This window comes from Streptomyces sp. NPDC058646 (assembly GCF_042716875.1).
Taxonomy (GTDB): domain Bacteria; phylum Actinomycetota; class Actinomycetes; order Streptomycetales; family Streptomycetaceae; genus Streptomyces.
The window spans coordinates 55,423-97,133 of record NZ_JBHXRK010000029.1 but is presented as its reverse complement, the minus strand read 5'-3'; the positions used below and the strand labels follow the sequence as shown (position 1 = coordinate 97,133).

The window sequence follows — 41,711 nt, the reverse complement described above, 5'->3', positions numbered from 1 at the left end:
CTGTTGAGTTCTCAAGGAACGGACGCTTCCTTTGTACTCACCCTCTCGGGCTTTCCTCCGGGCTTCGTTCTTCGTTTCCGACTCTATCAGACTCTTTCGTGTCCGATTCCCGGTCGAAGCGGGTTTCGCTTTCCAGGTTTCCGCTTTCGCGTTTCCCTTTCCGGCGAGTCCGACTCTATCAGATCCTTTCGGGCCTGACCCCCAGTCAGTGGGGTTTGCCTTCCGGGCTGTTGGGCCCTTCCGGCGAGTGAGACAGTAGCGGATTCCTGGCCGCCGAACCTAATCGGCAGCCACGTCTTGCGGACGCGGATTCCTCATTCGCAAATACGCATGAAAACGAGACGACACAGTGCGTCGTTCGTTCGAATGTGTAGGTGCGGGATGGCTGTCCGGGGACCGACCGGGGTCGGCGCTCACTTCGGACAACTCGAAGAACCTTACGGACCGGGTACATGCGTGTCAACCCCCGGCTGACCGGGTGCCGTCACCTGCGTGAAACTTCCGCCCGTCCTCGTCCCCTGCGGTCTACCCTGGGCCCATGACTACGCACGTGCTCATGCTCGACCTGCGCTGGTGGGCCGCCTGACGGCGGCTGACCTTCTGCGCGAGCACGCACGCGCTCCACGGCCGCCGCTTCGGCGGCCGTTCTCGTTTCTCCCTCCCGGGGAGTGGCTCGGCCGCCCGGCGCGGCGGTACCGACACCACTCACACACAGAGGGAGAACAGGACATGACGAGGATCTTCAGCGGGGTCAAGCCGACCGGGCATCTGACGCTGGGGAACTACCTGGGGGCCGTCCGGCAGTGGGTCGCCGTCGACCAGGAGCCGGACGAGGCGCTGTTCTGCGTCGTGGACCTGCACGCACTGACCGTCGAGCACGATCCGGCCCGCGTACGAAGGCTCAGTCGCCAGGCGGCGACGCTGCTGCTCGCCGCCGGGCTGGATCCGCAGCGGTGCACGCTCTTCGTCCAGAGCCACGTCGACGAGCACACGCGGCTGGCGTACCTGCTGGAGTGCACGGCCGCCGACGGGGAGCTGCGGCGGATGATCCAGTACAAGGAGAAGGCGGCGACGGCGCAGGCGGCCGGGGAGGGCGTGCGGCTGTCGCTGCTCACCTATCCGGTGCTGATGGCCGCGGACATCCTGGCCTACCGGACCGACGAGGTGCCCGTGGGCGAGGACCAGCGGCAGCACGTACAGCTGACCCGGGACCTGGCGGTGCGGTTCAACCAGCGGTACGGGCACACCTTCACCGTGCCGAAGGCGACGCATCCGAAGGTGGCCGCGCGGGTCATGGACCTCCAGGAGCCGACCTCGAAGATGGGGAAGTCCCACGAGAACGCCGCCGGCATCGTCTATCTCCTCGACGAGCCCGGGGTCGTCGCCAAGAAGGTGATGCGGGCCGTCACCGACAGCGGGGACGGCGGGGTGGTCTACGACCGGGAGGCGCGGCCGGGGGTCGCGAACCTGCTCGACCTCCTGGCCGCCTGCACCGGTGCGGATCCGGCGGTGCTCGCCGAGGGGTACACCGGTTACGGGGCGCTCAAGCGGGACGTCGCCGACGCGGTGGTGGAGCTGCTGAGGCCCGTACGGGAGCGGCATGCCGAGCTGGCCGCCGATCCCGCCTCCGTGGACAAGGTGCTGCGGGAGGGGGCCGGGCGGGCCAGGGAGCTGGCGCGGCCGGTGGTGGACCGGGCCTACGAGGCCATCGGGCTGCTCGCGCCGTGACGGTGCCGGGTACGGGCTTCCGCTCGCGCGGGGGCCCGTACCCGCAGGTCCGGCCGGTCAGCTGTTGCCGGAGGCGAGTTCGCGGCTGCGGTCGCGGGCCGCTTCGAGGGCGGCGATCAGGGCGGCGCGTACGCCGTGCTTCTCCAGCTCCACGATCGCGTTGATCGTCGTACCGGCCGGGGAGGTGACGGCCTCGCGGAGCTTGACGGGGTGCTCGCCGCTGTCGCGGAGCATCACGGCGGCGCCGATGGCGGCCTGGACGATCAGGTCGTGGGCCTGGGCGCGGGGCAGGCCGAGGAGGATGCCGGCGTCGGTCATGGCCTCGACGAGGAAGTAGAAGTAGGCGGGTCCGGAGCCGGAGAGGGCGGTGGCCGCGTCCTGCTGGGACTCCGGGACGCGCAGGGTCTTGCCGACGCCGCCGAAGATCTCCTCGGTGTGCAGCAGGTGGGCCGCGGTGGCGTGGCTGCCGGCCGAGATGACGGACATGGCCTCGTCGACGAGGGCCGGGGTGTTCGTCATGACGCGGACGACGGGGGTGCCGGGGGCGAGCCGCTCCTCGAAGAAGGAGGTCGGGATGCCGGCGGCGCCGCTGATGACCAGGCGGTCGGCCGGGACGTGCGGGGCCAGTTCCTCGAGGAGCTTGCCCATGTCCTGCGGCTTGACGGTGAGGATGAGCGTGTCGGCGCGCTCGGCGGCCTCGGCGTTGCTGACGGCCTCGACGCCGTAGCGGGTGCGGAGTTCCTCGGCGCGCTCCGGGCGGCGCGCGGTGACGAGGAGCTTCGAGGCGGGCCAGCCGCCTCGGATCATCCCGCTGAGCAGGGCCTCTCCGATCTTGCCGGTACCGAGGACTGCGACTGTCTGGGTCATGCCCGATTCACCTCGCCGAACGTGGGGTGTGCATGCACCCGTACTGCCGATGGAAGCTCATCCTTGCACTCGCGCGGGCGGGTACGGCGCGGCTGTCCGGCCCGTGGTCGCCGGGGTGTGCGTCAGGGCGTGCGGCGGCGGAGGGTCGCGGCGCCGAGGGCGAGGACCAGGAGGGCGCAGCCGGCGACGACGACGGCGTCCCGGACGAAGGCGGCGGTCATGTCGGTGTGGGTGAGGACCTGGGTCATCCCGTCGACGGCGTACGACATGGGCAGGACGTCGGAGAGGCCTTCCAGGAGCGGCTGCATCGTGTCGCGGGGCGCGAAGAGTCCGCAGAGCAGCAGCTGGGGGAAGATCACGGCCGGCATGAACTGGACGGCCTGGAACTCGGAGGCTGCGAAGGCGGAGACGAAGAGGCCGAGGGCGGTGCCGAGGAGCGCGTCGAGGAGGGCGACGAGCAGGAGCAGCCAGGGGGAGCCGACGACGTCGAGGCCGAGCACCCACAGGGCGAGGCCGGTGGCGAGCAGGGACTGGATCACCGCGACGGCGCCGAAGGCGAGGGCGTAGCCGGCGATGAGGTCGCCCTTGCCGAGCGGCATGGCCAGGAGGCGCTCCAGGGTGCCGGAGGTGCGTTCCCGGAGGGTGGCGATGGAGGTCACCAGGAACATGGTGATGAGGGGGAAGATCCCGAGGAGCGATGCCCCGATGCCGTCGAAGGTGCGCGGGCTGCCGTCGAAGACGAAACGCAGCAGGGTCAGCATCAGTACGGGGACCAGGAGCATGAGCGCGATGGAGCGCGGGTCGTGGCGGAGCTGACGCAGGACGCGGGCCGCGGTGGCGGTGGTGCGGGCCGCGCTGAAGGAGGAGGGCGCGGAGCGCGGTCCCGAGGGGGTGGCGGCGGGGTACGGGTGGGCGTTCATCGGCTCTGCTCCCCGGCGGTCGCGGTGGCCTGGTCGACGAGGCGGAGGAAGCCTTCCTCCACGGTGGCGGAACGGGTGCGGGTGCGCAGGTCGTCGGGGGTGTCCCGGGCGAGGATGCGGCCCTCGCGCATGAGGAGGAGGTCGTGGCAGCGCTCGGCCTCGTCCATCACGTGGGAGGAGACGAGGATCGTGGTCCCGCGGGTGGCGGTGAGGTCGTGGAAGAGGTTCCACAGGTCGCGGCGGAGTACGGGGTCGAGGCCGACGGTGGGTTCGTCGAGGACCAGCAGTTCCGGGGCGCCGAGGAGGGCGACGGCGAGGGAGACGCGGCTGCGCTGGCCGCCGGAGAGGTTGCCGGCGAGGGCGTCGGCGCGGGCGGTGAGGTCGACGTCGCCGATGGCGCGGGTGACGGTGGCGGCGCGGCGGGCGGCGGCGGCCCGGCCGGGGTCGAGGATCGCGGCGAAGTAGTCGAGGTTCTGCCGGACGGTGAGGTCGTCGTAGACGGAGGGTGCCTGGGTGACGTAGCCGATGCGGGAGCGGAGTTCGGGGTGGCCCGCGGGGCGCCCGAGGACGTCGAGGGTTCCGGTGACGTGCGCCTGGGTGCCGACGACGGCGCGCATGAGGGTGGACTTTCCGCAGCCGGAGGGGCCGAGGAGGCCGGTGATGCGGCCGCGCGGGACGTCGAAGGCGATGGAGTCGATGACGGTGCGGGGGGTGCGGCCGGCGCCGCGGCGGACGGTCAGGGCATCGGCGTGGACGGCGGACGGGCTCGGGGGCGGGGCTCCCCCGGACTGGTTATTCATCATGTGATGAATAATGCTCCTGGGGGTGCCGGACCGTCAACCGGTACGACGGGAGCGGGTACGGAACCGGTAGGGGAGCGGGTACAGGTACGGGTGCCGGCCGGGACGGGTGTGCCGGGAGTGGCTACTTCTTGCGCTTGGGGCGCCGCGCCGCCGGGTTGCCCGTGCGGGAGCTGCGGCGGCGGGCGAATTCGGCCATGGCGCGCTCGTACTCGGCGCGGCGCAGGTCCTCCCCCGGGGCCTCGAAGAAGCAGCGGATGAAGTACGCGATGAGGGAGCCGATGAAACCGATCGCCTTGAGGCCCTTGAGGGCGGCTTCGTCCGAGGACGGGGCCGGCCGGCGGCTGAAGGACTCCCAGGTCTTGGCGAAGGCGATGGAGCTGGCGATCGCGAAGAGGACGACAACGGAGATGCTGAGGAAGGGCCCGACGTTGCCGATCTCCATGCCCTCGTAGGCGAAGCGCAGGAGGAAGGCGCTGACGACCGCGAGGGTCAGCGAGACGAATGCCGCGGCGGCACGGCGCAGGGCGTAGCCGCCGTCGTGCCTCAGCCAGGTCGTCCCGAAGAAGTGGATCGGCTCGGGCTCGGGCCCGGGAGCCGCCGGCACCGGCGCGGCGGGGGTCTGGTCTCGCTGGTCGTCGCTCACACCGGCGATTATCCCCCGCCGGGCCGGTCGGGCCGGGGCGCGTCTCACGGGTCAGAACGGCGAGGATCCGGGGTGCTCAGCGGACCCTGCGGGCCGGGCCGGACCCGGCAGGAAACGGCAGGACCCCGCGGACCCGGCGCGCACGTCGCGGACCGGCGGGATCCCCCCGGTCCGGCAGGAGCTTGGGGATCCGGCGCCCCTCCGGCGGGGGCTCGCCCCTCCGGCGGGACCTCGCGGACCCGGCGGGAGCCCGCCCCTCCGGCGGGACTCGCGGACCCGGCAGGATCTTGCCGGCCCGGCAGGACCCGGAAGACACGTCCCTACCCGCAGTGCGCGGCCACGTAGCCGTCGCTGCCCGTCTTCACGTAGGCGTCCGAGACGAACTGGCCGTTTCCGACGCAGTCCCAGAGGTTCGTCGTCCCGTACGGGCCCGAGACGGTGGTGCCCTCGCACTGGCAGCGGATGGTGACCCACGCACCCAGCGGCAGGACGCTCACCACCGAGTACCCGGTGCCGGGACCGCTGCGCACCTTGAGCTGGACGCCGGGCGCGACCGGATAGCTCTTGTAGCCGGATCCCTCGGCAAGGCTCTCGGCCCGGCCCTGGACTTGGTCCAGTTCTCCCTCAACCGACATGAAAAAAATCCCCCCTTGGAGCATGACGCTCTGCAACTCGCGCAGGGTAGCAGGCCCATACCGCTCCATATGCGCCATCGACTAGGCTCCGGCGGGGGTGGTCGGCAGTGCAGTCACTGCGCGCGGAACGGGCCGGTTTTCCGGAGTACGCCGGGCAGTACCGGCTGGAATCCGTGCTGGGTTCCGGCGGCATGGGTGTCGTGCACCTGGCCACTTCGGGCTCCGGGCTGCGGCTGGCCGTGAAGGTCGTCCACGCCCAGCACGCAGTGGATCCGGAGTTCCGGGCGCGGTTCCGGCAGGAGGTCGCCGCCGCACGGCGGGTCAGCGGCGCGTTCACCGCGCCGGTCGTCGACGCGGACCCCCTGGCCGAGCGGCCCTGGATGGCCACGCTGTTCATCGACGCCCCGACCCTCGCGGAGCGCGTACGGGAACGCCCGCTCGACGGGGCCGAGGCGGCCCGGCTCGGCGCCGGGCTGGCCGAGGCGCTCCGGGACATCCACCGGGCGGGCGTGGTGCACCGGGACCTGAAGCCCAGCAACGTCCTGATGGCTCCCGACGGGGTACGGGTCATCGACTTCGGGATCTCGCGGCCCCTCGACAGCGACCTGCGGACGGAGACCGGGAAGCTGATCGGGACCCCGCCGTTCATGGCGCCCGAGCAGTTCCAGCGGCCGAGGGAGGTGGGTCCGGCCGCGGACGTCTTCGCCATGGGCGCCGTACTGGTGCACGCGCTGACCGGGCGCGGGCCCTTCGACTCCGAGAGCCATTACCTCGTCGCCTACCAGGTGGTGCACGCCGAACCGGACCTGACGGGGGTGCCGGACGCCCTCGTGCCGCTCGTCGCCCGGTGCCTGGCGAAGGACCCCGCGGACCGCCCGACCCCCGACGCCCTCCTCGGCGAGCTGCGGGCCGCCGCCTACCCGACAGGAGAGGACACGCGCGCCTTCATACCGCAGCCCCGCCACCCGGTCCCGGCGCACGGCCGGACCGCGGCCCCCGACGAGCCCACGCACCGGCGGGTACGCAACCCCGCCGCCGCACAGGCCCCGGCGCGGCGGGGCCGGGGGCGGCGGCGGACCGCGGTGGCCCTGGGCCTCGGGCTGCTGGTGACGGGCGGGGCCGTCGGGGCGTACGCGCACTTCGGGGCCGGCCGGAGCACCGGCGGGGCCGGGGCGGCGCAGCAGGCCGGGGCGGCCGACGGGGCGAAGCCGCCGGCGACCGCCGCACCCTGGTCGGCCACGCTGCACGACGCCGGGCCCGGGAACGCGGCGGCCGCCTGCTCCTGGGCGGCCGCGTCCCTCTACTGCTCGGCGCCCGGGCTCGTCGCGGCCCGGCTGGAGCAGGCCGACGGCAGCGTGGCCTGGACCGTACCCGCACCGGGCACGGGGACCCGTACGGCGGGCGCCACCACGGTCGTCCCGGTCGCGAGCGGCGGGCTGGTGCTCGCCACGGTCCCCGCCAGCGGGCTGCTCCAGGCCCTGGACCCGGCCGGCGGCGCGGTGCGGTGGAAGAAGGAGGTCGCGCAGGACGCACAGGTCCTCGCCGCGGGTGCGAAGGTCCTGGTCGCGACGGCGGACGGGACCGTGACGGCGCTCGACGCCACGACCGGCGGCATCAGCTGGAGCAAACGCCTGGGACGGCTGGGGTCCATGTGGTTCACCGGCCCCCAGCAGCCCGACGGCGGGCAGGACCTCTACGCGTCGACGCGCTCCGACGACGGCGCCTCCTCGCAGATCTCGGCGGTCGACCCGGCCGACGGCACCGTGCGGTGGCAGCTGCGCGCACCCGGGATGCTGCGGCCGGTCGGGGTCGCGCAGGGCGGTCTGCACCTGCTGGCCGCCGATCTCCAGGGGATGACGGGCGCGGTCGTACGCATCGACCTCGCCACCCGCGCGGTACGGCGTACCGCCCTGTCGGTGGAGCAGCTGCAGGCGGAGGCGGCGGTCGGGCCCGACGGGGTGACGTACCTGATCGGCATCTCGGGAGCGCTGACCGCGGTCGGCCCGGAGCGGGAGGCGTGGCGGCTGGAGACGGCCGTGGCCACGGCGTCCCGGCCGGTCGTCGCCGACGGGCGGCTGTACCTGATGGCGGCGGACGGCCGGCTGATCGCCGTCGACGCCGGAGCCGGCCGGCTGGTCGGGCAGACGGACCCCCGGATGGGCACCGGCCAGGGCACCTACAGCGCGACGGTCCCCGCACCGGTGGCCGGCGGCGGGCGGGTGTTCGGGAGCGCGCCCGACGGGACGGTGTTCTCCGTGGACGCCGCGAACCCCGCGGGCTGGTGACGCGGACGACCCCCGCGGGCCCGGCCGGGCCCGCGGGGGTCGTCAGGGACGCAGGGGCCGGGATCAGCCCAGGCGGCTCACGTCGCGGACGGCGCCCTTGTCGGCGCTGGTCGCCATCGCCGCGTAGGCGCGCAGGGCCGCCGACACCTTGCGCTCGCGGTTCTTCGGCGCGTACACCCCGCCCAGCGCCTCGCGGCGGGCCGCCAGGGTCGCGTCGTCCACCAGCAGCTCGATCGACCGGCTGGGGATGTCGATGCGGATGCGGTCCCCGTCCTCGACGAGGGCGATGGTGCCGCCCGAGGCCGCCTCCGGGGAGGCGTGGCCGATGGACAGGCCCGAGGTGCCGCCGGAGAAGCGGCCGTCCGTCACGAGGGCGCAGACCTTGCCGAGTCCGCGGCCCTTGAGGAAGGAGGTGGGGTAGAGCATCTCCTGCATACCGGGACCGCCGCGCGGGCCCTCGTAACGGATGACGACGACGTCGCCGGCCTTCACCTCCTTGCGGAGGATCTTGTCGACGGCCTCGTCCTGCGACTCACAGACGACGGCCGGGCCCTCGAAGGTCCAGATCGACTCGTCGACACCGGCGGTCTTGACGACGCACCCGTCGACGGCGATGTTGCCGCGCAGCACGGCGAGGCCGCCGTCCTTGGAGTACGCGTGCTGGACCGAGCGGATGCAGCCGCCCTCGGCGTCGAGGTCGAGGGTGTCCCAGCGCTCCGACTGCGAGAAGGCCGTCGCGGAGCGCTTGCAGCCGGGGGCCGCGTGCCACAGCTCCATGGCCTCCTCCGAGGAGGTCCCCGCACGGGCGTCCCACTTGGCGAGCCAGTCCTCCAGGCCGTCCGAGTGCACGGTGGTGACGTCCTTGTTGAGGAGCCCGCCGCGGTGCAGCTCGCCGAGGATGGCGGGGATGCCGCCGGCCCGGTGGATGTCCTCCATGTAGTACGTGCCGCCGGGCGCCACGTTCGGCGCGACCTTGGCCAGGCAGGGGACGCGCCGCGAGACGGCGTCGATGTCGGTCAGGTCGTAGTCCAGACCGGCTTCCTGCGCGGCGGCCAGCAGGTGGAGGATCGTGTTCGTCGAGCCGCCCATCGCGATGTCGAGTGCCATGGCGTTCTCGAAGGCCTCGCGGGTGGCGATGTTGCGCGGCAGGACCGACTCGTCGCCGTCCTCGTAGTACCGCTTGGTGATCTCCACGACCGTCCGGCCGGCGTCCTCGTACAGGGCGCGGCGCGCGGTGTGGGTGGCGAGGACCGAGCCGTTGCCGGGGAGGGCGAGGCCGATGGCCTCGGCCAGGCAGTTCATCGAGTTGGCGGTGAACATGCCCGAACACGAACCGCACGTGGGACAGGCGTTCTCCTCGATCCGCAGCACGTCCTCGTCCGAGACGTTCTCGTTGGAGGCGTCGACCATGGCGTCGATCAGGTCGAGCTTGCGGACGGTGCCGTCGACGAGGATGGCCTGCCCGGCCTCCATCGGGCCGCCGGACACGAACACGACCGGGATGTTGAGGCGCATCGCGGCCATCAGCATGCCCGGGGTGATCTTGTCGCAGTTGGAGATGCAGATCAGCGCATCGGCGCAGTGCGCCTCGACCATGTACTCCACGGAGTCCGCGATCAGGTCGCGCGAGGGCAGCGAGTACAGCATGCCGCCGTGCCCCATGGCGATGCCGTCGTCCACGGCGATCGTGTTGAACTCGCGCGGGATGGCGCCCGCGGCCCGGATGGCGTCGGAGACGATCCGGCCGACCGGGGCGAGGTGGGTGTGGCCGGGGACGAACTCGGTGAAGGAGTTGGCCACCGCGATGATCGGCTTCCCGATGTCCTCGCTCGCTACGCCCGAGGCGCGCATCAGGGCGCGCGCGCCCGCCATGTTGCGGCCGTGGGTGACGGTACGGGACCGGAGCTCGGGCATCGGGTTCACTCCCCAGAGGTGCGGCTGCGCCGGACGCGGCCGCGACTGTAGTCAGGAATCTGTTACGAGGCTACCGCTCCTCGCCCGGGATGCGGACGGTGAGTCCGGATGCCGGGACAGGAGGGTCAGCCAGCGGTCACTCCTCCGTCAGGTAGCGCTGCAGCGTGGGTGCCACCAGCGCGATGATGTCCTCGGGGTCCGCGGAGGCGAGCGGCTCCACCTGGACGACGTACCGCAGGATGGCGATGCCGACCATGTGCGAGGCGGCCAGTTCGGCGCGGAAGGTCGGGTCGGGGACCTTGAGGTCGGCGGCGACCCGCTCCAGGACCCGGCGCAGGACCAGTCCGCGCAGGACCTTCGCGGCGGCCTCGTGGGTGAGCGCCGACCGGATGACGGCCAGCAGGGGCGCGCGGGTGACCGGGTTCTCCCAGATCCCGAGGAAGTAGCGGGCCAGCCGCTCGCCGATGCCGTCCGGTCCCTCGCCGAGGACCGCCGGGACCACCAGGGCGGGCTCCATGCTCACCTCGATGGCGGCGGCGAACAGGTCGTCCTTGCTGCCGAAGTAGTGGTGCACCAGTGCCGGGTCCACGCCCGCCACCTTGGCGATGCCGCGCACGGACGTCTTGTCGTACCCGCGCTCCGCGAACACCTCGCGCGCGGCGAGGCGGATGCGCTCCTGCGTGCCGGGGCCTTCCCCGGCCTCGTCGAGGCGGGGCCGGCCGGGGCCCCGGCGGCGCGGCTTCGCGGGCTCGGTCACGGGCGGCGGACCCGCGGCCGGCCGGCGGGGGCGCCGGGGGCGGTGGCGAGGTGCAGCCGGGTGAAGGCCAGCGCCTCGGCGAGGTCGGCCTCGCGCTCGGCGGCGGACATGGCGCGCCGGGTGTTGACCTCGATCACCACGTGCCCCTCGAAGGAGGTCCGGGCGAGCCGTTCCAGCAGCTCGGCGCAGGGCTGCGTACCGCGGCCGGGGACCAGGTGCTCGTCCTTCGCCGACCCGTTCCCGTCGGCGAGGTGGACGTGCGCCAGCCGGTCGCCCATCCGGTCGATCATCGCGGTGGCGTCCGTCCGGGCGGTCGCGGTGTGCGACAGGTCGACGGTGAAGTGCCGGTAGTCGTCCTTCGTCACGTCCCACTCGGGGGCGTAGGCGAGCATCTCGCGGTCGCGGTAGCGCCAGGGGTACATGTTCTCGACGGCGAACCGCACGTCGGTCTCGTCCGCCATCCGCCAGATGCCGGTGACGAAGTCGCGGGAGTACTGGCGCTGCCAGCGGAAGGGCGGATGCACGACGACGGTCGACGCCCCGAGCCGTTCGGCCGCCGCCTGGGCCCGCTGGAGCTTGGTCCACGGATCCGTGGACCACACCCGCTGCGTGATGAGCAGGCAGGGCGCGTGCACCGCGAGGATCGGCACCTGGTGGTGGTCGGAGAGCCGCCGCAGGGCGTCGACGTCCTGGCTGACCGGATCCGTCCAGACCATCACCTCGACGCCGTCGTACCCGAGGCGCGCGGCGATCTCGAAGGCGGTCGCCGTCGACTCCGGATAGACGGAGGCGGTGGAGAGGGCGACTTTCGCGGTCGGTGTGCGGACTGGTTCTGCCACGCAGACAGGTTACGGGCCCGGGGCCCGCCCGGAACGTGACGGCCACCACCCCGCCCAGGATCCCGTACCGCCGCCCCACCGCCACCGGCGCGGTGGCGGCCCGAGCCCGGCCACAGGCGCCCCGCCCACGATTCGGTCGAGGTCCGGCTCCGGCAAGGTCCCTGGAGGCCAGGCCCTGCAACGCCGGCCACCCCGTACCGGTGTGACACCCCCCGGAGCCAGGGCCCCCCTCACGCCCCCGGCGTCACCGGGAGGTGGTCCAGGCGGCGGAGGATGACTCCCTCGCGCAGCGCCCAGGGGCAGATTTCGAGTTCGTCGACCCCGAGGAGGTCCATCGCCCCCTCCGCGACCAGCGCTCCGGCCAGCAGCTGGTTCGCGCGGCCTTCCGAGACGCCCGGCAGCGCCGAGCGCTGGTCCGTCGTCATGGCGGCCAGACGCGGGACCCACTCCTCCAGGGACTTGCGGCTCAGGTCCCGCTGGACGTACAGGCCGTCCGCCGAGCGGGCCGCGCCCGCGATCCGCGCCAGCTGCTTGAAGGTCTTCGAAGTCGCGACCACGTGGTCCGGCGCCCCGAAGCGCTTGAACTCGACGACCGTACGGGCGATCTGCGCCCGCACGTGACGGCGCAGGGCCCGGATGTCAGCCGCGTCCGGCGGGTCCCCCGGGAGCCAGCCCGCGGTGAGGCGGCCCGCGCCCAGCGGGAGCGAGACGGCCGTGTCCGGATCCTCGTCGATGCCGCAGGCGATCTCCAGCGAGCCGCCGCCGATGTCGAGGACCAGCAGCTTCCCGGCCGACCAGCCGAACCAGCGGCGAGCCGCGAGGAACGTCAGCCGGGCCTCGTCCTCTCCGCTGAGCACGGGCAGGTCGATACCGGTCTCCCGTTTCACCCGGGCCAGGACCTCGTCCGCGTTCGTGGCTTCGCGCACGGCACTGGTAGCGAAGGGGAGGACGTCCTCGCACCCCTTGTCCTCCGCGGCGTGCACCGCGTCGCGGATGACCGCGACGAGCCGCTCCACGCCCTCGGAGGTGACGGCGCCCTGCTCGTCGAGCAGCTCCGCCAGCCGCATCTCCACCTTGTGCGAGTGCGCCGGCTGCGGGCGCGCACCGGGGTGCGCGTCCACCACCAGGAGATGGACCGTGTTCGAACCCACATCAAGGACACCGAGTCTCATGGGGGGAACGCTACTGGGAGGAACTCACCGGGGTGGAGCAAGGGGCCCTTAGGCTGGGGTTTGTGCCAAATACGAAGAAGGCCAACAAGACCCGGTCGCCGAAGGACACGGGCACCGGCGGCGGCTCCGAGCCCAAGACCAGGAACACGATCAAGACCAAGAAGCCCAAGTCCGAGACCAAGTCCGAGACCAAGTCCGAGCTGAAGGCCGCAGCCAAGGCCGTCGTGGTGGCCGACGAGAAGGGCCTGGACTTCCCCCGGGCCTGGGTGGAGTTCCCCGACCCCGCCGACGACGAGCAGGTCTTCCGCTGCGACCTGACCTGGCTGACCTCCCGCTGGACCTGCATCTTCGGCAGCGGCTGCCAGGGCATCCAGCCCGGCCGCGCGGACGACGGCTGCTGCACGCTCGGCGCGCACTTCTCCGACGAGGACGACGAGAAGCGCGTCGCCCAGCACGTGGCCCGGCTGACGCCCGAGGTGTGGCAGTTCCACGACGTCGGCAGCGAGACCGGCTGGACCCAGCACGACGACGACGGGGAGAAGCAGACCCGCCGCTGGGACGGCGCGTGCATCTTCCTGAACCGGCCGGGGTTCCCCGCGGGCGCCGGCTGCTCGCTGCACATCCTGGCGGTGCAGGAGGGCCGGGAGCCGCTGGAGACCAAGCCGGACGTCTGCTGGCAGCTGCCGATCCGCCGTACCTACGACTGGATCGACCGGCCCGACGACACCCGGGTGCTCCAGGTGTCCATCGGCGAGTACGACCGCCGCGGCTGGGGCCCGGGCGGCCACGACCTGCACTGGTGGTGCACCTCAGCCACCTCCGCGCACGGCGCCGGGGAGCCGGTGTACGTCTCGTACCGGCCCGAGCTGACGGAGCTGATGGGCAGGGCGGCGTACGAGGAACTCGTGAAGCTGTGCGAGGCGCGCCTGGCCTCCCTGCTGCCGATGGCCCCGCACCCGGCCGACCCGTCCGGCCCGGCCCGACCTGGCACCCCGGCCTGACCTGCCACCCCGGCCGCCCCGCCCGCCGGGACCCGGCACCCCGCCCGGCCGCCCCCGGTCACTGCGGGACGTTCGGCGGATCGGCCGGGGGGTCCGGCTCCGGGCTCGGGGAAACCGTTCCGCCCGGGCCCTCCGTGGGGGTCGGCGTGGGCGTCGGGGGCTGCGTCGGCTCCGTGGGGGCCGGGGTGGGGGCGGCGGTCGGCGGGGGCGTCGGGTCCGGGGACTGTGGCGGGGGCGTGGGCCGGGTCGGTGCCGGTGCGGGGCGTCCGCGGCCCCGTACGGAGACCACCGCGCCGCCGGGATCCACCCCGACCCGGGCGCTCCAGGCGCCCACGGGCTGGCCTTCGGGGTCCACGACGATCCGCAGGGTGACCGATTCTCCAGGGGCTAGCGTGCCCGCGGTCCGGTCGGCCCTCAGCCAGGGGGCGTCGGACCAGAGCCTCCAGTACACGGGCGCTCCGCCCGAGGCGGTGAGGGTGAGCAGGGTGACGCCGCCTTGGGAGGCCGCGCCCACGGTGAGGCGGCCCGGGGCGCCGGCCCGGTCGGGGGTGGCCGGGGCGCCCGAACTGATCACCTCGACGGAGACGTCGGGACCGGCGCTGCCGGGGGCGAAGCCGGGTCCGCCGGTGGTGGTGGCCGCGTTGCCGGTGTTCTCGTACGCCGTGAGGGGGTGGCCGTCCGCATGCGGCGGCAGGATCTCGGACTCGCTGGCGGAGATGCGGGCGGTCCCGCCGCCGACGGGTTCGCCGGTGCTCGGGGCACCGCGGTACGCGGCCCAGAGGGCCAGCACCGGGGCGGCGACGACGGTGGCGACGACGGTGGTGGTCACGGCGCGGGCGCGCAGCCGGTCGCGGCGGGCGGCGTGGTCCTTGGGGTCCATGGGAAAGCCGGTGCGGTCGAAGCGCGGTCCGGGCCGGCGGCGGCGTCCGCCGGAACGGAGCATCGCCGCGTGGACGGCGGTGCGCGGGGCCGGGACCAGCGGGAGCGCGGCGGATTCGATGCCGCCGGAGCCGGGCCAGGGGGCTGCGGCGCCGAGCCGTTCGGCGACGCGACGGCAGCGCGGGCAGTCGTCGACGTGGCGGACGAGCTCGGCGCGCAGGGTGGTGGAGAGCAGCACGCCGCCGTCGCCCTCCTCGCCGGTCAGGCGGGAGACGCTGGGGCAGCTGCCGGTCTCGACGACGGCGAGGGCGGCGCGGGTCCGCTCGACCTCGCAGGCGGCGCCCGACAGCAGCTCGCGGGCCGCGGCCGGGGCGGTGCCGAGGACCGCGGCGAGTTCGGGGACGCCCAGCCGGTGGCGGACGGCGAGTTCGAGGGCTTCGCGCTGCTCGGGCGTGGTCCCGGCGGCCTCCGGCCAGGCGAGGCGCGCCAGCTCGGTCCGGCGGTAGGCGCTCACGTCAAGGGTGCGGCGGGCCCCGGGAACCCCGTCGGCCCCGGTGTCGGCACCCGGCGCACGCCCGGCATCGGTGTGCTCCGGCGCACGCCCGGCGCAATGCGCTCCCTGCCGTGCGCGCCGCCGCTCGGCAAGGCGGCGCAGGCAGCCCCAGCGGGCCAGCGCGTACAGCCACGCCCGCCGGTCGCCCTCGTCGGGGCAGCGGCTGGGGTGACGTTCCGCCACGGCGAGGACGTCACCCAGCACGTCGGTGGCGGTGTCGTGGTCGCAGAGGACCGACAGGCAGTAGGTGAACAGGCCGTCCAGATAGGGCTCGTGCCGGAAGGGGGGCGGCTGCTCCCCTTCCGGGGGTGTGCGCCCCTGCGCCCGGTGTGCGCCGGTGCGCGGTGAGGAGTGTGCCTGGTGGCTGGTGTTCACCTGGCGACCGTAGGCGGCACCCCGGTGGCGCCCCGGAAGCCTTCAGCACTTTTAGTCCTTACGGGTGAACAGATCGGTGACCCGCTGACGCGCGCCCTGACGCCGACCCCGACACGGCACCCGGCGCCGACCCGATGCCGACCCGGCGCGCGGCCCCGCGGGACCCGGCCGGTGCCCCCCGGAACCCGACGCGCAGCCCTGCGGGACCCGGCCGGCGACCCGTCCGGGCCGGCCTGTCGGTGCGGGCGGCTACCGTGGGCGCCATGGCTGCCCGTACTGCTCGTTCATCCGCCAAGGACCGGCCGTCCTACCGCTGTACCGAGTGCGGCTGGACGACCGCGAAGTGGCTCGGGCGGTGTCCCGAGTGCCAGGCGTGGGGCACCGTCGAGGAAATGGGCGCGCCCGCCGTGCGCACCACCGCCGCGGGCCGGGTGTCGACCGCCGCCGTGCCGATCGCCCAGGTCGACGGGCGGACGGCGACCGCGCGCAGCACCGGTGTGGACGAGCTCGACCGGGTCCTCGGCGGCGGGCTCGTGCCCGGCGCGGTGGTGCTGCTCGCCGGGGAGCCCGGCGTCGGCAAGTCGACGCTGCTGCTGGACGTGGCGGCGAAGGCCTCCAGCGACGAGCACCGCACCCTCTACGTCACGGGCGAGGAGTCGGCGAGCCAGGTCCGGCTCCGCGCCGACCGCATCAAGGCGCTCAGCGACCACCTCTACCTCGCGGCCGAGACGGACCTGTCGGCGGTGCTGGGCCACCTGGACGCCGTGAAGCCGTCCCTCCTCGTCCTGGACTCCGTCCAGACCGTCGCCTCGCCCGAGATCGACGGGGCGCCGGGCGGCATGGCCCAGGTCCGCGAGGTGGCGGGGGCGCTGATCCGGGCCTCCAAGGAGCGCGGGATGTCCACCCTCCTCGTGGGCCACGTCACGAAGGACGGGGCCATCGCGGGTCCGCGCCTGCTGGAGCACCTGGTCGACGTGGTGCTGAGCTTCGAGGGCGACCGGCACGCGCGGCTGCGGCTCGTCCGCGGCATCAAGAACCGGTACGGGGCCACCGACGAGGTCGGCTGCTTCGAGCTGCACGACGAGGGCATCACCGGGCTCGCCGACCCGAGCGGGCTGTTCCTGACCCGGCGCGCCGAGGCGGTCCCCGGCACCTGCCTGACCGTGACCCTGGAGGGCAAGCGTCCGCTGGTCGCCGAGGTGCAGGCGCTGACCGTGGACTCGCAGATCCCCTCCCCCCGGCGGACCACGTCCGGCCTGGAGACCTCCCGCGTGTCGATGATGCTGGCGGTGCTGGAGCAGCGCGGCCGGATCACCGCGCTCGGCAAGCGCGACATCTACAGCGCCACCGTGGGCGGGGTGAAGCTCACCGAGCCGGCCGCCGACCTGGCCATCGCCCTGGCACTGGCCTCGGCCGCCAGCGACGTCCCGCTCCCGAAGAACCTCGTCGCCATCGGCGAGGTGGGTCTGGCCGGTGAGGTGCGGCGGGTGACCGGCGTGCAGCGGCGGCTCGCGGAGGCACACCGGCTGGGCTTCACGCACGCCCTGGTGCCGGCCGATCCGGGCAAGGTGCCGCCCGGCATGAAGGTCGTCGAGGTGGCCGACATGGGCGACGCGCTCCGCGTCCTGCCGCGCGGCCGGTCGCGTACGCCGGCCAAGGAGCGGGCCGCCGAGTAGCCGCGGGCAGCCCGGCGGGACGGTCCCCCGGGGGCTGCCCCGGAGCGGGCCGCAGTGCTGGTCAGGGGCCCGTCAGGGGCCCTGCGGGGGTGGACCTGGCCAAGCCACGGCGGGGCCACAGCGTGCGCCGGTAGACTTTGTGCTGGTCCGCCCGGCCGTACGCACGTCCTCGTGCCCGCGGCGCTGGGCGGCGCAACCCGCGACCGGAGGAGTGCAGTGGCAGCCAAGGACGGGGCAGCAGCACCCGGGAAGTCCGGCGCGAGCTCCAAGCACGAGGCGTTGATGCGCGCCTCGCTGAGTGCCGTCGCACCCGGTCAGCCGCTGCGTGACGGCTTGGAGCGGATCGTTCGCGGCAACACCGGCGGGCTCATCGTCCTCGGCATGGACAAGGCCGTCGACGCGATGTGCACCGGCGGTTTCGTCCTGGACGTGGAGTTCACCGCGACCCGGCTGCGCGAGCTGTGCAAGCTCGACGGGGCGCTCATCCTCGACAAGGACCTCACCAAGATCCTTCGGGCCGGTGTGCAGCTGGTGCCGGACGCCTCCATCCCGACCGAAGAGACCGGCACCCGGCACCGCACCGCCGACCGGGTCTCCAAGCAGTGCGGCTTCCCCGTGGTGTCCGTGTCGCAGTCGATGCGGCTGATCGCGCTGTACGTGGACGGCGAGCGCCGCGTGCTGGAGGAGTCCGGGGCGATCCTGTCGCGGGCGAACCAGGCGCTGGCCACGCTGGAGCGGTACAAGCTGCGCCTCGACGAGGTCGCGGGCACGCTGTCGGCGCTGGAGATCGAGGACCTCGTGACGGTCCGCGACGTGACCGCGGTCGCGCAGCGGCTGGAAATGGTCCGCCGGATCGCGACGGAAATCGCCGAGTACGTGGTCGAACTGGGCACGGACGGACGACTGCTGTCGCTCCAGCTGGACGAGCTGACGGTCGGGATCGAGCAGGAGCGGGAGCTGGTCATCCGCGACTACGTCCCGGAGCCCACGGCGAAGCGTTCCCGCACGGTGGACGAGGCCCTGGCCGAGCTGGACGCGCTGACGCACCCGGAGCTGCTGGAGCTGGCCATCGTCGCGAAGGCGCTGGGGTACACGGGATCGCCCGAGACCCTGGACTCGGCGGTGTCGCCGCGCGGCTACCGGCTGCTGGCGAAGGTGCCGAGGCTGCCGGGCGCGATCATCGAGCGGCTCGTGGAGCACTTCGGGGGCCTGCAGAAGCTGCTCGCCGCCAGCGTGGACGACCTGCAGACGGTGGACGGCGTGGGCGAGGCCCGTGCGCGCAGCGTCCGCGAGGGGCTGTCGCGCCTCGCGGAGTCCTCGATCCTCGAACGGTACGTCTAGGCCCGGCGCGGGGTCCGCGGCGGAGCCCCCGGGCCCCGGCCGCGGACGGATCAGTCCTGCTTGAGGACGAACGAGGTCCGGGCGACCGGCATGCCCGGAGCCTTGACCTCGACCACGTACGTGTCCGGCCCCGCGGCCCCTGCCGGAGGCGACTGGCACTGGCCGGCCGCGCTGAACGTGCGGTCCCAGTCCAGGGACTGCTTCGTCTCGCCCTGCGCCGGGACGCGGAAGAAGGCGTTGCCCGCGCCGGGCGGGCAGTCCGCCGAGGACCAGACGGCCTTGCTGCTCGCAGCCTGAAGGATGGTCAGGACGGCCTGCTTCGGGCCCAGATCGGCCTTGCAGGTGGTGCCGGAGACATTGCGGGCGATCAGTTCGAGGCGGGGCTTCTCGTTCGCCTCGTACTCGTTCTTCGCGCTCTTGACCTCCCACTGGAGGGCACTGGGCGCGCACGTGGGAAGGGGTGAGTCCGCCGGGACCTGGTCCGCCCCGCCACCGGTCCCCGCCCCGCCCGAAGCCGACCCCGGGCCGCCGGACCCCGAACCGGAACCGGAACCGGAGCCGGAACTGCCGCCCGGCTCGCCGTTCTTGCCGGTGCCGGCGGAGCCGCCGCCCCCGGATCCCGTGCCGCTGCCGCCCGAGTCCGCACGGCCGCCCGGGGCCTGACTGATCGCCGGCCCCGTCCCGGCGGGACCGGGGGTGATCGAGCCGACGGGATCGGGGCGGCCCTGCCCCTTCCCGTTCGTACTCGTCCTCCCCCCACCGGAGGTGACGACCCATAGGGCGAGCACGGCGAGGAGCGCGACGACGGACGCCAGCACGGCCCTCCGTCGCCAGTAGATGGAGGAGGGGAGCGGCCCGACCGGATTGCGCAGAGATCCCACGGACGGAACCTTACGAGAGTCCGGGACCCGATCAGTGCCCCACATGCCGTGCAACGGCCTCGATTTGCCGATGATCAGCCTGCGGGCGCAACCGTGAACACCCAGATCCGGCCAAGACGCGGAGGGCGGAGATCCCCCGCCGTTGAGTACCGTCGGTGACCATGAACAGCTCCGGCCTCTACCGCGACATCACCGGCCTCGCCCACACGGCACCCCCCTGGGTGCAGTCGGCCTTCGAAGTGTGGACGGAGTACGGACTCCTGCTCTTCGGTGCGCTCTTCATATCCGTGTGGTGGCGCGCCCGCGGACGGCGCGGCCCGCGCGCGCTGGCGCTCGCCGTCCTGGCGCCGCTGGCCACCGCCGTCGCGTACGTGGTCTCGGAGTCCCTGAAGTCCGTCGTGGACGAGGAGCGGCCCTGTCGTGCCGTCGCCGGGGCGGCGGCCTCGCTGATCGCGTGCCCGCCCCCGGGGGACTGGTCCTTCCCCAGCAACCACGCGGCCATCGGGGGCGGCGCCGCCGTCGCGCTGGCCCTGGCGGTGCGCCGTCTCGCGCTGCTGACCGTGCCGCTGGCGCTGCTCATGGCCTTCTCGCGGGTGTTCGTGGGCGTGCACTACCCGCACGACGTGGCGGTGGGTCTGCTGCTGGGCGGTTCGGTGGCCGCCCTCGCCGTCCTCGCGCTCACCGGTCCGACCAGTACGATCACCGCCGCCATGCGGGCGAGCGGGATGCGCGCCGCTGTCTGGTTCACCGGTCCGGGCACGGCACGCCAGGGGTGAAACGTGCCAGGATGCCGTCTGCCATGACTGCATCCGCCACTTCCTCCTCCGAGACGCCCGAGATCGACGGGACCGCCGAGATCGCCGACACCTCAGGCGCCCCCGTCCTCTGCGACGTCTCCCACGCCCTGCACCGGCCCGTCATCGCGTGGTTCGACGAGCACGCCCGCGACCTGCCCTGGCGCCGCCCCGAGGCCGGCCCCTGGGGGGTCATGGTCAGCGAGTTCATGCTCCAGCAGACCCCCGTCAGCCGGGTCCTGCCGGTGTACGAGCAGTGGCTCGCCCGCTGGCCCCGCCCCGCCGACCTGGCTGCCGAGGCCCCCGGCGAGGCCGTCCGGGCCTGGGGGCGGCTCGGCTACCCCCGCCGGGCCCTGCGGCTGCACGGTGCCGCGCTGGCGATAACGGAGCGGCACGGGGGCGACGTACCGAGGGACCACGCGCAGCTGCTCTCGCTGCCCGGCATCGGTGAGTACACCGCCGCCGCCGTGGCCTCGTTCGCGTACGGGCAGCGGCACGCCGTCCTCGACACCAACGTCCGGCGGGTCTTCGCCCGGACCACGACCGGGGTCGAGTACCCGCCGACCGCCACCACAGCGGCCGAGCGGCGCCTGGCACGGGCCCTGCTGCCCGAGGACGAGGGTGTGGCGGCGCGGTGGGCGGCGGCGTCGATGGAGCTGGGCGCGCTGGTGTGCACGGCCAAGAACCCGGACTGCACCCGCTGCCCGGTGGCCGGCCTCTGTGCGTGGCGCCTCGCCGGGAAGCCGGCGCACGAGGGTCCGCCGCGGCGCGGGCAGACGTACGCGGGCACGGACCGGCAGGTACGCGGCAAGCTGCTCGCCGTGCTCCGGGAGGCGGTGGGTGCCGTTCCGCAGGCCGTGCTCGACACGGTCTGGGACGAGCCGGTGCAGCGGGCCCGCGCGCTGGACGGACTGGTCGCCGACGGACTGGTGGAGCCCCTCGCTCAGGGGATGTACCGGCTCCCGCAGACGCCGGCGGGTCCCGGACCCGGGGTGTGAACGGAACGTGATCCCGGTGGGTCACGGCAGTACTCGAAACTGACTCGAGGATTCCACTTCCCGTGGTGAAACCGCAGCTCAAGGGCGCTGTTACACAACCTATGGCTGTCCGTGCGCCCACCGAAGGCTGGCCCGCACAGTGCCGTGACAACCCCTCCGTACCTTCGGACCCGTAAGCCAGGACGAGCGGTTGAACGGAACGGAGGCGGTCTGAGATGGCGCACGGCGAGGTACTCGAATTCGAAGAGTACGTACGCACCCGGCAGGACGCCCTGCTGCGCAGTGCCCGGCGCCTGGTCCCGGACCCCACCGACGCCCAGGACCTCCTGCAGACCGCCCTCGTGCGCACCTACGGCCGCTGGGACGGCATCGCCGACAAGTCCCTGGCCGACGCCTACCTCCGCCGCGTCATGATCAACACCCGGACCGAGTGGTGGCGCGCCCGCAAGCTCGAAGAGGTCCCCACCGAGCAGCTCCCCGACGCCTCCGTCGAGGACGGCTCGGACCAGCGTGCCGACCGCGCCCTGCTGATGGACATCCTCAAGGTGCTCGCGCCCAAGCAGCGCAGCGTGGTCGTCCTGCGACACTGGGAACAGATGAGCACCGAGGAGACGGCCGCGGCGCTCGGAATGTCGGCGGGAACCGTGAAGAGCACCCTGCACCGCGCACTGGCCCGCCTCCGGCAGGAGCTGGAGAGCCGGGATCTGGACATGCGCGCCCTGGAACGCGGTGACCACACCATCCTGTACGAGGGGCGTGAGCGGTGCGCGGCCTGAACGGCCAAGGCCTGACTGACAGGAGTTCACTGGCGCTGATGTCGGCGGGGACGGTCGTCCTCGTCGGCTCAGCGCTGTTGGCGGTCGGCTGCTCCACGGGCGGCACCGGCCTGCGCGACGGCGGTCCCGCCCGTACGGACGCCATGTCCAAGGCCGTCCAGTCCGCGGCCTCGGAGCAATCCGAGCCCTCCGGGGAGGCGCCCGACACCCCCGCCGGGGCCTCCGGAGCCGCCTCCGGCAAGCCCCCGAAGAAGGTCGACCCGATCGCCCTCCTCAAGGCCGACCCCAAGGTCAGCTCCGACGTCAAACGGGACCTCAAGCCCTGCACGGGCAAGGAGTACCCGGTGGACGTGAGCTACGGGCGGGTCACCGGGACCAGTGTCGTCGACATCGTGGTGAACGTGCTGTCCTGCGCGGACGCACTGGGCCGGGGCTCGTACGTGTACCGGGCGGACGGCGGGACGTACGAGAATGTGTTCTCGGACGAGCAGCCACCCGTCTACGCGGAGATCGACCGGGGCGACCTGGTGGTCACGAAGCCGGTCTACGGAAAGAGCGAGCCGCTCTCCTATCCGTCGGGCGAGGACGTGATCACGTACCGCTGGAACGGGGAGAAGTTCACCGAGCAGGACCGGGTCCACTCGGAGTACAGCAACGTGGTCGACGGCGGTGGCCTGCCCGCCCCGGCCACGAGTCAGAAGAACTGAGTACCGAAGAACCGAGTACCGGAGAACCGAGGCGAGCCGTCCGTTATGGCCGAGACCCATGTCCTGTTCGTGGAGGACGACGACGTCATCCGTGAGGCCACGACCCTGGCGCTGGAGCGCGACGGGTTCGTGGTCACCGCCATGCCCGACGGCCTGTCCGGGCTGGAGTCCTTCCGGGCCGACCGCCCCGACATCGCGCTGCTCGACGTGATGGTCCCCGGCATGGACGGCGTGAGCCTGTGCCGGCGCATCCGCGACGAGTCGACCGTCCCCGTGATCATGCTGTCGGCGCGCGCCGACTCCATCGACGTGGTGCTGGGCCTGGAGGCGGGTGCCGACGACTACGTCACCAAGCCCTTCGACGGCTCCGTCCTCGTGGCCCGCATCCGCGCCGTGCTGCGCCGCTTCGGCCACGCCGGCGGCCCGCAGAACGGCGGCCCGGGCGGCGACGAGGGGACGGACGGGGAGCGCGGGGTGCTCAGCTTCGGCGACCTCCAGGTGGACACGGAGGGCATGGAGGTGCGCAAGGCGGGCGCCGCCGTGGCCCTGACCCCGACCGAGATGCGGCTGCTGCTGGAGTTCTCCTCCGCGCCCGGCACCGTCCTGTCCCGGGACCGGCTGCTGGAGCGGGTCTGGGACTACGACTGGGGCGGCGACACCCGGGTCGTCGACGTCCACGTCCAGCGACTGCGCACGAAGATCGGTCAGGACCGGATCGAAACGGTCCGGGGCTTCGGATACAAACTCAAGGCATGAGGCGCTTCACCCTCCGCACCGGGATCCGCTGGAAGATCACACTCGCCATCGCCGCCGTGGGCGCCCTCACCGCGGTGGCGCTGAGTCTGGTCGTGCACAGTGCTGCCCGGGTGTCGATGCTGGAGAGCGCCCGCGAGGTGCAGCTGGACCGCGTCCAGTTCATGTCCCGCAACGTCGACGCCGGGCGCAAGCCGCCCCCCGGATTCAAGATCAACGACCCTGACCTGCCTTCCCAGCTGCGGCAGAAGGTGCAGTCGGGCCGGCGCGGGACCTTCGTCCAGGAGAACCCGAACGGGCCGCAGGAGGTCTGGGCCGCCGTGCCGCTCGGCAACGGTCAGGCGCTGTCGCTGCGCACCCAGTTCCGGGAGAGCGCCAACATGGTGCGCGACCTGGACCGGGCCCTGGTCGTCGGCTCCCTCGCGGTGGTGATCGGCGGCTCGGCGCTCGGCGTGCTCATCGGCGGGCAGATCTCGCGGCGGCTGCGCAAGGCGGCGGCCGCCGCCCAGCGCGTGGCCCACGGCGATCCCGAGGTCCGGGTCCGGGACGCGGTCGGCGGTGTCGTCCGGGACGAGACGGACGACCTCGCGCGGGCCGTCGACGCCATGGCGGACGCCCTCCAGCAGCGGCTGGAGGCCGAGCGGCGGGTGACCGCGGACATCGCGCACGAGCTGCGGACCCCGGTGACGGGCCTGCTGACGGCGGCGGAACTGCTGCCCCCGGGGCGGCCCACCGAGCTGGTCCGCGACCGGGCGCAGGCGATGCGCGCCCTGGTCGAGGACGTGCTGGAGGTGGCCCGCCTGGACAGCGCGTCGGAGCGGGCGGAGCTGCAGGAGGTGGCGCTGGGCGAGTTCGTGAGCCGCCGGGTGACCGCACTGATGCCGGAGGCGTCCGTACGGATCGTCGCGGACGAGATCGTCAGCACCGACCCGCGCCGCCTGGAGCGGATCCTGGGCAACCTGCTGGCCAACGCCGTCCGGTACGGGCGGCCGCCGGTGCAGGTCGACGTCGAGGGGCGCGTCGTACGGGTCCGGGACCACGGACCGGGCTTCCCGGAGGCGCTGCTGCGCGAGGGGCCGAGCCGCTTCCGCACCGGGTCGACGGACCGTGCGGGCGTCGGCCACGGGCTGGGCCTGACCATCGCGGAGGGCCAGGCACGGGTCCTGGGGGCCCGGCTCACCTTCCGCAACGTGGCCGCGCCGGGCGGGTTCGACCGCGAGGGCGCGGCGGCGGGCGCGGTGGCGGTGCTGTGGCTGCCGGAGCACGCGCCGACGGCGACGGGGAGCTTCCCGGTCATCCAGCTGCCGCAGGGTTAGGCCGCCGCTTCCGGATCCTGCCGCTCCCGGGCGGCACGGTGTTCCCGGGCCCGGGATCCGATCCGTACCGCCCGTTCATCGCGGGAGGGCCGTGACTTAGCATCCGTGGCATGAGCGACGCGATTCCCCCCAGCAGCCCGCAGCCCGAGCACTCCCCGGGGAACAGCGGTTACGGGTTCCCGCCGGGGCCGCCCGCGTCCGGCGGCTACGGCTACCCGGCCGGCCAGGCCGCGCCGGGGGGCTACGGCCCTGCCTCGGGGCAGCCTCCGACATCCGGCGGCGGTTACGGCTTCCCCCAGCAGGGACAGCCGAACCCGTACCAGCAGGAGCCCGCTCCGGGCACGCCCGGGGCGCAGTGGCCTCCGCAGCAGCCGGGGCAGCCCGGCCTGCCGGACCAGCCCGAGCAGGGCCGGCTGTTCGCTCCGGCCCCGGAACAGCCGGACTGGGAGGCCATGGCCGACCGGTCCGAGGCCGAGCGGCGCAAGAAGCGGCTGTGGATGCTGGGCGGCGCGATCACCGTGCTGGCGCTACTCGCCGGCGGCGGAACGTTCTTCCTGCTGGGCGGCGACGACGGCAAGGCGAACGAGGCCGACAGCCAGCCCTCGGTGTCCTCCTCACCCAGCCCCGAGGAGTCGGGCTCGACGAAGGCACCCGCCTACAAGGCCACCGTCGAGGGCGACGCGACCCTGCTGCGCGACAGCAACGGCAGCACCGGCATCCGGCTGGGCCCCGACATGAAGCTCGGCCCGCTGGGCTCGCGGTTCCAGATCGTGGGCAAGGGCACCCGGAACTCGTACGCGCAGGCCGCCGAGCCGGTCGTGGACGTGTCGAAGAGCTTCACCGTCACGGCCCGCGTCTACAACTCCGCGCCCAAGGGCTCGCACATCGCGGTGAGCCAGGGCGACGGGGAGTCGTTCTCGTTCGAGCTGGGCGTGAACGAGGTGAACGGCAAGCAGGCCTGGATCTTCCGGGTGCAGACGGGCGACAAGGGCGCCGCCGCGACGACGCGCACCGTCGCCGCGGAGGGGCTCAGCATGGTCAAGACCGCCACGCTGCTGATGGCGACGTACGACGCCGAGAAGAAGACCATCGCGCTCTACGTCGACGGAAAGAAGGCCGGCGAGACCCCCGTGCCGCCCATCTGGCAGGCGCAGGGACCGCTCCAGCTGGGCCGGTCCAAGCACCACAACATATGGACCGGGCCCTGGCAGGGCGCCCTGCACAACGTCCGGATCTACGACACTGCCCTCACGGAGGAGCAGGCGGGCGCGTACAAGGAGGGCAAGCTCGGCGCTGCGGTGAAGCCGACCCACTCCTGGCTGCTCACCTGATCCGGGAAAGGCCGAAGCCCGGCCGCGCGGCGGCCGGGCTGAGGGGGGAGGCGCCGGGTCAGAGGCTGACGCCGGCGTTCCGCAGGAAGGCGACCGGGTTGACGGCGGAGCCGTAGTTCGGCGTGGTGCGGATCTCGAAGTGCAGGTGCGGGCCGCTGGAGTTTCCGGTGTTGCCGGACAGCGCGATCCGCTGGTTCATGTTGACCTTCTGGCCGATCTTGACCTGGATCTTCGAGAGGTGCGCGTACTGCGAGTACGTCTTGTTCGCGTGCTTGATCACGATGGCGTTGCCGTAGGCGGGGCCGTCACCGCCGCCGTTGGGGCCGGCCTTGACGACGGTGCCGGCGGCCGCAGCCTTGACCGGGGTGCCGGTCGGGACGGCGAAGTCCTGGCCGGAGTGCTTGCTGGACCACATGCTGCCGCCCTTGCCGAAGGTCGCGGACAGCGTGTACTTGTCGAGCGGCTTGATCCACCGCGAGGACTTCGAGGCGGCCGCGGGCTCGGCGGCGGCCTTGGCGGCCCGCGCGGCCTGGGCGGAGGCCTGCTCGGCGACCAGCTGGGCGGTCCCGGACAGGGCGGTCTGCGTGGTGTCGGCGAAGGCGGCGGTCGTCCCGGCCCCGAGAGCAAGGGCGGCACCGAGAGCGGTTACGCCGACGGCAATACGGGTACGAGGGGTGATGACACGCTTCGCGGACATAAGGAGACCTCCGGGGCCGGGGACAAGGGCGGTTCACGCCCTCTTGAGGCATGAAGTGACCCGGCACGATGAAGCGCGTGCCGGGCTGGCTCAACCTTGGTAACCCGCGGCCCCCGACTTCCCCAAACCTCCCCGTTACTACCGCGACTCGTAGGACGACTCGGGCTTTCCGCCCGGTTGACGGGCTTTGTCCTGCGGTGGAGGCATGGTTCCCGGACCCTTTGGATCTACGAATCCGCCTAGTACGTCCGATTTGTTCTGTGCGGCTTGTCACCGGGCGGGGACCTCCGGCGGGCCCTTCCGGGACCTTCGGCAGGCAACCCCGAGGACGCTCCTGCGGCCGCGCCCGCACCGGGGGCGAGCGGGCCCGGCCCGGACGCGGCCGCCCCCGGCAGGCCGGCCCCTGAGCGGGCCCCCGCAGTGACACCCCGGCGAAGACCGCCCCCGGGGCCCCGCATCCCGGCGCAGGGCCTCCAGGCGGGCCAGGGAGGCCGGGCACGGCAAAGGGGCGGCCCCGGGACCTTTCGGTCCCGGGGCCGCCCCTGCGTACTGCTACCGCCGTGCGGTGCTCACGCGCCCTTCGACAGGTCCGGGCCGGAGCCCGTCGCCTCGATCGGGGGGAGGTCCGGCAGAGCCGACTTCTCCTCGCCGCGGAAAGTGAACTTGGCTTCCTGGCCCTCACCCTCCTTGCCGACGACCACGATGTGACCGGGGCGCAGCTCGCCGAAGAGGATCTTCTCCGACAGGATGTCCTCGATCTCGCGCTGGATGGTCCGGCGCAGCGGGCGGGCGCCCAGGATCGGGTCGTAGCCGCGCTTGGCGAGCAGGAGCTTCGCGTCGCCGCTCAGCTCGATGCCCATGTCGCGGTCCTTCAGGCGCTCGTCGACCTTGGCGATCATGAGGTCGACGATCTGGATGATGTCTTCCTCGGTGAGCTGGTGGAAGACGACCGTGTCGTCGACGCGGTTGAGGAACTCGGGCCGGAAGTGCTGCTTGAGCTCTTCGTTGACCTTCGCCTTCATCCGCTCGTAACCGGTCTTGGTGTCGCCCTGAGCCGCGAAGCCCAGGTTGAAGCCCTTCGAGATGTCCCGGGTACCCAGGTTGGTCGTCATGATGATGACCGTGTTCTTGAAGTCCACGACCCGGCCCTGGGAGTCGGTCAGACGACCGTCCTCCAGGATCTGGAGAAGGGAATTGAAGATATCCGGGTGGGCCTTCTCGACCTCGTCGAAGAGGACGACGGAGAACGGCTTCCGGCGGACCTTCTCGGTGAGCTGGCCGCCCTCTTCGTAGCCCACGTAGCCGGGGGGCGAACCGAAGAGACGGGAAACCGTGTGCTTCTCGCTGAACTCCGACATGTCGAGGGAGATCAGCGCGTCCTCGTCGCCGAAGAGGAATTCGGCGAGCGTCTTGGACAGCTCGGTCTTACCGACACCGGACGGACCGGCGAAGATGAACGAGCCACCCGGGCGCTTCGGGTCCTTCAGACCCGCACGGGTACGGCGGATCGCCTGGGAGAGCGCCTTGATGGCGTCCTTCTGGCCGATGACCCGACGGTGGAGCTCGTCCTCCATGCGGAGCAGACGCGAGGACTCCTCCTCGGTGAGCTTGAAGACGGGAATGCCGGTCGCGGTCGCGAGGACCTCGGCGATGAGCTCGCCGTCGACCTCGGCGACGACGTCCATGTCGCCGGCCTTCCATTCCTTCTCGCGCTTGGCCTTCGCCGCCAGCAGCTGCTTCTCCTTGTCACGGAGGGAAGCCGCCTTCTCGAAGTCCTGGGAGTCGATGGCCGACTCCTTGTCGCGGCGCACGCCCGCGATCTTCTCGTCGAACTCGCGGAGGTCCGGCGGTGCGGTCATCCGGCGGATGCGCATCCGGGAGCCGGCCTCGTCGATCAGGTCGATCGCCTTGTCCGGGAGGAAGCGGTCCGAGATGTACCGGTCCGCCAGCGTCGCCGCCTGGACGAGGGCCTCGTCCGTGATGGAGACGCGGTGGTGGGCCTCGTAGCGGTCGCGCAGGCCCTTGAGGATCTCGATCGTGTGGGGGAGGGAAGGCTCCGCCACCTGGATCGGCTGGAAGCGGCGCTCCAGCGCCGCGTCCTTCTCGAGGTGCTTGCGGTACTCGTCGAGCGTGGTGGCACCGATGGTCTGGAGCTCACCACGGGCCAGCATGGGCTTCAGGATGCTCGCGGCGTCGATCGCGCCCTCGGCGGCGCCCGCACCCACCAGGGTGTGGAGCTCGTCGATGAACAGGATGATGTCGCCGCGGGTGCGGATCTCCTTGAGCACCTTCTTCAGGCGCTCCTCGAAGTCACCGCGGTAGCGGGAGCCCGCGACCAGGGCGCCGAGGTCAAGCGTGTAGAGGTGCTTGTCCTTGAGGGTCTCCGGCACCTCGCCCTTGACGATCGCCTGGGCCAGGCCCTCGACGACGGCGGTCTTGCCGACGCCGGGCTCGCCGATGAGGACGGGGTTGTTCTTCGTCCGGCGGGACAGCACCTGCATGACCCGCTCGATCTCCTTCTCGCGCCCGATGACCGGGTCGAGCTTGGATTCGCGGGCAGCCTGGGTGAGGTTGCGTCCGAACTGGTCCAGGACGAGCGAGGTCGAGGGCGTGCCCTCGGCCGGTCCGCCGGCCGTGGCCGACTCCTTGCCGCCCCCGGAGTAACCGGAGAGCAGCTGGATGACCTGCTGCCGGACCCTGTTGAGATCGGCGCCCAGCTTCACGAGGACCTGGGCGGCGACGCCCTCGCCCTCGCGGATCAGGCCGAGCAGGATGTGCTCGGTGCCGATGTAGTTGTGGCCGAGCTGGAGGGCCTCTCGGAGCGACAGCTCCAGGACCTTCTTCGCCCGCGGGGTGAAGGGGATGTGGCCGGACGGGGCCTGCTGCCCCTGACCGATGATCTCCTCAACCTGCTGGCGAACAGCCTCGAGCGAAATCCCGAGGCTCTCCAGGGCCTTAGCGGCGACACCCTCACCCTCGTGGATCAAGCCCAGGAGGATGTGCTCGGTGCCGATGTAGTTGTGGTTGAGCATCCGGGCTTCTTCCTGAGCCAGGACGACAACCCGCCGCGCGCGGTCGGTGAACCTCTCGAACATCGTTTATCGCTCCTCAGAGCGGTCGGGCAGTTCGGGGTCGGTCCCCGCCCTGTCCTTCCGCATGCTAGTCCCGCGGGGCGGGACAGCTCATTCCAACTGCCGACATCCGTCCGCGGCTCACCCCCACGTCGGTGAGGAAAACCGGCTTGAAGAGCCGACAACTGCTCCAACCCGATGGTGCGAGACGATGTTCCCGCAGGCCAGGCAGATACCCGTCACACGTGTACGCCGATGGCGAACGGAAGCTGCTCAAATCAGCGTGTCGCCCCGATCCACTAGGAATGTCTTACCCGTAAGCACGGACACTCCATGCCGGTAGCGGTGGTTCCCTCCGCTACGGGCGAACACGATTGCGTCTCAAATCCGGGACTCCGGCCCCGCGGAGCTATACGTTCCGCATTGAACCGGGCGCAGTGTGTCACGCCACCCGTAACCCACCGCCCATTCCCGAGTTGCTCCGGGCATGGCCGTCAGCAGCGTCAGCGTCCCGTCACCCCGCGTCGCGCCCGCGGAGGATCCGTACGCCTCCTGGTACGAACGGGAGCTCGGCTGGAGCCTTGCGGGCGGTCCGCCCGCCCAACTCGTCACCGGGATCCTGTTCGACGTCCTCGAACTGCCTTCCGACGCAGGCACGGCGGTGCTGCGCCGGCGGGTCCGCACGGGCCCCGTTGCGGTCATGGGGCGCCGGATGCGGTTCCTGGTGGCGGCGGGGAGCGCGGAGGAACTCGACGGGCTGCTCGACTGGCTCGAGTGGGGCGGCGTGGCCCTGGACCTGACCGCCCTGGGCGCGGGTGGCCGGATCACCGCCCCCGCTCCCCCGGTCTCCGCCTTCGGGGAAGGTCCCCGGGGGGCCGCCGTGTGGCTGCGACCCCCCGAGCGGGGATGCGAGGCGTTGCTGCCGGCCCTGCCCGGTCCCGGGCAGGACGCCGGACCCGCCCGTGGGCCCGACCTCGTACGCCTGGTGGCGGCGGCGGCCACGGAGTGCCACCGCGCGCGCCTGCGGCGCACGGTCCGCACACCGGTGCGAGACGCCGTGGGTCAGCCCTTGGCCTTCTCGTAGGCCTCGCGGATGTCGGCCGGTACGCGGCCGCGGTCGTTCACGTTGTAACCGTTCTCCTTCGCCCAGGCGCGGATCTCGGCGGTGTCCGGGTTCCCGGTCGTCGCGGAGGCACGGCCCTTGGCGCGGGCGGAGGTCGCACGGCCACCGGTACGGCGGCCGCTCTTGGTGAACGGGTCGAGCAGACCGCGGAGCTTTTCAGCGTTGGCGGTGGTGAGGTCGATCTCGTAGGTCTTGCCGTCCAGAGCGAACGTCACCGTCTCGTCCGCCTCGCCGCCGTCGAGGTCGTCGACAAGAAGGACCTGAACCTTCTGTGCCACCGGGATTTCCTTTCATCGAAAAGCAGTACGCGGAAAGGAAACCGCTTTTGCCAGGAAAACACAAACCCCCGGGAGAGGTTCAGGACCGCAACAGGGCGGGAAACGTGCGCGATTCGGACATAGGCCACAGGCCTGCCGAGCGCCGTAATAGCCGGGGTGATCGATCAGAGGTGCAGAAGCATCCGACTGTTGCCCAAGGTGTTCGGCTTCACTCGTTCGAGACCGAGGAACTCGGCGACGCCCTCGTCATAGGAACGCAGGAGCTCGATGTACACATCGGTCTCCACGGGGGTCTCACCGATCTCGACGAAGCCGTGGTTCGCGAAGAAGTCCACTTCGAAGGTCAGGCAGAAAACGCGGCTGACCCCCAGATCGCGGGCGGTGCGCAACAACTGCTCCAGCACCCGGTGGCCGACGCCGGCGCCCTTCAAGTCGCGGTCGACGGCGAGAGTGCGCACTTCGGCGAGGTCTTCCCACATCACGTGAAGAGCCCCGCAGCCCACCACCTGACCGTCCGAGGCCCGTTCCGCGACCCAGAACTCCTGGATGTCCTCGTAAAGGACGACGGGCGCTTTGTCGAGCAGGATCCGCTGCTGCACGTACTGGTCGAGCAGGCGGCGCAGCGCGGGAACATCACCGGTGCGCGCTCGGCGGATCGTCACTGTTTCTGCGGGTGCAGCGGAAAACTCTCCCATGGCCCCGGACGCTATCGCCCCGGCTCGTCCCGCCGCGCGGCGGAGTCCTCGTCGCCCGCGGGTGGAGCGGGTGCCGGTGCGGGTGCGCCGGCGGAGCCGGGGGCGGCTGCCCGGTCCGCGGGTTCGGGCTCGGATGCGGGTCCCGGTGCGGTTCCGGATGCGGACTCGTCGTCGTGCTGGACGATCCGTACGGCGTCCCGGAGCGCTTCGCGCTGTTCCGCGGACATCATGCCGAAGAAGGCGACCAGAGCGGCCGCGGGGTTGTCGCTCGTCGACCAGGCTTCGTTCATCAGTGCGGCCGAGTAGGCGGCGCGGGTGGAGACCGCCGTATATCGATAGGCGCGGCCTTCGGCTTCCCGGCGGACCCAGCCCTTCTGATGGAGATTGTCCATGACGGTCATGACCGTGGTGTAGGCGATGGACCGTTCCTGCTGGAGGTCTTCCAGTACTTCCCGAACCGTGACCGGGCGGTTCCACTGCCACACCCGCGTCATGACTGCGTCTTCGAGTTCTCCCAAGGGGCGAGGCACATCAGCACGATAGTGCGGGATGTGGGGAATTGCCCGGCTATTGAGCCGACAACGCGCAACAAAATCGGGCGAAAAGCCGGTGCGTACGCCGGCCTCGCGCCCGTCGTGCCCGGCGGTACTACTTCCGGGCCTGCTGCGTGGCTTCGGCCCGGGCGATCACGGCGTCGACCGCCGCGTCCTCCTTGGCCTTGTTCGCGCCGCCCTGGGTCTTCACGATCGTCACGACGAGGGCGATGAAGAACGCGGCCATCACGATGGGGGGCACGAGCGCGGAGACGTAGTCCATGCCCCCAGCCTAGTGCGGCGACCGGGCGGGCGTGCCGCGGGGCCCGCCGCACGCCCCTCCGGTCGTGGCGCGGGCTATCCGGCCGCTGCGGCCCGGTCCGCGGCGGGCGGCGCGGCGGGCTTGCGGCGCGGCGGGAACACCTCGCCCGGGGTCGGGACGGGCCGCCCCGGGCGCGGCTCCTCCCCGGGCGGCTCGGCGGCCGGACGGGGCTTCGGCTCGGGACCCGGCCGGGGCCCCTGCCCGCCGGCGAGCGACAGCAGCCGGGTGCGCGGCGCGGGGGCGGTCGACAGCCGCCTGCGGACGGAGCGCTCCGCGACGGTCTGGGCGCGGTCCAGGAGGGCCGCGGCGAGGGGGTTGGCGCGCAGGGCGCGCAGCGCGGCCAGGTCGTCGGGGACCGGCTCGTACCCGGCGGCGAGGGCGTCCTGGAGGAGTGCCAGGTACCCGGAGAGGCTGCCGGGCAGGGCGGCCCGGTAGCGGCCCAGGTCCTCCAGGAGGAAGGCTCTGAGTCTGCCCGCCTCCTGGACCGCGTCGTCCACCGACTGCGCGAGGCGCAGGCAGTCCTGGACCTCCGCGGCCGCCAGGGGGGCCGAGGAGGACTGAAGGGCGTGGGCGAGTGAGCGCCTGAGCACGTGCAGCTCGGCAGCGCTGAACGCCATGCCGCCGCGGGATCCGTAAGGCGTGGGCATGGGCCGAAGATACGCGCTAATCGGACAAAATCCCCTGATGGCGACCCCGCTCGGCGCGGCGGGGGCCCGCCGTGGACCGGCGGCTCAGGCGGGGGTCTTGACCGCGCGGAGGAAGTCGGCCCACGCGGCCCGGGTGGTGGCGAGGACCAGGTGGGCGGGGTCGGCCCGGTCGGCGACCCGGACCAGGGATCCGGGTGCGGTGGCGACGTAGACGCAGGCCTCCCCGTCGCCGCAGAACGAGGACTTCCGCCACACGGGCTGAGCGGTCATGGTGTCTCCTCCGGTCACGGGCCGCCGGTCTTTCCGTGGAGGGACGGTAGCGCCACGCCGGACCCGAACCGGTGACTTCCGCGGAATTCGGCGTTTCGCCCTCCCTCGGGGGGCGTCTTGTCAGATGCGGGACACGAAGGCCGAGACCGCCTCGCCGACGTCCCGGGCGGTCCAGGCCAGGCCCGGCTCCGTGATGTCCAGCTCGGTCATCGCCGTCCCCGGCGGGCCCTCGTCCGACCAGCGGCGGAACAGGACCGTGCCGGTCTCCTCGGCCAGCCGCAGGCCCGCGTCCGTGAGGCGGTCCGCCTCGTACGGCAGCCAGACCTGGAACTGGTGCGTGTGGGGCTCCTCCGGGTGGATCCGGAACCAGGGGACCTGTTCCTGCGCGAAGGCTTCGCGCAGCGCACCGGCGACCATCCGCGCCTGCCCGACGTACGCGGGGAGCTTCGGCAGCTCCCGCTCCAGCCCGGCGAGCGCGGCCAGTGCCTGCGGGAACTGGCGGAAGATCCGGCCCCCGTACCGGTGGCGCCAGACGCGGGCCTCCTCCACGAAGGAGGCGGGCCCGGCCAGGGCCGCGCCGCTGAGGCCGCCGAGGGACTTGTAGAAGGAGACGTAGACGGAGTCGGCCAGCCCGGCGATCTCGGGCAGCGGCCGGCCGAAGTGCACGGTGGACTCCCACAGCCGGGCCCCGTCGAAGTGGACCACGGCGTCGCGTTCGCGGGCCGCCTCGACCAGGGCCGTCAGCTCGTCCCAGGAGGGGAGGAGGAAGCCCGCGTCCCGCAGCGGCAGCTCCAGCATCAGCGTGCCGAAGGGCTCGGGGAGGTCCCGGATCTCGGAGGGTTCCGGCTGCCGGGCCTCGGTCGTCGGGTGCACCGTCCGCAGGCCGGCGACGACGGGCAGCGCGGCCTGCTCCCACCGCTCCGGGTGGCTCATCGGGTGCAGGGCCACGACGGGACTGCCGGTCCGCCCCGCCCAGCACCGCAGGGCGACCTGCTGGGCCATCGTCCCGGACGGGAAGAAGGCCGCGTCCTCGGTCCCGAGCAGCCCGGCGACCCGCTGCTCCAGCGCGGCGACGACCCCGTCGCCGTACACGTCGGCCGGTTCGTCCTGGTCGTACGGGGCCCCGGCGAGCGCGCCGAGCAGCTCCCCGACCGTCGGCTCCAGCAGGCTCCGGGACAGCACCCTTCCGGCTCCGCGCCAGGCCGCCACCAGCCGCTTCGTACGCTCCGTGTCGTCGCTCATGCCCCGATCATCGCCGACGCGCCCACCGGCCGGGCGGGGCCTGCGCAGGTCCGGGCAGGTGAGGAGGGGCCCAGGGGGTGTCCTGCCGATCGGGCCGGGCCGCCGTCCGCCGCCTCCGCCGCCCCGCGGGCGGGGATCCGCCGGGCTCGTCTGCGTGGATGACCCGGGCAGGGCCTAGCATGGCGGCGTATCGTCCGGTACCCCCCGCGGACTGGAACGGAAGGCCCTCCCCGCGTGAACTCATCACAGCAGCCGCGTCCTGCCCGGCTCGCCGTCGGCGTCGTCGGAGCCGGCCGGGTCGGCCCCGCGCTGGCCCGCGCGCTCCAGCAGGCCGGACACCGGCCCGTCGCCGTGTCCGGGGTGTCCGACGCCTCCCTGCGGCGCGCCGCACGCATGCTGCCCGACGTGCCGGTGGTCCCGCCCGCCCAGGTGCTGGACCGTGCCGACCTGGTGCTCCTCACCGTCCCCGACGACGCGCTGCCCTCCCTGGTGGAGGGGCTCGCCGAGACGGGCGCGGTCCGCCCGGGCCAGCTCCTCGTCCACACCTCCGGCCGCTACGGGACCGCCGTGCTGGACCCCGCGCGCCGCGCGGGCGCCCTGCCGCTGGCCCTGCACCCGGCGATGACCTTCACCGGCACAGAGGTCGACGTGCAGCGCCTGGCCGGCTGCTCCTTCGGCGTCACCGCCCCGGAGGAGCTGCGGCTCGCCGCCGAGGCCCTGGTCATCGAGATGGGCGGGGAACCCGAGTGGATCGCCGAGGAGGCCCGACCGCTGTACCACGCGGCCCTGGCGCTCGGCGCGAACCACCTGGTCACGCTGGTGGCCCAGTCGATGGAGCTGCTGCGCAAGGCCGGGGTCGAGCACCCCGACCGGATGCTCGGCCCGCTGCTCGGCGCCGCCCTGGACAACGCCCTGCGCTCCGGGGACGCCGCCCTGACGGGACCGGTGGCCCGCGGGGACGCCGGTACGGTCGCCGCGCACGTGGCGGAGCTGCGCAAGCACGCGCCCGGCACGGTCGCCGGGTACCTGGCCATGGCCCGCACCACCGCCGACCGGGCCCTCGCGCACGGGCTGCTCAAGCCGGAACTCGCCGAGGACCTGCTCGGCGTACTGGCCGAGGACCCGGACCTGATCGGGGGCGGCGACCAGTGAGCAGGCTGCTGATCGACACCGCCGCGGAGCTCCTGCAGCTCCCGCGCACCGGCCGCCGGGCCGTGGTGATGACCATGGGCGCCTTGCACGAGGGCCACGCGACCCTCGTGCGCACCGCCCGCGAGCAGGCCGGCCCCGGGGGCCAGGTCGTCGTGACCGTTTTCGTGAACCCCCTGCAGTTCGGGGCGGGCGAGGACCTCGACCGCTACCCGCGCACCCTCGACGCCGATCTGCGGATCGCCGGGGAGGCGGGAGCCGACGCCGTCTTCGCCCCGGCCGTCGACGAGGTCTACCCGGGGGGCGGTCCGAAGGTGCGGATCAGCGCCGGGCCGATGGGGGAGACCCTGGAGGGGGCCACCCGCCCCGGCCACTTCGACGGGATGCTGACCGTCGTCGCCAAGCTGCTCCACCTCACCCGTCCCGACCTGGCCCTCTTCGGGCAGAAGGACGCCCAGCAGCTGGCCCTGATCCGCCGCATGGTGACGGACCTGAACTTCCCCGTCGAGGTGGTCGGCGTACCGACCGTCCGCGAGGCGGACGGGCTGGCGCTGTCCTCCCGCAACCGCTACCTGTCGGCCGCCGAGCGGCGCTCCGCCCTGGCCCTGTCCCGTGCCCTGTTCGCCGGGCGGGACCGGCTCGCCGCTCAGGCGGCGCTGCGCGCCCGTGCCGAGGCGGCCCCGGCCAGTGACGAGCGGGCGACCGCCCTGGCCCGGCTCGGCGAGATCCGCGCCTCGGCCGACGCGCACGCCGTCTCGGCCGCGGGCACCGGGCTGCCGGACGCCGTACGGGCCGCCGCGCGCCACGTCCTGGAGGAGGCGGGCCGTCAGGATCCGCCCGTGGAACTGGACTACCTGGCGCTGGTCGACCCGCAGGACTTCTCCGAGGCCGGCCCCGACTTCACCGGGCAGGCCGTGCTGGCCGTCGCCGCGAAGGTCGGCACGACCCGGCTGATCGACAACATTCCATTGGAGTTCGGAGCACACTCGTGAACAGCGCAGGCAGAGGCATCCAGCCGGGCGGTACCGGCATACGGTTGCACGCTCCGGCCCCCGGCTGGTCCGTCGACGCCGACGTCGTGGTCGTCGGTTCCGGCGTCGCGGGTCTGACGGCCGCGCTGCGCTGCGCCGCCGCGGGCCGCCGTACCGTCGTGGTCACCAAGGCCCGGCTGGACGACGGCTCCACCCGCTGGGCCCAGGGCGGCATCGCCGCGGCCCTCGGCGAGGGCGACACCCCCGAGCAGCACCTGGACGACACCCTGGTCGCGGGCGCGGGCCTGTGCGACGAGGCCGCCGTGCGGCTGCTGGTCACCGAGGGCCCGGACGCCGTGCGCCGGCTCATCGCGGCCGGCGCGGTCTTCGACACCTCGGAGACGACCGGCGAGATAGAACTGACCCGGGAGGGCGGCCACCACCGGCGGCGGATCGCGCACGCCGGCGGCGACGCGACGGGCGCCGAGATCTCCCGGGCGCTCGTCGAGGCGGTGCACGCCGCCGGCATCCAGACGGTGGAGAACGCGCTGGTCCTGGACCTCCTCCAGGACGCCGGGGGCCGTACGGCCGGCGTGACCCTGCACGTCATGGGCGAGGGCCAGCACGACGGGGTCGGCGCCGTGCACGCCCCCGCCGTGATCCTGGCGACGGGCGGCATGGGGCAGGTCTTCTCCGCCACCACCAACCCCTCGGTGTCCACCGGCGACGGCGTGGCCCTCGCCCTGCGGGCCGGGGCGGAGGTCTCCGACCTGGAGTTCGTGCAGTTCCACCCGACGGTGCTCTTCCTCGGCCCGGACGCCGAGGGACAGCAGCCGCTGGTGTCGGAGGCGGTCCGCGGCGAGGGCGCGTACCTCGTCGACGCGGACGGCGTCCGCTTCATGACCGGGCAGCACGAGCTCGCCGAACTGGCACCGCGGGACATCGTCGCCAAGGGCATCATGCGCCGCATGCAGGAGCAGGGCGCGCAGCACATGTACCTCGACGCCCGGCACTTCGGGGCCGGGATGTGGGAGCAGCGCTTCCCGACGATCCTCGCCGCCTGCCGGGCCCACGGCATCGACCCGGTGACCGAGCCGATCCCGGTGGCGCCCGCCGCTCACTACGCGTCCGGCGGCGTCCGTACCGACCTGCACGGCCGCACCACCGTCCCCGGCCTGTACGCGTGCGGCGAGGTCGCCTGCACGGGTGTGCACGGCGCGAACCGGCTGGCCTCCAACTCCCTGCTGGAGGGCCTGGTCTTCGCCGAGCGGATCGCCGACGACATCGTCGCGCACGCGCACGCCGGCACCGGCCCCGGCATACCGGTCCCGGCGACCGGCCCGCTCCAGCCCGCCGAGGCCCGCTACGAGATCCAGCGGATCATGACCGGCGGCGCGGGCGTGCTGCGCTCCGCCGCATCCCTGCGCACGGCCGCCGAGGCCCTCGAAGCCCTCTACGCCACCGCACTGAACGACCTCGACGCGCACGGCAAGACCGCCGAACCGGGGGTGGACACCTGGGAGGCAACCAACCTGCTGTGCGTGGCCCGCGTCCTGGTCGCCGCCGCCGAGCGGCGCGTGGAGACCCGCGGCTGCCACTGGCGCGAGGACCATCCGGACCGGGACGACGCCGACTGGCGCCGCCACCTCGTCGTCCGGCTCTCCGCGACGGAGAAGCGGGCCCTGGTCGTCACCCCCACCGACTCGGCGGACTTCCCGCCCGTGCGCGTCCCCCTGAACTCCCCGAATCCCCCCAGCCTGGAGAAGTGACCGTGAGCACCCCCGAACTCCCCCTGATCGACCAGAACGAAGGCGGCTGCGGCGAGGACTGCGCCTGCGGAGACGGCGAGGAGAGCGGCCTCGACCCGGCGCTGGCCCAGCTGCTCGCGGACGCGGGCCTGGACCCGATCGAGGTCGAGGACATCGCGCACATGGCGCTGTCCGAGGACCTGGACGGCGGCGAGGACGTGACCACCGTCGCGACCGTGCCCGAGGACGCCGAGGCCGTCGCCGACTTCGTCGCCCGCGAGGACGGCGTCGTGGCCGGCCTGCGGATCGCGGAGGCCGTGTTCTCCGTGGTGTGCACCGAGGCCTTCGAGGTGGAGCGGCACGCCGAGGACGGTGACCGCGTCGAGGCCGGGCAGGTGCTGCTCTCCGTACGCTCGCGCACCCGCGACCTGCTGACCGCGGAGCGCAGCGCGCTGAACATCATGTGCCGGCTGTCGGGCATCGCCACGGCCACCCGGCGCTGGGCCGACCTGCTGGACGGCACCACGGCGAAGGTCCGCGACACCCGCAAGACCACTCCGGGCCTGCGCTCCCTGGAGAAGTACGCGGTCCGCTGCGGCGGCGGCGTCAACCACCGCATGTCGCTGTCGGACGCCGCGCTGGTCAAGGACAACCACGTGATCGCGGCCGGCGGGGTCGCGCAGGCCTTCAAGGCCGTACGGGAGGCCTTCCCGGAGGTCCCGATCGAGGTCGAGGTCGACACCCTGGAGCAGATCGGCGAGGTCCTGGAGGCCGGCGCCGACCTGATCCTGCTGGACAACTTCACGGTCACGCAGACCGCGGAGGCCGTCGCCCTGGTGGCCGGGCGCGCCACGCTGGAGTCCTCCGGCCGGCTGACCCTCGAGTCGGCCCGCGACTACGCCCTGACCGGGGTGGACTACCTGGCCGTCGGCGCGCTGACGCACTCCTCCCCGATCCTGGACATCGGCCTCGATCTCCGCGAGGCGGTGTAACCGGTGCTCCTCACCATCGACGTCGGCAACACCCATACGGTCCTGGGCCTGTTCGACGGTGACGAGATCGTCGAGCACTGGCGCATCTCGACCGACCCGCGGCGCACGGCCGACGAGATGGCCGTGCTGATGCAGGGTCTGATGGGCATGCACCCGATGCTCGGCAGCGAGCTGGGCGACGGGATCCACGGCATCGCGATCTGCTCGACGGTGCCGTCGGTCCTGCACGAGCTGCGCGAGGTCACCCGGCGCTACTACGGGGACGTCCCGGCGGTGCTGGTGGAGCCCGGGATCAAGACGGGCGTGCCCATCCTCATGGACAACCCGAAGGAGGTCGGCGCGGACCGCATCATCAACGCGGTCGCGGCGGTCGAGCTCTACGGGGGTCCGGCGATCGTGGTCGACTTCGGTACGGCGACCACCTTCGACGCGGTGTCCGCGAAGGGCGAGTACGTGGGCGGGGTGATCTCCCCGGGCATCGAGATCTCGATGGAGGCCCTCGGTGTCCGGGGCGCCCAGCTCCGCAAGATCGAGCTGGCCCGCCCGCGCAACGTGATCGGCAAGTCCACGGTCGAGGCCATGCAGTCGGGTGTGGTCTACGGTTTCGCGGGACAGGTCGACGGGGTCGTCATGCGGATGGCCAAGGAGCTGGCCGGGCCGAACGGGGACCCGGACGACGTCCGCGTCATCGCCACCGGCGGCCTGGCCCCCATGGTCCTCGGCGAGTCCTCGGTGATCGACGACCACGAGCCGTGGCTGACCCTGGTCGGCCTGCGCCTGGTCTACGAGCGCAACGCGCCGAAGTTCGAGCAGTAGCCGGGCGGTCGCCGTCCGGCCCGGACGGCGACGGCGCGGGCCCGGCGGCCGGGGCGTGCCGGGCGGGTCAGCAGGGGCGCGGGCGGCGCAGCAGCCGGCGCAGGGCGGCCAGCCAGGGACGGCGTGCCGGACGGCCCTCCAGGACGGCCCGGAACTGCTCGTACGAGCGTGCCCCGCGGAGCACCGCGAGGTCCTCGCGGCCCGGCGGCGGGGGCATCGGGGCGCCGTGCTGCGACGCCCGGTAGGTGTCGATGAGGTACTGCTCGATCGCGGTCATGGATCCAGCCTCACTCCGTCGGCAGCACCGCGCCCGTCGATTGACGCGGGCCGTCAATCGAGGCCCGCCCGACCCCGTCCCGCCTGGGGTTCTCCCTGCTCCGGGGGGTGGGGCCGGCCACCCGTCCGGTACCCCGTCCGGCCCGCGCCGGGTACCCCGTCCGGCCGCGCGGGCGCCGCCTCCCGCGGCGCGCGCACCGGCAGAATGGGGCGATGAGCGTCACCATCGACATCGCCGGGCTCCCCGCCGAGCGCATCCTCTTCACGCCCTCGCCGCTCGCCGAGCTCTGCATGGCCCTGCACGCGCTCTCGCAGCCCGCCCACCATCCCGGGCTCGCCTCCTGGACCGCCGCCACGTCCGCCGCGCTGGACCCCTGCCTCGCCGACCGGCTGCTGGAGGCGGACTTCATGTGGCGCAGTTCGTTCTCCGACGTCTTCATGCCCTTCGCCGGGACCCCCGGCGGGCCGGGGCGGCCCGCCGCGACCCTGGCCGAGGAGCTCGACCTGCTCGACCGGCTGGACGACGAGCAGTTCGTGACGGCCGCCCTGGAGCACTGCTGGCTGGCGCTGTACGACGAGGGCGGCCGGCCCTCGCCGCTACGGGATCCGGCGGCCCGGGCCAAGGCGCTGGAGACGGCCGCCGCCCGCGGCCCGCGCCAGCTGGACTTCTCCGTCCGGCTGCTGGACGACCCGGTCGCCGTACGGGTGTGGATGCGGCGCCTCCTGGAGGACTGCGACGAGGCCTTCTTCGCCGACACGTGGAAGCGCGTCGAGCCCGGACAGACCGCCGACGCCCGGCACAAGACCGAGGTGCTGCGCCGCAAGGGGCTGCCGGCCGCGCTGAAGGAGGTCTCCTCCGCGCTGAGCGTGGACGAGCGCCTGACCACGATCACCGCCGACAAGATGGTCCACGGTTCGACGACCGCCACCGATCCCC

The 41,711-nt window shown here is 73.0% G+C and carries 40 protein-coding genes (1 of these 40 running past the window's edge); 19 read left to right on the top strand and 21 right to left on the bottom strand.

The genetic code is table 11. The annotated features are described in order from the left end of the window. The first annotated feature begins 729 nt into the window (after positions 1-729). A complete protein-coding gene (gene trpS / locus ACFWUZ_RS29530) occupies positions 730-1,728 on the top strand; it encodes a tryptophan--tRNA ligase (protein ID WP_384379469.1) in 999 nt (332 codons plus the stop codon). 57 nt (positions 1,729-1,785) lie between these two features. On the opposite strand, the gene proC is transcribed toward trpS, so the two are convergent. The 5 genes from proC to ACFWUZ_RS29505 form a co-directional block, all read right to left on the bottom strand. Next, entirely contained in the window at positions 1,786-2,595 is an 810-nt protein-coding gene (proC, locus tag ACFWUZ_RS29525; RefSeq protein WP_384379466.1) for a pyrroline-5-carboxylate reductase, read from the bottom strand. Positions 2,596-2,717: 122 nt separating this feature from the next. Next, positions 2,718-3,515, bottom strand: coding sequence for an ABC transporter permease (locus ACFWUZ_RS29520; protein WP_384379463.1), 798 nt, complete (start codon positions 3,513-3,515; stop codon positions 2,718-2,720). Beyond that, the gene (locus ACFWUZ_RS29515) at positions 3,512-4,318 is read right to left on the bottom strand and encodes an ABC transporter ATP-binding protein (RefSeq protein WP_384379461.1); all 807 of its coding nucleotides are present in this window, start codon (positions 4,316-4,318) and stop codon (positions 3,512-3,514) included. Before ACFWUZ_RS29515 ends, ACFWUZ_RS29520 begins: the two co-directional genes overlap by 4 nt. Before the next feature lie 121 nt (positions 4,319-4,439). Then, complete coding sequence (locus tag ACFWUZ_RS29510) at positions 4,440-4,961, bottom strand: hypothetical protein (RefSeq protein ID WP_384379458.1); 522 nt, start codon at positions 4,959-4,961, stop codon at positions 4,440-4,442. Positions 4,962-5,281: 320 nt separating this feature from the next. Next, positions 5,282-5,596 (bottom strand): peptidase, encoded by a 315-nt coding sequence (locus tag ACFWUZ_RS29505; protein WP_384379455.1) that lies wholly within the window; start codon positions 5,594-5,596, stop codon positions 5,282-5,284. Positions 5,597-5,703: 107 nt separating this feature from the next. Here ACFWUZ_RS29505 and ACFWUZ_RS29500 point away from each other — a divergent pair, with 107 nt between their 5' ends. Next, positions 5,704-7,881 (top strand): serine/threonine-protein kinase, encoded by a 2,178-nt coding sequence (locus ACFWUZ_RS29500; RefSeq protein WP_384379452.1) that lies wholly within the window; start codon positions 5,704-5,706, stop codon positions 7,879-7,881. A 63-nt stretch (positions 7,882-7,944) separates the two neighbouring features. Here ACFWUZ_RS29500 and ilvD read toward each other — a convergent pair whose 3' ends face one another. The 4 genes from ilvD to ACFWUZ_RS29480 form a co-directional block, all read right to left on the bottom strand. Further along, positions 7,945-9,795 carry a dihydroxy-acid dehydratase gene (gene ilvD / locus ACFWUZ_RS29495; RefSeq protein WP_384379449.1) on the bottom strand — a complete coding sequence of 617 codons (1,851 nt, stop codon included), beginning with the start codon at positions 9,793-9,795 and terminating at the stop codon, positions 7,945-7,947. A gap of 136 nt (positions 9,796-9,931) precedes the next feature. Next, a complete protein-coding gene (locus ACFWUZ_RS29490; RefSeq protein WP_384379446.1) occupies positions 9,932-10,552 on the bottom strand; it encodes a TetR family transcriptional regulator in 621 nt (206 codons plus the stop codon). After that, complete coding sequence (locus ACFWUZ_RS29485; RefSeq protein ID WP_384379443.1) at positions 10,549-11,391, bottom strand: sugar phosphate isomerase/epimerase family protein; 843 nt, start codon at positions 11,389-11,391, stop codon at positions 10,549-10,551. The genes ACFWUZ_RS29490 and ACFWUZ_RS29485 overlap by 4 nt, the downstream gene beginning before the upstream one ends. Before the next feature lie 230 nt (positions 11,392-11,621). Further along, complete coding sequence (locus tag ACFWUZ_RS29480) at positions 11,622-12,563, bottom strand: Ppx/GppA family phosphatase (protein WP_384379440.1); 942 nt, start codon at positions 12,561-12,563, stop codon at positions 11,622-11,624. Positions 12,564-12,763: 200 nt separating this feature from the next. Here ACFWUZ_RS29480 and ACFWUZ_RS29475 point away from each other — a divergent pair, with 200 nt between their 5' ends. Next, a complete protein-coding gene (locus ACFWUZ_RS29475) occupies positions 12,764-13,564 on the top strand; it encodes a hypothetical protein (protein WP_384379483.1) in 801 nt (266 codons plus the stop codon). Positions 13,565-13,622: 58 nt separating this feature from the next. On the opposite strand, the gene ACFWUZ_RS29470 is transcribed toward ACFWUZ_RS29475, so the two are convergent. Next, on the bottom strand, positions 13,623-15,371 hold the full coding sequence (locus tag ACFWUZ_RS29470; RefSeq protein ID WP_384379437.1) for a hypothetical protein: 1,749 nt from the start codon (positions 15,369-15,371) through the stop codon (positions 13,623-13,625). A gap of 263 nt (positions 15,372-15,634) precedes the next feature. Here ACFWUZ_RS29470 and radA point away from each other — a divergent pair, with 263 nt between their 5' ends. Then, positions 15,635-17,047, top strand: a complete 1,413-nt coding sequence (radA, locus tag ACFWUZ_RS29465) for a DNA repair protein RadA (RefSeq protein WP_384379434.1) — start codon at positions 15,635-15,637, stop codon at positions 17,045-17,047. A 216-nt stretch (positions 17,048-17,263) separates the two neighbouring features. Then, the gene (gene disA, locus ACFWUZ_RS29460; RefSeq protein WP_384379431.1) at positions 17,264-18,388 is read left to right on the top strand and encodes a DNA integrity scanning diadenylate cyclase DisA; all 1,125 of its coding nucleotides are present in this window, start codon (positions 17,264-17,266) and stop codon (positions 18,386-18,388) included. Positions 18,389-18,438: 50 nt separating this feature from the next. Here disA and ACFWUZ_RS29455 read toward each other — a convergent pair whose 3' ends face one another. After that, positions 18,439-19,269, bottom strand: coding sequence for a hypothetical protein (locus tag ACFWUZ_RS29455; protein WP_384379428.1), 831 nt, complete (start codon positions 19,267-19,269; stop codon positions 18,439-18,441). Positions 19,270-19,430: 161 nt separating this feature from the next. On the opposite strand from ACFWUZ_RS29455, the gene ACFWUZ_RS29450 reads away from it, so the two are divergent. The 7 genes from ACFWUZ_RS29450 to ACFWUZ_RS29420 all read left to right on the top strand — a co-directional run bounded on the left by ACFWUZ_RS29450 (position 19,431) and on the right by ACFWUZ_RS29420 (position 25,944). Further along, entirely contained in the window at positions 19,431-20,045 is a 615-nt protein-coding gene (locus ACFWUZ_RS29450) for a phosphatase PAP2 family protein (RefSeq protein ID WP_384379425.1), read from the top strand. A 23-nt stretch (positions 20,046-20,068) separates the two neighbouring features. Then, positions 20,069-21,061, top strand: a complete 993-nt coding sequence (locus ACFWUZ_RS29445) for an A/G-specific adenine glycosylase (RefSeq protein WP_384379422.1) — start codon at positions 20,069-20,071, stop codon at positions 21,059-21,061. 215 nt (positions 21,062-21,276) lie between these two features. Beyond that, the gene (locus ACFWUZ_RS29440; RefSeq protein ID WP_150518482.1) at positions 21,277-21,837 is read left to right on the top strand and encodes a SigE family RNA polymerase sigma factor; all 561 of its coding nucleotides are present in this window, start codon (positions 21,277-21,279) and stop codon (positions 21,835-21,837) included. 38 nt (positions 21,838-21,875) lie between these two features. Further along, entirely contained in the window at positions 21,876-22,544 is a 669-nt protein-coding gene (locus ACFWUZ_RS29435; protein ID WP_384379418.1) for a hypothetical protein, read from the top strand. A 45-nt stretch (positions 22,545-22,589) separates the two neighbouring features. Continuing rightward, a complete protein-coding gene (cseB, locus tag ACFWUZ_RS29430; RefSeq protein ID WP_384379415.1) occupies positions 22,590-23,300 on the top strand; it encodes a two-component system response regulator CseB in 711 nt (236 codons plus the stop codon). Further along, positions 23,297-24,613 (top strand): two-component system sensor histidine kinase CseC, encoded by a 1,317-nt coding sequence (gene cseC, locus ACFWUZ_RS29425; RefSeq protein WP_384379412.1) that lies wholly within the window; start codon positions 23,297-23,299, stop codon positions 24,611-24,613. Before cseB ends, cseC begins: the two co-directional genes overlap by 4 nt. Before the next feature lie 110 nt (positions 24,614-24,723). After that, entirely contained in the window at positions 24,724-25,944 is a 1,221-nt protein-coding gene (locus tag ACFWUZ_RS29420; protein WP_384379409.1) for a LamG-like jellyroll fold domain-containing protein, read from the top strand. A 58-nt stretch (positions 25,945-26,002) separates the two neighbouring features. Here the strand turns inward: ACFWUZ_RS29420 and ACFWUZ_RS29415 are convergent, their stop codons facing one another. Together ACFWUZ_RS29415 and ACFWUZ_RS29410 are read right to left on the bottom strand one after the other, a co-directional pair. Beyond that, on the bottom strand, positions 26,003-26,641 hold the full coding sequence (locus ACFWUZ_RS29415) for a M23 family metallopeptidase (RefSeq protein ID WP_384379406.1): 639 nt from the start codon (positions 26,639-26,641) through the stop codon (positions 26,003-26,005). Positions 26,642-27,210: 569 nt separating this feature from the next. Continuing rightward, complete coding sequence (locus ACFWUZ_RS29410) at positions 27,211-29,736, bottom strand: ATP-dependent Clp protease ATP-binding subunit (RefSeq protein ID WP_384379403.1); 2,526 nt, start codon at positions 29,734-29,736, stop codon at positions 27,211-27,213. A gap of 463 nt (positions 29,737-30,199) precedes the next feature. Here ACFWUZ_RS29410 and ACFWUZ_RS29405 point away from each other — a divergent pair, with 463 nt between their 5' ends. Continuing rightward, positions 30,200-30,796 carry an SCO3374 family protein gene (locus ACFWUZ_RS29405; RefSeq protein WP_384379399.1) on the top strand — a complete coding sequence of 199 codons (597 nt, stop codon included), beginning with the start codon at positions 30,200-30,202 and terminating at the stop codon, positions 30,794-30,796. On the opposite strand, the gene ACFWUZ_RS29400 is transcribed toward ACFWUZ_RS29405, so the two are convergent. The 7 genes from ACFWUZ_RS29400 to ACFWUZ_RS29370 all read right to left on the bottom strand — a co-directional run bounded on the left by ACFWUZ_RS29400 (position 30,775) and on the right by ACFWUZ_RS29370 (position 34,822). Further along, positions 30,775-31,113: an Lsr2 family protein gene (locus ACFWUZ_RS29400; protein WP_384379396.1), complete on the bottom strand. Its 339-nt coding sequence runs from the start codon at positions 31,111-31,113 to the stop codon at positions 30,775-30,777. The two genes, ACFWUZ_RS29405 and ACFWUZ_RS29400, sit on opposite strands and share 22 nt — an antisense overlap. A 164-nt stretch (positions 31,114-31,277) precedes the next feature. Further along, positions 31,278-31,808 carry an amino-acid N-acetyltransferase gene (locus ACFWUZ_RS29395; RefSeq protein WP_384379393.1) on the bottom strand — a complete coding sequence of 177 codons (531 nt, stop codon included), beginning with the start codon at positions 31,806-31,808 and terminating at the stop codon, positions 31,278-31,280. A gap of 11 nt (positions 31,809-31,819) precedes the next feature. Further along, positions 31,820-32,338: a BlaI/MecI/CopY family transcriptional regulator gene (locus tag ACFWUZ_RS29390; protein WP_384379390.1), complete on the bottom strand. Its 519-nt coding sequence runs from the start codon at positions 32,336-32,338 to the stop codon at positions 31,820-31,822. Between the two features lie 118 nt (positions 32,339-32,456). Further along, positions 32,457-32,624: a hypothetical protein gene (locus tag ACFWUZ_RS29385; RefSeq protein WP_384379387.1), complete on the bottom strand. Its 168-nt coding sequence runs from the start codon at positions 32,622-32,624 to the stop codon at positions 32,457-32,459. A gap of 74 nt (positions 32,625-32,698) precedes the next feature. Continuing rightward, positions 32,699-33,310, bottom strand: coding sequence for a hypothetical protein (locus ACFWUZ_RS29380; RefSeq protein WP_384379385.1), 612 nt, complete (start codon positions 33,308-33,310; stop codon positions 32,699-32,701). Positions 33,311-33,394: 84 nt separating this feature from the next. Then, positions 33,395-33,580: a DUF397 domain-containing protein gene (locus ACFWUZ_RS29375; protein WP_384379382.1), complete on the bottom strand. Its 186-nt coding sequence runs from the start codon at positions 33,578-33,580 to the stop codon at positions 33,395-33,397. Positions 33,581-33,700: 120 nt separating this feature from the next. After that, positions 33,701-34,822, bottom strand: a complete 1,122-nt coding sequence (locus ACFWUZ_RS29370) for a threonine aldolase family protein (RefSeq protein ID WP_384379379.1) — start codon at positions 34,820-34,822, stop codon at positions 33,701-33,703. A gap of 234 nt (positions 34,823-35,056) precedes the next feature. Between ACFWUZ_RS29370 and ACFWUZ_RS29365 the strand changes: the two genes are divergently transcribed. From ACFWUZ_RS29365 to ACFWUZ_RS29345, 5 genes are read left to right on the top strand one after another with little or no spacing between them, the layout of a single operon-like run. Beyond that, on the top strand, positions 35,057-35,974 hold the full coding sequence (locus ACFWUZ_RS29365) for a Rossmann-like and DUF2520 domain-containing protein (RefSeq protein WP_384379376.1): 918 nt from the start codon (positions 35,057-35,059) through the stop codon (positions 35,972-35,974). Further along, the gene (gene panC, locus ACFWUZ_RS29360; protein WP_384379373.1) at positions 35,971-36,963 is read left to right on the top strand and encodes a pantoate--beta-alanine ligase; all 993 of its coding nucleotides are present in this window, start codon (positions 35,971-35,973) and stop codon (positions 36,961-36,963) included. The genes ACFWUZ_RS29365 and panC overlap by 4 nt, the downstream gene beginning before the upstream one ends. Beyond that, on the top strand, positions 36,960-38,711 hold the full coding sequence (locus tag ACFWUZ_RS29355; RefSeq protein ID WP_384379370.1) for an L-aspartate oxidase: 1,752 nt from the start codon (positions 36,960-36,962) through the stop codon (positions 38,709-38,711). The genes panC and ACFWUZ_RS29355 overlap by 4 nt, the downstream gene beginning before the upstream one ends. Positions 38,712-38,713: 2 nt before the next feature. Continuing rightward, positions 38,714-39,682 (top strand): carboxylating nicotinate-nucleotide diphosphorylase, encoded by a 969-nt coding sequence (nadC, locus tag ACFWUZ_RS29350; RefSeq protein ID WP_384379480.1) that lies wholly within the window; start codon positions 38,714-38,716, stop codon positions 39,680-39,682. Between the two features lie 3 nt (positions 39,683-39,685). Continuing rightward, the gene (locus ACFWUZ_RS29345; protein ID WP_384379367.1) at positions 39,686-40,498 is read left to right on the top strand and encodes a type III pantothenate kinase; all 813 of its coding nucleotides are present in this window, start codon (positions 39,686-39,688) and stop codon (positions 40,496-40,498) included. A gap of 67 nt (positions 40,499-40,565) precedes the next feature. On the opposite strand, the gene ACFWUZ_RS29340 is transcribed toward ACFWUZ_RS29345, so the two are convergent. Beyond that, a complete protein-coding gene (locus tag ACFWUZ_RS29340) occupies positions 40,566-40,775 on the bottom strand; it encodes a hypothetical protein (protein WP_384379365.1) in 210 nt (69 codons plus the stop codon). 212 nt (positions 40,776-40,987) lie between these two features. Here ACFWUZ_RS29340 and ACFWUZ_RS29335 point away from each other — a divergent pair, with 212 nt between their 5' ends. Further along, a protein-coding gene (locus ACFWUZ_RS29335; RefSeq protein WP_384379362.1) for a DUF5937 family protein crosses the window boundary here: on the top strand, positions 40,988-41,711 show its 5' portion. It continues 401 nt past the right edge of the window; the window shows 724 of its 1,125 coding nt (coding positions 1-724); it begins with the start codon at positions 40,988-40,990; its stop codon lies off the right edge, out of view.

What these genes read in the sequence shown, in the direction of transcription:
- trpS (WP_384379469.1), top strand. Translation starts at nt 730, where the DNA reads ATGACGAGGATCTTCAGCGGGGTCAAGCCGACCGGGCATCTGACGCTG.
- proC (WP_384379466.1), bottom strand. Translation starts at nt 2,595, where the DNA reads ATGACCCAGACAGTCGCAGTCCTCGGTACCGGCAAGATCGGAGAGGCC.
- ACFWUZ_RS29520 (WP_384379463.1), bottom strand. Translation starts at nt 3,515, where the DNA reads ATGAACGCCCACCCGTACCCCGCCGCCACCCCCTCGGGACCGCGCTCC.
- ACFWUZ_RS29515 (WP_384379461.1), bottom strand. Translation starts at nt 4,318, where the DNA reads ATGATGAATAACCAGTCCGGGGGAGCCCCGCCCCCGAGCCCGTCCGCC.
- ACFWUZ_RS29505 (WP_384379455.1), bottom strand. Translation starts at nt 5,596, where the DNA reads ATGTCGGTTGAGGGAGAACTGGACCAAGTCCAGGGCCGGGCCGAGAGC.
- ilvD (WP_384379449.1), bottom strand. Translation starts at nt 9,795, where the DNA reads ATGCCCGAGCTCCGGTCCCGTACCGTCACCCACGGCCGCAACATGGCG.
- ACFWUZ_RS29480 (WP_384379440.1), bottom strand. Translation starts at nt 12,563, where the DNA reads ATGAGACTCGGTGTCCTTGATGTGGGTTCGAACACGGTCCATCTCCTG.
- radA (WP_384379434.1), top strand. Translation starts at nt 15,635, where the DNA reads ATGGCTGCCCGTACTGCTCGTTCATCCGCCAAGGACCGGCCGTCCTAC.
- ACFWUZ_RS29450 (WP_384379425.1), top strand. Translation starts at nt 19,431, where the DNA reads ATGAACAGCTCCGGCCTCTACCGCGACATCACCGGCCTCGCCCACACG.
- ACFWUZ_RS29445 (WP_384379422.1), top strand. Translation starts at nt 20,069, where the DNA reads ATGACTGCATCCGCCACTTCCTCCTCCGAGACGCCCGAGATCGACGGG.
- ACFWUZ_RS29440 (WP_150518482.1), top strand. Translation starts at nt 21,277, where the DNA reads ATGGCGCACGGCGAGGTACTCGAATTCGAAGAGTACGTACGCACCCGG.
- ACFWUZ_RS29435 (WP_384379418.1), top strand. Translation starts at nt 21,876, where the DNA reads ATGTCGGCGGGGACGGTCGTCCTCGTCGGCTCAGCGCTGTTGGCGGTC.
- cseB (WP_384379415.1), top strand. Translation starts at nt 22,590, where the DNA reads ATGGCCGAGACCCATGTCCTGTTCGTGGAGGACGACGACGTCATCCGT.
- cseC (WP_384379412.1), top strand. Translation starts at nt 23,297, where the DNA reads ATGAGGCGCTTCACCCTCCGCACCGGGATCCGCTGGAAGATCACACTC.
- ACFWUZ_RS29420 (WP_384379409.1), top strand. Translation starts at nt 24,724, where the DNA reads ATGAGCGACGCGATTCCCCCCAGCAGCCCGCAGCCCGAGCACTCCCCG.
- ACFWUZ_RS29415 (WP_384379406.1), bottom strand. Translation starts at nt 26,641, where the DNA reads ATGTCCGCGAAGCGTGTCATCACCCCTCGTACCCGTATTGCCGTCGGC.
- ACFWUZ_RS29410 (WP_384379403.1), bottom strand. Translation starts at nt 29,736, where the DNA reads ATGTTCGAGAGGTTCACCGACCGCGCGCGGCGGGTTGTCGTCCTGGCT.
- ACFWUZ_RS29405 (WP_384379399.1), top strand. Translation starts at nt 30,200, where the DNA reads ATGGCCGTCAGCAGCGTCAGCGTCCCGTCACCCCGCGTCGCGCCCGCG.
- ACFWUZ_RS29395 (WP_384379393.1), bottom strand. Translation starts at nt 31,808, where the DNA reads ATGGGAGAGTTTTCCGCTGCACCCGCAGAAACAGTGACGATCCGCCGA.
- ACFWUZ_RS29385 (WP_384379387.1), bottom strand. Translation starts at nt 32,624, where the DNA reads ATGGACTACGTCTCCGCGCTCGTGCCCCCCATCGTGATGGCCGCGTTC.
- ACFWUZ_RS29380 (WP_384379385.1), bottom strand. Translation starts at nt 33,310, where the DNA reads ATGCCCACGCCTTACGGATCCCGCGGCGGCATGGCGTTCAGCGCTGCC.
- ACFWUZ_RS29375 (WP_384379382.1), bottom strand. Translation starts at nt 33,580, where the DNA reads ATGACCGCTCAGCCCGTGTGGCGGAAGTCCTCGTTCTGCGGCGACGGG.
- ACFWUZ_RS29370 (WP_384379379.1), bottom strand. Translation starts at nt 34,822, where the DNA reads ATGAGCGACGACACGGAGCGTACGAAGCGGCTGGTGGCGGCCTGGCGC.
- ACFWUZ_RS29340 (WP_384379365.1), bottom strand. Translation starts at nt 40,775, where the DNA reads ATGACCGCGATCGAGCAGTACCTCATCGACACCTACCGGGCGTCGCAG.